This window comes from Komagataeibacter xylinus (assembly GCF_031081985.1).
Taxonomy (GTDB): domain Bacteria; phylum Pseudomonadota; class Alphaproteobacteria; order Acetobacterales; family Acetobacteraceae; genus Komagataeibacter; species Komagataeibacter xylinus_E.
On record NZ_JARWSK010000002.1, the window covers coordinates 1 to 55218 of the forward strand.

The window sequence follows — 55218 nt, forward strand, 5'->3', positions numbered from 1 at the left end:
AAACACTCAACGCATATTCCTAAAAAGATACGCCAAGCTACCTAGACCAGTCTCACCCAGTCCAGACCGCCAATCATTACCCCCTAAAGAGCAACAATCGCGCCGCCAGCATATCCCTTCCAGATACTCTCTCTATTCTCTTGTCAAAGAACCCTCAACCCATCAGGGCCGAGTAACCTAGCAAATCTACCGGAGAAGCTCAAGAAGTTTCCTCAGCGCCGCCGGTGATTGGGGATATAGGACCCACACCCCCCAGCGTCAATCAGAAAAATGCACCGAAGATGAAAAATATGCTCCGAGGCGCCTTCAAGCCCCCGGAAAACAGCCAGATAATAGAATCACTTACCGGCGGGTTTGCTCACAAGCACGTCAGAATCGACCTTGTCGCCCACCACGATTCCCAGTTTTTCGGTAATGCCGGCCTGCAGTTCCAGCGTTGCGCGCACGGGGCCATGGCTGCTGATGCGGGCCAGGCTAAGCGGCACGGCATTCTCGACAATGGAGGAGATGCGGTTATCCGCCCCGATAAAGACGATATCGAGCGGGGCTTTTGTGTTCTCCATCCACATGTCGCTCTGGCGCGGGTAGGACCATACGAAGATCATCCCCGCATCAGCGGGTACTGACGGGCGGAACATCTCGCCCACCTGCTGCTCGCGCGGGGTCATGGCTTTTTCCACCGTGAACACATGCTTTGCGCCATCGGCCGTGGTGATGGTGAGCGGCACGGTGGGCAGCGGGGCCTGCGCGTGGGTGGGTTCACCCGTTTCCTCCGCCGCCATGGCGGGAACGGACACTGCGGCCATGCATGCGGCCAGGGCCAGCCACCGGCCCGCCTTGAAGGACATCATAAGCAAATACTCTCCTGCACCCTTTGATCTGTCTGTCATGCCAGGAAGGGATTGCCCTTCCGCTCCGCGCCGATTGTCGTTGCGGGACCATGACCGGGCAGGATCGTGACATCATCACCCAATGTAAGCAATTCCCGCCCGATCGCGGCAATCAGCTGGTCGTGGTCGCCATAGGGAAAATCGGTGCGGCCCACACCGCCCTTGAACAGCGTATCGCCAACGAAGGCGAAGCGGGCATCCGGATCGTAAAATACGACATGGCCGGGCGTATGGCCGGGCACATGACGCACTTCAAAGCTGTGACCCAGCGCTTCGAGTGTTTCGCCATGCTTTACAAAACGGTCGGGCTTTACGTTCTCCAGGCCGCTCAGGCCAAACAGGGCGGCCTGCTGCGGGATGGTGTCAAGCAGGGGCGCATCCGCCTGCTCCGGCCCCAGCACCGGCACGGGGGCACCCTGCCGGGCCGAGAGCTCGCGCCGCAGGGCATCGGCCCCGCCCGCGTGGTCGAGATGGCCGTGGGTGAGCCAGATGGCATCCACTGCCAGGGCCTTGTCCGTCAGGGCGGCCATGATGCGCGGCGGGTCCCCGCCCGGATCGACCACGACCGCATGATGCGTCTCGGGGTTCCATAATATGGAGCAGTTCTGCCCGAATGCGGTCACGGGCACGACTTCAAGTGACAGGGGTGCTGGCATGATGGAAAAGCCCTACAAATAAAAAATGCGCCCCACGTTACCGCAGGGCGCATCGTTGCTGAACCACGGCTGCGGCTCAGCGCTCCTTGGCGAGCGGCCAGCCGGTAGCCGGAATATCGAAGTGCGGGGCCAGCATGTTGTCCGGCGTGTTGGTCAGGTCATGCTCGACCACCTTCACCACCAGCGGGCGGGCTTCAACGTCCAGATGTTCGCGGATCTGGTGCATCACCTCGCCAGGCGCCGCAAGGGCGATGCCCGGTGCTTCCTTCGCGCGGACGGCCTTGTTCAGGAATTCGGCAATCACCTTGCCATAGGCACCGTTGCGCGGGGCATCCATGCCCTTGGCGTCGTCGCTCTTGAGGTGGGTGATGGTGGCCAGACCATGTTCGCCATGCTTGAGAATGCGGGCGTGAATGCTATCGGCCACAACATACCAGACCGGATCGACATAGCTCATATAGTACTACTCCATTCATGCATCGGACCACCCTGTGGTGGCCTGCGTGTTGTTACATTACATGGGGTGTCCGGGCATGCATGTCCAGCGGGTGACAGGCGCGCATGCGTGCTGATAAAGTAAACCTGCCATGAAAAAGCTTTCCTCGACGCCCGATCCGCTGGATCTCCTGATCGAATGGGCCAAGGCCGGACTGCCCTGCGCCCTTGCCACCGTCACCTCGACATGGGGCAGTTCCCCCCGGCCTGCGGGCAGCATGATGGCCGTGTGCGAGAATGGCCGCATCGAAGGCTCGGTCAGCGGTGGCTGCGTGGAAGGCGCCGTCATAGAAGAAGCCACCACCGTCATGCACACCGGCAGACCGGTCGCCCTGTCCTATGGCGTATCGAGCGATGATGCCTGGGCGGTGGGGCTGGCCTGTGGCGGGCTGCTTGATGTTTTCGTGGCTGCCGTCAGCACGCCCACCCACCCACAGGGCACGCTGCCGCTGGCCATGCTGGAAGCCGTGGCCGAAAAGCGCCACGCCCGCGTGCCGGTGATCATCGCGACCGAACTTGCCACCGGCGCATGCCGCCTGCTGTATGATGATACCGCGCCTGCTACATCAACGGACCTTGACGCCCGCCTGGCCGCCCGCGCACATGATGTTTTTGAAACCGGGCGCAGCCTGCGGCTGGAAGATGCAGCCGGGCAGGCCACATGGTTCCTGCATCTCGTGCCCATGCCGCCGCGCCTGCTGGTGGTGGGGGCGGTCCATATCGCGCAGGTGCTGGCCCCCATGGCGCAGACCACCGGCTTCTCGGTCACGGTCATTGACCCCCGCACGCAACTGGCCACGCCCGAGCGCTTTCCCGGCATCACGCTGGATACCGACTGGCCGGATGAAGCGCTGGAACGATTGGGCATCGATAACCAGACCGCCATCGTCACCCTGACGCATGACGCCAAGCTCGATGACCCGACGCTGCAATTCGCCCTGGGCAGCGAGGCTTTTTATGTCGGCGCCCTAGGCTCGCGCAAGACGCAGGCTTCGCGCATAGCCCGGCTGCAGGAGGCCGGTTTTGACGCAGGCCAGATCGCGCGCATCCACGGCCCCGTGGGGCTGGCCATTGGCGCGGTCGGGGCAGCGGAAATCGCGCTCTCGATCCTGGCCGAGATCGTGGCCGTGCGGCACAACAAGCCACTGGGGCGGGTATCGGGCTGGGCGTGACAGCCGCACCGGGGCGCATCGCCGCCATCGTGCTGGCCGGCGGCGCCTCGAGCCGCACGGCGCCCGCGCACAAGCTGCTTGCCCCCGATGCCACCGGCCTGCCCATGATCGCCCGCACCCTGCGCGCGGTCACGGCCAGCCGGGCCGCCCCGGTCGTTGTCGTGCTGGGCCACCGGGCCGCCGAGATCCGTCAGGCGGCAAGGCTGGGGCTGCAACCCGGCTGCCTGCCCCATTTCATCATCGCGCCCGACCATGCCCATGGCCTGTCACGCACGCTGGCGGCAGGCATGCGGGCAGTCATGGATGACCCCACCATAACAGGTGCGCTGATCTGCCTGGGTGACATGCCGCTGGTCGGCACGGAACTGCTCGACCGCATGATGGCCACATTCCATGCCCATCCCGGCTGCCCCGGCGTGCTGGCCGTGCATGAGGGCAGGCGCGGCAACCCGGTGCTGTGGAGCCGCAGCCTCTTTGCCGCGCTGATGGCGGGCCATGGCGATAGCGGGGCCCGCCACCTGCTGGCACACCATGCCCCCGCCATGCCTCGCGTGGCGGCCGGCGCGGAAATCACGGCGGATTTTGATACCCCGGCGCGACTGGCGGAATTCAGCCGCCTTTTCCGCGGGGAGTTGACCTCAGCCCGGGCCAGCGCGAAGAGGGAAGGCAGCGCATGTGGCGCATCACATGCCAACCAACCAACCAGGACCCATAACATGAGCAAGATCATTCGCACCGAGCCCAACGCCATCCTGTCCAAGGTGGTGGAGTATCATGGCTTCCTGTTCACGCAGGGATTCGTGGCGCGCGACCTGACCGCCGACATCACGGCCCAGACCAAGGACGTGCTGGCCCAGATTGACGAGGCGCTGGAACTGCATGGCACCGACAACACCCGCCTGCTGCAGGCCCAGATCTGGCTGAAGGACATCAACGACCGTGACGCGCTGAATGCCGTGTGGGGCCCCTGGCTGCCCAAGGGTGGCGCACCGGCCCGCGCCTGCGTCGAGGCCAAGATGGCGCACCCGGACGTACTGGTCGAAATCATGATCATCGCAACCAAATAAGACTTCGGGGCAGCGGGAAGGGCGCTTGTGAAACATGTCACATTTTTGCAACTTTCCCGCTTTCCCAGAATCATTCCACTTCTGTTCTCCTCGCTGAAATCCTTGGGATAAGCGGCGGAAAATCAGGGCATAACTAGTCCAGATAAAGAATATATTCCTATTTTTTTAATTTGAGCACGTTTTTGGAGGAAATATGCAGTGTTGCTCTTCATCCTCCACAGCGCAGGCTTGTCAGACTTGCAATGGGCTTGCTACTCGATGAACGCGATGTGAGCGGATCATTTTGAGAATCACCCGGATGCGGTGGAGAGATTGCGAAAAATGCGGATCAGAAACATGAAGCGTGGCGTCTTGCTTTCCGTCCTTACGGCCACTTTCGGATTCATGTTTTCTGGGCAGGGTCAGGCCCATGCCACCCGGCATGTCAGCCACATACACCCGACCGCTGCGCATACGCATACCACTTCTTCCCACCACACCATGGTGCACCGCACGGCCTATCATGGCACCCATACCCATGAATCCGGGCATGTCATCCAGTGCGTGGCTTTTGCCAAGGCGGCATCCGATGTCGAGATTCGCGGCAACGCGGTAGACTGGTGGTATAACGCCGCAGGCCGTTACGCACGCGGCAGCGCACCGGAGGAGGGCAGCGTGCTCAACTTCCGTGGCACGCGCCGCATGCCGCTTGGCCATGTGGCCGTGGTGCGCCAGGTGGTCAATAACCGCACCATCGTCATTGACCAGTCGCACTGGGGCCAGCGCGGCATCAGCCGCGATGTGCAGGTTATCGATGTTTCCCCCAGCAATGACTGGTCCGCCGTGCGCGTGGCGCTTAACAACCGCAGCGGCGCCTTTGGCAGCATTTATCCCACCTACGGCTTCATCTACGCCCGGCCTGACACGACCTCGAACATGATGCTCAGCACCTACCAGAAGGCCATGCACAACCCTGCCGTCATGGCGCAGGCGCATAGCCCAGCGCACCGCTACGGCACGGAAGTGGCGGAAGCGCCCGAGGGTGTTGCAGGGCGGGCTTCCTCATCCCTCGCCTTTTCGGATGATGCGCCCAACCGTTCGCTGCGCTAATAACAGCACACACGGCAGCAGCCCTGTTGCCGGAAATTTTTGCTGAAGCTTTTTTTGTAAAAAGCAGTGCGTCGGATCACACACGCCATTTCCCCATGACAACCCTATAGGCGGCCTTCAGTCAGGGCGGCCTGCACGGTGATAGGGATGCCCGGCTGAAATGGCGCGGGCACGATAAAGCTGCTCGGCCAGCATGCCGCGCACGAGCATGTGCGGCCACGTCATCTTGCCAAGCGAGAGCGTATGGTCGGCACGCTGCACAACCGGGCCATCAAGCCCTTCCGCCCCGCCAATGACAAAACACAGCGGCCGTGGCGTCTCGATCCACTGTTCCACCGCACGCGAGAAGGTCACGCTGTCATAGGTGCAGCCGCCTTCATCCATGGCCACGACAATGGCGCGATCTGGCAGGGCTGCCAGAATCGCCTGCCCTTCCCTGCGCTTGATCTCGTTGGGCGCACCGCGCCCTTCAGGCAGTTCAACCAGCTTGATGCGGGGTGAAAGCCGGGTGGCATAACGCTCGAACAGGTCGCGCTCCACCCGGTCCTTCATGCGGCCCACGGCAATCAGGTGAAACAAGGCTTACGCCACCGGGCCTGCGGGCGCCTCCGGCGGCACGTCGAGGTCATCGCCCCACATGCGCTCCAGCCCATAAAGCGCGCGGGCCTCGGCCTTGAACAGATGCACCACGATATCGCCCGCATCCAGCAGCACCCAGTCGGAGCCGGTCGTCCCTTCCGTGCGCACGCGCTTGAGCCCGGCCTCGCCCAGCTTGCGCTCGATATGCGCGGCCATGGCAGCGATCTGCCGGTCGGCAAGGCCGGTGGCGATGACCATGCGGTCGGCAAAGGAGGCGCGGCCCGTCAGGTCGATCACCACGATATCCTCAGCCTTGTCATCTTCCAGGCTGCTGGTGATGATCTCCAGAAACTGCTCCACGCGCGGGTCAGGCTCGCGCGCTTCGGCACGGGCAGGGCCTGCCACGGCAGCCTTCTTGCGCGGCGTGCCCGGCACCTGCACGGCACTGCCCAGTGAACCCGTGACGGCACGCGGCGCGACATGGGGGCTGCCGGTACGGCGCTTGGCGCCACTCTCGGCTATAGGCTTTCTGGTTATGGCTGTTACTCCCGTCGGCGGCCATGCGCGGCCTGCGATGCACGTATTTCTGTAGCTGATATAGCGTTCTGCGGCGCGGGAAGAAAGACCCATGCGGGCGGCATGCATGTTGCCAGCGTTCCTGCCCTGCGCGCGGGCAGCCGCCAGCGCGCAAGCCTGCGGGCAATCTGGCCGTGCAATGCGGCAGGATTATAGCCAGGGCGCGGCAATACGGCGAAGGGAACCATTTGCACGATATCGCGCCACCGCCGCCAACGGCCCATCTGCGCCAGCCCATCCGCCCCCATCAGCCAGACAAAACGCACATGCGGGAAGAGCCGCTTCAGCCGCGCCAGCGTATCGACCGTGTAGCGGGTGCCGATGCGGCTTTCGATATCGGTCGCCACCAGCCGCCTGCCCGCAACCCCATCAATGCGCGCCCGCACCCCCGCCAGGCGCTGCGCCAGCGGGGCCATGCCTGCCACCGGCTTGAGCGGATTGCCCGGCGAGACAAGGAACCACACCTGATCCAGCCCCAGTTGCCGCAGCGCCCGGCAGGCAAGCTGCACATGGCCCTCATGCACCGGGTTGAACGAACCACCGAGCAGGCCCACGCGCATGTGCCGCCCATCCCCATGGGTCGGGATTACAGGCGCCATGCCACCGCGCACAGCCTCATCAGGGCCGGACCTGCCCCGTGCCGATCACCTCGTAACGGAAGGTGGTGAGCTGCTCGAGCCCGACCGGCCCGCGGGCATGGAACCGCCCGGTGGCAATGCCGATCTCGGCACCAAAGCCGAACTCGCCGCCATCACAGAACTGGGTGGAGGCATTCCACATCACCACCGCGCTATCCGTGCCGTTGAGGAAGGTGGTGGCCGCCTGGGCATCTTCCGTCACGATGGCTTCGGTATGGGCGCTGCCATAGCGGGCGATATGGGCCAGCGCGTCTTCCACACCATCGACTACGGCAACCGAGAGCACGGCATCGAGCCATTCGGTGGCGAAATCCGCATCGGTGGCGGCGGGCAGGTCGGGGATGATTTCACGTGCGCGCTCATCGGCGCGGAAGGTGCAGCCGCGCGTGGCCAGATCCTCGATCAGGCCGGGCAGGATTTTCGGCGCAATGGCCTGGTCCACCAGCAGCGTCTCGGTCGCCCCACAGATGCCGGGGCGGCGCAGCTTGGCGTTGAGCACGATGCGCCGCGCCATTTCCAGATCAGCCGCCGCATGCACGTAGGTGTGGCAAAGCCCTTCTGCATGGGCCAGCACCGGCACGCGGGCCTCGGCGCACACGCGCTCGACAAGCGACTTGCCGCCACGCGGAATGATGAGGTCGATCAGCCCGGCCGCACCGAGCATGGCGGCCACATGGGCCCGGTCGGCATCAGGCGGGATCTGCACGCATTCAACCGGCAGGCCAGCCGCTGCAAGCCCCGCCTGCATGGCTGCATGGATCACGCGCGCGCTGTTCAGGCTGTCCGACCCGCCGCGCAGGATCACGGCATTGCCGGACTTGATGCAAAGCCCCGCCGCATCCGCGCCCACATTGGGGCGGCTTTCATAAATCATGCCGATCACGCCCACGGGTGTTGCCACCCGGCGGATGCGCAGGCCATTGGGCCGGTCCCATTCCGCCATGACATGACCCACGGGGTCCGGCAAGGCGGCAATCTGTTCAAGCCCCTGCGCCATGGCCTCCACCCGCTCGGGGTTGAGCGTCAGCCGGTCGCGGAAGGAAGCGGCCCCGGCAAAGGCTGCGACATCGCGCGCATTGGCCGCAAGCAGTTCCGGCTGTGCGGCGCGCAGGGCAGCGGCCGCGGCACTGAGGGCCCTGTTGCGGGTTTCGGTCGTGCTGCGGGCCAGCACGCGGGCCGCCGTGCGGGCGGCGAGCGCCATGGTGCGGATCACGCCCGGCTGCGGTGCGTCGGCCCGCGCGGGGGTTGCAACAGCCTGGTCCATGATCCGTAACTCCCTGATCTATTCCTGAACGGGCACCGTGCCCGTATCAGACGTTGAAGCGGAACAGCAGGACATCACCATCCTGCACCACATAGTCCCGCCCTTCGATGCGCAGCTTGCCCGCCTCACGGGCACCCGCCTCGCCATTGCAGGCGATGTAATCATCATATGCAATGGTCTCGCACGCAATGAAGCCCCGCTCGAAATCGTTATGAATGACGGCGGCGGCCTGCGGGGCCTTCGTGCCTTCGGTAATGGTCCAGGCGCGTGTCTCCTTGGGGCCTACGGTAAAGTAGGTGCTCAGGCCCAGCAGGCGGTAGCCCGCGGCAATCACGCGGTCGAGGCCGCTATCCTTCAGGCCAAGACCTTCGAGGAACTCGACCCGGTCTTCCGCACCCAACTGGCTCACCTCGGCCTCGATCGCAGCCGAGACGACAACCATCGCCGCCCCCTCTTCTTCCGCCCGCTTGCGCACGCGCTCGGAAAATTCATTGCCGGTGGCCGCCGAGGCTTCATCCACGTTGCATACATACAGCACGGGCTTGGAGGTCATGAGCTGCAGGCGGCGCACGGCCTCCTCCTGCCCTGCCGGAATGGCCTTGCGCGCGGGCAGCCCCTCGCGCAGGGCAGCAATCAGCGGCTCCATCAGCTCAACCTGGGCTGCTGCCTCGCGGTCATTGCCGCGCGCCTTCTTCTGCAGCGCCACGATCCGCTTCTCCAGCGATTCGAGGTCGGCCAGCATCAGTTCGGTCTCGATGATCTCGGCATCGCGGATGGGGTCCACGCCGCCTTCCACATGGGTGATGTCGTCATCCTCAAAGCAGCGCAGCACGTGGATGATGGCATCCACCTCGCGGATATTGGCCAGGAACTGGTTGCCCAGCCCCTCCCCGCGCGAGGCGCCGCGCACGAGGCCCGCGATATCGACGAATTCAAGGCTGGTGGGCAGGATCTTCTGGGATTTGCCAATCCGCGCCAGTTCCGCCAGCCGCGCATCCGGCACGGCCACGCGCCCGACATTGGGTTCGATGGTGCAGAACGGATAGTTCGCGGCCTGCGCCGACGCGGTCTCGGTCAGGGCGTTGAACAGGGTCGATTTGCCCACGTTGGGCAGGCCCACGATGCCACAGTTAAAGCCCATACGCCCTTACTCCCCGGCCTGCGCGGCCATTCTTGTCATGAACAGTTCCGGCCTGCCATCCGCCAGCAGCGTGGCTTCATCAGCCAGCGTATCAAGCATCGGGTCCAGCCACTCGCGGTCCGTGCGGGAAAAATCGCCCAGCACATGGCCCGTCACACGCTCGCGGCTGCCGGGATGCCCGATGCCAAGCCGCACGCGCCAGTATTCTTTCGTGCCCAGCATGCGGTCCATCGACCGCAGGCCGTTATGCCCCGCCGCCCCGCCGCCACGCTTGACGCGGATGCGGCCCGGCTCGAGGTCAAGTTCGTCATGGAAGGCCGTAATGGCCTCGGGCGGCAGCTTGTAGAAGGCTGCCGCCTGCTGAACGCTCTCGCCAGAGAGGTTCATGTAGGTCATGGGCTTGAGCAGCAGCACCTTGTGCCGCCCTACCATGCCTTCGGCAATCTCGCCACGGAAGCGCTTGCGCCACGGGCCGAACCCGTGGCGCTGCGCAATCCGGTCCACCGCCATAAAGCCGACATTGTGACGATTCCGGCTCATCCCCGTCTCGGGATTACCAAGACCGGTCCAGAGCAGCATCGTTCAGTCTCCTGTCAGGGTTCGTGGCGGTGGGTAAGCAATCAGCCCTCGGCTGCGGCTTCGGCGCCTTCGGCGGCCTCAGGCTCTTCATCAACACTCGGCGGCGCCACGTTGGCGATGACGAAGTTGTTGTCATGCAGCACGGGGGTCACTTTTTCGGTGCCCTTGAGGTCTTCCCAGCGCACGTTGTCGTGGAAGTCGAGCTTGGACAGGTCGGCGGTGAAGAATTCCGGAATATCAGCCGGATCAACCACGACATCGACCGTGTGGCGGACGATGTTCATCACGCCACCGCGCTTGACACCCGGGGAAACCTCTTCACCCGTGAAGCGGATTTCCACTTCCACGTGCACCTTGTGGCCAGCGGCGAGGCGCTGATAATCCACATGGATCGGGGCATCGGTTACGGGGTGCAGCTGGATCTCGCGCAGCAGGGCGTGCACGGACGCGCCACCTTCAACGGAGATATCATAGATGCGCGAACGCCAGCCGGCCTTGTGCAGCTCACGGTTCACGATGCGGGGGTCGAGCGCGATCAGGGTGGGTTCCTGGCCGCCGCCATAGATCACGCCGGGCACGTGGCCGGCACGCCTCGTTGCACGCGCTGCCCCCTTACCAGCCTTCGCGCGCGAAGAGACTTCGATTTTGGTGAATTTGGTCACTTGTCTGCTCCTGAAACACAAGCGCGCGGGCCTCCAGGGGTGCCAGCGCGTGCGCGGCGTTTAACGGAAAACCGCGCCTTATGCAATCACCAAGCCCGGACAGGCCCGGTTTTTCAGGAAAGCGCGGTGAGACTCCACACTGCCGCCGCCCCCGGCTCGGCCCACATGGGGGTGGCGTTGGGCAGGCGCACATTGGGCTTGAGGTGCATGGCCGCGCGCAGGGCGCGGAACATCGCGCCATGGCACACGATCAGCGGCACGCCATCAAGCTCCAGCGCGCGATTGACCGCCGAGACCGCGCGCTCGCGCAGGGCGGCAAAGCTTTCGCCATCAGGGGGGGTGTACTCGCCTGCAATCCAGCTATCGTACCACGAGCCCATCGGCTTGCCTTCTTCCGCGCCGAAGCAGACTTCCTTCAGCCCGTCATCAAGGGCGACCTCAAGGCGGGGGGCGCCGTTGGCGGCAAGCTGGTCGGCCACGATCTCGGCCGTGCGCCGCGCGCGCGAGAGCGGCGAGGCCACAATACGCACGATGGGCGCATGATCACGCCAGTGCCGCGCCAGTAGCAGGCCAGCGGCCTCGGCCTGGGCAATGCCCGTGGCGTTGAGCGGAATATCGGTGCGCCCCTGCGAGCGCCCCTGCGCATTCCAGTCCGTTTCCCCATGGCGCAGGTACCAGTATGGCCGGGTCATCAGATCAGTCATGCGTCGTTCCTTCACTCTGCTACACCCTTGGGGGTAGCGCCGCGCGGGCGGGGCGGTCAATCCCGCGCCCGGCTTCAGGGCGTTCAGTCGAACAGCGAGGAGACGGAGCTTTCATCCGAGATGGCCTGCATGGCGCGTGAAATCAGGGCCGCCGTGCTGATCTGACGGATATTGGCCGCGTCCTTCACAGCCTCGGTGGCCTTGATGCTGTCGGTCAGGGTCAGCATGCCCAGCGGCGACTGGCCCACGCGGCTGACCGCGCTGCCGGTCAGCACGCCGTGGGTCACATAAGCCTCGACCGCTGCCGCACCATGCTTCATCAGCGCTTCGGCCGCATTGCACAGCGAACCGCCGCTATCGACGATATCATCGACAAGGATGCAGTACCGGCCCCGTACGTCGCCAATCACGTTCATCACCTCAGACACGCCCGCGCGTTCGCGGCGTTTGTCGATGATGGCAAGGTCCACGTTCAGCCGCTGCGCAAGCTGGCGGGCGCGCACCACGCCACCTACATCAGGCGAGACGATCATGAGGTTGTGCGGGCCACCGGGAATGTCCATCGGCGGCGCGTCATAGGGCAGCGGCGGCTCGCCCTCGAGCTTCATGCGGCCGCGGATGTCGCGCGTGAACAAGGGGGCGGCGTAGAGGTTATCGACGGGGATGTCGAAGAAGCCCTGGATCTGCATGGCGTGCAGGTCCATGGTCAGCACGCGGTTGGCCCCGGCCTCGACCAGGATATTGGCCACGAGCTTGGCGCTGATGGGCGTGCGCGGGCCGGATTTGCGGTCCTGGCGGGCATAGCCGAAATACGGCATGACCGCCGTGATGCGCCGTGCCGAGCCCCGGCGCAGGGCATCGAGCATGATCAGCAGTTCCATGAGGTTGTCATTGGTGGGCGAACAGGTGCTCTGAATGACGAACACATCCTCGCCACGCACGTTCTCATGAATCTCGACAAAAATTTCCATGTCGGCAAAACGCCGCACGGTCGCGTTGCAGAGCGGTAGCCCCAGCTCCGCCGCGACTTTCTCGGCAAGAGGCAGGTTGCTGTTACAGGCGACAATTTTCATCGTGTGACGCTCCCGGGCGGCGGTAGAGGCGCTGGAGGGCGGTTTTTCCGCCCCCGTCGTGTATGTGCGGCGTTCTATCAACCGGCACATGGCCTGTCACCTGCCTAAGGGTCTGCAAACCTGCACGTCTGCCCCCCGTTGCCGATCCGTCACACCCTTTGGCCTGCCCGATGGGAAGGCGGGTCTGGATGCAGCTTTTTTATAACTGCCGCGCAAGAATGCCGCCTTTTTTGAAAAAAGGCGGCGCCCAAAAACTTTTATTCTTTTTTATCAATGTTTTGTTTGTAAGAATTCATTCAAATTCAGGGCTGCGCAGGCGCTGCGGGAGACGGGCTGGCCGCCGGGGCTGGAGCCGGTGCACTTCCCGGCGCGGGCAGGGTCCCATCGGCGGCAAGTGGTGCATTTTCGCGACCGGAATAGCGGGTGATGATCTGCCGCACGGCCCCTGCCGCCTCATCAGCGGCGGCCACGGCCACATCGCCCCAGCGGGAATCCAGAGAATGGGCGGCGATGTCATGAATCTGGGTGGCGGCACCGGCTTCGGTGCCCTGCGCGTCGAGCACTTTCCATGTCAGCACAATATGCTGCTGGGGCGTGGTGGAGGTGGTGGTCACCGCATCATTGAGCACCACGGTGCAGCGCACGGTGTAATCCGCGCCCGTGGCCGCATGCCGCAGGTCTTCATGCGCATCGGGGAAGGCAGCGGTAAAGGCACGGGCCAGCGCGTGGTCGCCATCGCCCGGCGCGCCCTGCACGCCCGCAAAATAGACATGGGCGGGGCGATTCTTGAGGCTGTTGGGATCTTTTTGCATCTGGGCGGCCTGGATGCCGGTCAGCAGTTCGGCAACTCCCGGCGCCACTTCCTGCGCCGAACGGGTCTCGGCCTGCCCGTCCGCCGCCTGCCACTGCGCCGCAGGCACCGCGGCACCGCTCATATGCCCGCGTTCCTCGCCCTTGGGGGTCATGACGGCATAGGTGGGAATGACCGTGTCACCCTGCGCCGTGGTGGTCATTTTCAGCCACCAGTCACCCGGCTTGGCGGGCTGGCCCAAAGCGGGCACCGACTGCGCGAGCATGGCCTCGACCATGGCATGCTGCCAGGCCTGCGCGCCCGCCTCATCCGTGCCCGATGCGGTGGAAACCGGCACGGCCAGCCGCGCGGTGGGGGGCTGCGCGCCGGAGCCATCATGGCGGAAGGGGTGCGGTACATCCACGCAGCCACCCAGCAGGGAAAGCCCCACAAGGGCCGCGAGCGCGCCCGACCGGCGGGCAGAAACGTCTGACATCATGGCCCCCCTTATACCGCCCGGCAGGCGATAACGGAAATCTGGTGCCCGATCGGCCCGCCACCTGCCAGCGTGCGGCGGCGATGGCTGAAGAACCGTGCTTCATCACGCAGGGTATCGAGGCCGAGCGCCATGGCGGCCCCCACCCCGCATTGCCCAAGGCGCATGACGCAGTAGCCCGGCAGGTCGAACATGAAATGCCCCGCCCGCGCCGCCGGGCTGAAAAACGCGGCCCCCGCCGCATCACGCGCCAGCACGTCGGCCCGCATGTCCGGCCCGACTTCGTAGCTTGCAGGCGCGATACAGGGACCGACGACAGCAGTGATTTCACCTGCCGCGCAGCCCAGCACACCCATGGCCGCCACCGTGGCCTCGATAATGCCGCCACACGCGCCCCGCCAGCCCGCATGGGCCGCGCCCACCACCGTACCCTGCGCGTTGCTGAACAGAATCGGCGCGCAATCCGCCGTAATCACGCCCAGCGCCAGCCCCGGCGTGGCCGTGACCAGCGCATCGCCCTCCGGCCCGGCCCCTGCGGGCCACGGGGATGTTGCCGTGAGCACCCGGTCGCCATGCACCTGGGTCAGGCCCAGCAGGCAGTCGGGTGCGACACCGACAGACTGCGCCACGCGGCGGCGGTTCTCGCGCAAGGCACGCGGGTCATCACCCGAGCGGGTCGAGCAGTTGAGCGCGGCATATGGCCCGGTGGATACGCCGCCAAGGCGGGTGAAGAATCCATGCCGCACGCCTGCAAGGGCGGGGGCCCGCACCACCTGCGCATCCGTGATCGCGCTATCTGTCATCCGTGTTTTCCCCTCATCCCGTAACAGGAAAATTCTAAAAGTTTTTGGGTGCCACCTTATTTTTTAAAAGCTTCACCAAAAACTTCTTTATGTCGCACGCAACTGCGCAAAACCCGGCAACTGGCCCGCAACACCCACCGACAGCCCCAGCACGCGAAACAGCCGCCCCATCTGCTCAGGGGCTGCCAGCCGCCTTGCTGCCGCCCTTATATCGTCCGCCTGATTGGGCGCAGCACGCGCAAGCTGCTCGGCCCGCGCGCCCAGCCCGAGGGCTGCAAGAAAATCGCCTTGCTTCACGCTGCCCCATACATCAACAGTGGCTGCCGCCTGCGCCATGCTGGCAAAATCGACATGGGCGGTCAGGTCGGCCGTGCCGGGGTCACAAAGCGGGTCAACGGGTCGGCCCGCCCGCAGCGCCTGCAGGCTATCGCCCCATGCGGGCGCATCATAACCGTAATCAATCAGCAACGCCGCCCCGCGCCCGTGTTGCAGGCGGGCGGCAAGGGCGTGGACAAAATCCAGCGCGGGCTGGCAGGTTTCCAGCACGCTGCCATCAGGCACGGGCCGCGCCAGAGCCGGGTGGGTGGGCGGCAAAACAGCCGCCTGCTCCACAAAGCGCCCCGCCTGCACAAAGCGCTCCGCCCAGCCCTGACCATGGCGGACAAACTGACGGATGGGCAGCGCATCGACAAACTCGTTGGCCAGCAGGACCAGAGGCGCTTGGGGCAGGCTGGACAGACCATCATGCCAGTTGACCGGGTTGGGCGTCGCTGCCTGCAAGGCCGCCTTCTGGCAGGCGCGCAGCCGGGGCGAGGTCTCGATCAGGTGCACCTGTGCGGCTGCGTGGCAGGCGGGGGCCACGTGGCGCAGTAGACGCAGGGCGTCGGCCATGAGCGTACCCCGCCCCGGCCCCGCCTCGGCCAGCACGAAGGGGGCCGGGCGACCAAGCTGGCCCCACACCACGGCCACCCACGCGCCCAGCAATTCACCAAACATCTGCGAGATTTCGGGCGATGTAATGAAATCGGCAAACGGGTCGCGCCCTGCATAATAGGCCGCGTTGGCCCGCGCCATGAAGTGGTCCAGCCTTTCGGGCTGGCTGGTCATCCCTCCGCCCCGGCAGTCTCTTCCGCCGGTTCCGCCATCACCACGGTGCGGGCGGGGCGCATATACGCATTGAGCATCAGCCCCAGCCCGCCAATGGCCATGGGCACGCACAGCACCTGCCCCATGGTCACGCCAAAGGGCAGGAAGCCGATGAACGCATCGGGCTCGCGGAAGCATTCGCACACCGTGCGCGCCACTGCGTAGCCAAACAGGAACAGCCCGGCAATGAAGCCGGGATGCTGGCGCACCTTCAGGCTGCGCGAGACGCACCACAGCAGGGTGAACAGCAAGAGCCCCTCGGCAAAGGCTTCGTAAAGCTCGGATGGATGGCGCGGCTCCGGCCCGGCATCGGGGAAGATCATGGCCCAGGGCAGCGAGGGGGAAGCGGGCCTGCCCCACAGTTCGCCATTGATGAAGTTGGCGATGCGCCCCAGCCCCAGCCCGATGGGCACCACCGTGGTGATCCGGTCGGAAAAGGCAAGGAAGCTCAGGCCGTTGAGCCGCGTGAACACGATCAGCGCAATGATCACGCCCGCAGCACCGCCATGAAACGACATGCCCCCATGCCACACCTGCAATATGGCCAGCGGATGCGTGAGGTAATAGCCGGGCTGGTAGAACAGGATATAGCCAAGCCGCCCACCCAGCACCACACCCAGCGTGGCCCATGTCAGGAAGTCATCGACCTGCAGCGCCGTGGCTGCCCGGGGTGCGAGTGCCGCAAGGCGGCGGGCAATGCGCCACCCCGCCACCAGCGCCACGATATAGGCCATGGCATACCAGCGTATGGCGAACGGCCCGAAATGGACCATTACCGGATCAAACTGCGGAAAGACCAGAACAGGCAGCATGGGCCGACTTTCAGTAATCAGGGAAGAAGCAGGGGCAGCACCCGATGCCTAGAGATAGGGATCGGGGGTGGCAAGATAGTCATGCACGTAACGCCGCACGCCATCCTCCAGCGTGGTGAAGGGATGGCTGTAGCCCGCCGCCCGCAGCCTGCGCATGTCGGCACACGTAAAGGACTGGTACTGCCCGCGCAGGGATTGCGGCATGTCGATGAACTCGATTTTGGGCGCAACCCCCGCCGCATCGCACACCGCATGCGCAAGGTCAGAATAGGTGCGCGCAATGCCGGTGCCGCAGTTGAACAGCCCGCTCACATTCGTATGGTCGAGCAGCCACAGCATGACATTGACCACATCCCCCACCCAGATGAAGTCACGCGCCTGCGCGCCATCGGCCAGGCCCGGCACGTCGGAGCGGAACAGCGTGAGCGGCCCGCCTGCCCGCGCCTCGTCATACTTGACCTTCACCACCGAGATCATGCGCCCCTTGTGGTACTCGTTGGGGCCATAGACATTGAAGAATTTCAGCCCCGCCCATGACAGGCCCGACAGTTCGCCCCGCGCCAGCCGGCGCTGCAAGATCTGGTCAAACGCCTGCTTGGACCACCCATACAGGTTGAGCGGGCTGAGCCGGTCCAGCCCCGCCGGGTCATCACTGAACTGCTCGACCTTGTCCGCCGCGCCATAGGTCGCGGCGGATGACGCATAGATAAAGCGCACGCCCTCATGCGCGCACCACTGCGCCAGCCGGCATGACAGATCGACATTGGTGCACCACACAAGGTCGCCATCGGTTGCCGTCGTCTCGCTGATCGCGCCGAGATGCACAACCGCCGAGATATCGGGCCGGGTGGCCAGCCATGCATCGAGCGCCTCCGGTGCCACGACCTGCACGGGGGCATGGTGGCGCAGGTTGCGCCATTTGCCAGCACTGCCCAGCCAGTCCACCACTACCGTATCGACCCCGCGCGCGTGCAGGGCCTGCTGCATGCACGAGCCGATAAAGCCCGCGCCCCCGGTAATCACGATCACTGCTCCGCACCCCGCTCCTGCCTGCACATTGATGGCCGCACCCGCAGGCCGCCACAATCGTGCGGATAGCCCTGAGGCGGCAATGTGTCTATAGTAGCGCCTTTCCCCTTCGCGCGGCAGCCGGGTCACGGTGGCGGCGCGGAACGTCATGGAGTATCCACTATGTCCGACAGGCCCCGCATTTTTGATGACATTGCCGGTGTGGCCGGCGGCGCGTTCTCCGCTCTTGCTGGCGTGCGCGAGGAAATCGGCGCCATGGTCCGTGCCCGCGTGGATGAAACACTCGGTAGCCTGAACCTCGTGCGACGCGATGAATTTGAAGTGGTGCGCGAGGTCGCAACCCGCGCGCGCCTCGCGCAGGGCGAGATGGAAAACCGCATCGCACGCCTTGAAGAGCGCGTATCCGACCTTGAAGCCAGCCTGACCGCCCCCGCCCCCCATCACGGCGGCTGAACGAGGCTTGCAGCCAGTGCCTGCGCGCCATAGTGTAACAGGACGGTCCGCGCCCTGATTCCCCGCAACAGGACACGGACCAGCTTGCAGAGACACGGAATCCGGCGTCATGGCCGGATCTCCTCCACGACGGCTTCGGGGAGTGCCACATGCCTGCTCTGACTCAGATCACGACCTCTCGTAATACAAACCCGCTCGACCAGATGGAACAGATCGTGGGCGGGTACGACTGGAATTTCGAGCGCCGCAGCGATTCGGAAATGGCAGCCGAGGCACCGGGCAAATGGTGCGATTACGGCCTGTTCTTCTGCTGGTCGGAAGAGGTGAACGCCATGCACTTCACCTGCACGTTCGACCTCAAGGTGCCGCCCGAGCAGCGCCGCAACCTGTTTGAACTCGTGGCGCTGGCCAATGAGCGGCTGTGGATCGGCCATTTCGGCATGGATCTTGACCACGGCACGCCCGTGTTCCGCCATGCGGTGCTGCTGCGCGGCTCGCGCGGGGCCTCGATGGAAAGCCTTGAGGACATGATCGACATCGCGCTGACAGAATGCGAGCGGTTCTATCCCGCCTTCCAGTTCGTGCTGTGGGGCGGCAAGAAACCGGCCGAAGCCCTTGAGGCCGCCATGCTCGACTGTGCGGGGATGGCGTAATGGGCGAACTCCTTCCGCCCCTGCTCCTCATTGGCTGCGGCAAGATGGGGGGGGCCATGCTCGATGGCTGGCTGAAGGAGGGGCTCGCCCCTTCCTTCATCGTCGATCGCCATCGCGACTCGGTGCCACCGCCGCATCAGCTCGTGCGCAGCCTTGATGCGGTGCCTGCGAGCTTCCGCCCCGGCATGATCGTGCTGGCCACCAAGCCCCAGAAGGTGGACGCGGTGCTGCCCGCCCTCGCCCCTTTTGCCGCCCACGCCCCCGTGCTGTCCGTGCTCGCGGGCCGCACGGTGGAAAGCCTGAGCACGGCACTGGACGCCTGCCTGCCTGCGGGCAGCGACGCGCCTGCCGTAATCCGCGCCATGCCCAACACGCCCAGCGCCATCGGGCAGGGCATGACGGTGTGTTACGCCCCGCCACCCGCCACATCAGCCGATCGCAGGCTGTGCGCACGCCTGTTAAGTGCCGTGGGTGAAGTGGCGTGGATCGACCATGAAGACCAGATGGACATGGTCACCGCCATTTCAGGCAGCGGGCCTGCCTATGTGTTCCTGCTTGCCGAACTGCTCGAGCAGGTGGGCATCGACCACGGCCTGCCCGCCCCCCTTGCCCGCCAGATCGCGCGCCAGACGGTGGCAGGCTCCGGCGCGCTCATGCAGGCCAGCGGGCTTGATGCCGCCACCCTGCGCCAGAACGTGACCAGCCCCGGCGGCACGACACAGCAGGCCCTTGCGGTGCTGATGGCGCCCGATGCCTGGCCCGCCACGCTCGATAAAGCCCTTGCCGCCGCTGCCCGGCGTGCGCGCGAACTGTCAGGCCCTCAGCCCGTTTCATGATATAGCGGCAGCGTGCCGCCCCATTTCAATCCCCAACCCGGAAGATCAGACCCTCCATGGATAACGACCTGTTTGACGCCACCCTTCTCCGCTCCGCGCTGGAGCGTGCCGGTTCGCACGGATGGCGGCGCACCACGGTCGTTGATGCCGCGCGTGATGCCGGGCTGAGCCTCGAGACCGCGCGCAAGCGTTTTGCGTGCAAGACCAAGCTGCTGTTCACGCTCGGGCGCTTGGCTGATGAATCCGCGCTGGTGGAAGACGAGACGGAAGGCAGCGTGCGCGACAGGCTGTTCGACATGCTCATGCGCAGGCTTGATGTGTTCCAGCAATACCGCGAGGGCGTGCGCAGCGTGCTGCGCGCCCTGCCCACCGACCCCGTTCTGGCCGTGCTGCTTGGCGGGGCGACGCTGGAGAGCATGAAGTGGATCGCCACCGCGGCAGGGGTGGACACCACTGGCCTGGCCGGTGCGCTGCGCCTGCAGGCGCTGGTGGGCGCATGGACCCTGACCCTGCGCACATGGGACCGTGATGACAGCCCCGACATGGGCCTGACCATGGCGGCACTGGAGGAGGCGCTCAAACGCGCGGGCCGCTTCGTCTCCTTCGGGCCTGAGGCCGCCGAACCCACGGCACCCGCAGGCCACGGCCATGACACCGACCCGCTGGTGGACCTGCCGCTTGAGCCTTCAGCCTGACGTTTCACGACGCTGTCAAAACGGAATAAAAGTTTTTGGGTGCCGCCTTTTTTTCAAAAAAGGCGGTAATCTTTTGAAGCTTTTTGAAAAAAGCTTCACCAAAAACTTCTTTCTGATGGCCCTGATGTTCTGGGGGCAGACTTTTCAAACCGCGGCTGAGATATTAGAACAGCATCACGCCACGCGAATCGTGTAGCGTATGGCCTGTTGGGGCGTAGCCAAGTGGTAAGGCAGCGGATTTTGATTCCGCCATGCGGAGGTTCGAACCCTCCCGCCCCAGCCAGTTTCCTTTCCTGCAAAAACGGCATGTGACAATCCGGCCTGCACAAGTGCCGGAACCGGCGTCATGCGCCAATCTCAAGAATGCAGGTTTTGGGGTGCCGCCTTTTTTCCCAAAAGGCGGCGGTGTTCAACCTGCCACCTGCAACGCCACAGGAGGCCAGAAGGCACCGGCAATCTCGTTCTGGATCAGCCGCAATTCGCGCTGGATCCAGTCCATGTATTCATGCAGGCCGCGCAGGATGATGTCCTCCACCGTCTGTTCGGCCAGTGTCACGCGCAGTTCCTCCACCCGCTCCAGAATCGGCCCGCAATGGCGCAGCCGGTATTCTCCCGCCAGTGAACCAAGCACGCTGTAAACACAGCGCAGGCTGGTGGAGAGCGAACGGGGGAACCCGTCATTCTTGAGCAGGAAGCCCACGATATTGGCAGGCGTCATGCCCTCGGGCAGCACGCGGCGAAAGGCGTGATAGGCCGCTGCCGAGCGCAGCACGGATGTCCACTGGCTCAGGTCGATGTCCGACCCCACCCCTTCCCCACTGGGCAGCAGGGTGTGGTACTTGATGTCGATCAGCCGCGTGATCTGGTCTGCGCGCTCAAGGTTCTTGCCCAGCAGGTAGAACAGCCAGGCCTGATCGCGGTACAGCGTGCCCTCGGTTATGCCAAAATGGGTCTGGCATTCCTGCTTGAGCCGCGTGCACAGCGTGGACAGATAGCCTGCCCCCACATCATCCGGCCCGAGATCCATGGCCCAGCGGGTAAAGACATTGAGGTGCATCCACATCTCGGTCGAGATCAGCGGGCGCAGCACGCGGGCGTTCTCGCGCACGCACCGCGCCATGGACACGATCGAATCCGGGTTGTCGGGGTCAATGATATAGAATTCGACCACGCTGCGCTCGGTCGCCACCTTGTGGCGCAGGAAGAACGTATCTTCATCGGCATTGATGCGGATGACGCTGTCCCACCCCGCATCCATGTTGCTGGCATGCACCGACGTGCCCGTGACCTCGATCAGCCGGGCCATGTTCTCGATGCGCTCCATGTAGCGTGCCAGCCACATCGTGCTTTCCGCGTAGCGCGAGAGCAGGTTGCGCAGGCCCGGCAGCACCGGGGTGGGAAAAACCGAAACCTGTGTCATGACGCCAGCACCCATGTATCCTTGGCCCCGCCACCCTGCGAGGAATTGACCACGAGCGACCCCTTGCGCAGCGCCACCCGCGACAGGCCGCCGGGCAGTACCCATGTATCGCGCCCCGTCACGGCGAAGGGCCGCAGGTCCACATGCCGCGCCTCGACCCCTGCGGGGCACAGCGTGGGCGAGACCGACAGGCTGATGACGGGCTGGCTGATGTAATTGGCCGGGTCCGCGCGCAGCCTGCCGCGAAAATCCTCCAGTTCGGCCTGGGTTGCGTGCGGGCCGATCAGCAGGCCGTAGCCGCCGGATTCGCCCACCGGCTTGACCACAAGGTGCTCAAGGTTGGCCAGCGTGTAGGCCAGCCCCTCGGGCTCGGCGCAGATATGCGTCTCCACATTGGTCAGGATCGGCTCTTCATCAAGGTAGTAGCGGATGATGCGCGGCATGTAGGCATAGACCGCCTTGTCATCGGCCACCCCGGTGCCGATGGCATTGGCCAGCGTGACATTGCCACGCCGGTAGGCATCGACCAGCCCCGGCACGCCAAGCAGGCTGTCGGGGTTGAACACCTGCGGGTCCAGAAAGTCGTCATTGAGCCTGCGGTAGATGGAATGCACCGGCTGCAGCCCGGCCACGGTGCACATGTAAACGCGGCCATCCTCCACGACCAGGTCGCGCCCTTCCACCAGTGGTATGCCCATCTCGCGTGCAAGGAACACATGCTCGAAATAGGCGGCGTTGTAGATGCCCGGCGAGAGCAGGACCACCTGCGGGTCATCCACGCCGGCAGGCGCCACCTCGGCCAGTGCGCGGTGCAGGCGGGGGCCGTATTCATCGACCGGGCGCAGGTCCAGCCCCGAGGCGAGGTCGGGCATGAGGCGCAGCATCATCTGCCGGTCCTCGAGCACATAGGACACGCCTGAGGGCGTGCGCGCGTTGTCCTCGAGCACCAGAAAGCGGCCATCGCGGTCGCGCACGAGGTCGGTGCCATTGATGTGCACGTACACCCCGCCGGGCACGTCGATCCCCACCATGGCCTGGCAGTAATTGGCGTTGCCCAGCACCAGTGACGCGGGGATGACGCCATCACGCAATATGCGCCGCTCGTGATAGATGTCGTGCAGAAACAGGTTGATGGCCCTGACGCGCTGCTGCACGCCACGCTCGACATGATCCCATTCTGGCGCTGTCAAGACGCGGGGAATGACATCGAACGGCAGCACGCGGTCGATCGCCTCGCGATCGGAATAGACGGTAAACGTGATGCCGAGGCGGTAGAACTGGGCCTCGACGGCTGCGGCACGCCGGCGCAGTTCGGCAAGGTCAAAGCGGGCCAGCCGGTCACGCACCTGTTGCAGCCCGGCGGGCGGGATGTCCTTGCGATTGAGCAGTTCACAGAAAAAATCCGGGACATCATACGTCGCGAACAGCCCGGCGGCCTGTGCCGCCATCTTCATGTCACTCATGCCCTGCCTCCGCTTGCGGGGAGGAGGATCAGGCGTGAAGGAATCATGTCCACCCACCTGCTGTTTCATTTCGATCCATTACTAGCGGAGCAAGAAAATCGTCTCTTGCCAAGAACGAATCTGCAATCCCTTCCCTTTCCGGTCAAAATGCCGAAAAAATACGATATTGCTGCCACCGCCAATCCTGATACCGTGGGGGCGGCATACCCATTATGTCCAAACCACCATCGCCGGGATCACGATGGCAGGCGGAACAGTTTACCGAGGCTCAGGATTACATGAACGCGCGTGCCATGCTGGTCCACCACACACGCTACCGCTACGACCGGCCTGTTCACCTCGGCCCGCAGACCATCCGCCTGCACCCCCTGCCCGGCTGCGCCACCATGCTCGCGCACGAACTCAGCATCAGCCCCGCGCCCAGCACGCAGGCATGGTGCCATGACCCGTTTGGCAACCGCGTTGCCCGCGTCACGTTTGAGGGGCGTGTCACGCATTTCGATATTACCGCAACCCTCACCACCGACCAGACGCCCATCATTCCCCGCCCCCTTGCCGTGGCACCTGCCGCGCGGATCTGGACGGCGCAGAGCGTGGATGACGGCCCGTCGCTTGTCACCTACCGGCACCCCGCCGCTACCGATGCCCCGACCACACCCACGCCGCACCTCGATGCGCTGGTGGCAAAATGGCGCGCGCGCCTGCCCTGCCCCACGGCCGACCTGCTCATGGACCTGACGCGCGCCATCGCGGCCGACATCACCTACCGCATCCGCCCCGAAGCGGGCGTGTGGTCGCCCGAGGAGACCCTGAGCCAGGGTGCGGGGTCATGCCGTGACACCGCGTGGCTGCTCATTGCCGTCCTGCGCCGCCTGGGCTTTGCCGCGCGTTTCGTGTCGGGCTACCTGTTCCAGCCCGAGCGCTGCGCGCCCGAACAACTGGGCTGCGAACTCCATGCCTGGGCGCAGGTGCATGTGCCCGGCACCGGATGGGTCGGGCTGGATACGACATCGGGCCTGCGGGCGGCACAGGGGCATGTGGCGCTGGCCGCGGCCCCCCGCCCGCAGCAGGCCGCCCCGGTGAGCGGGCTGCTTGACCAGTGTACGGCCACCTTCGAAGCGACGATGCACACCACCGTGCAGCCCCCGCATGCCGCATGCGGGCCATTGCGGTCGAGCCTGTCTTCATGAAGCTGTTTTTCTGCCAGTCGTGCCAGCAGATCCTGTTTTTCGAGAATACGGCCTGCGAACGGTGTGGCCACACGCTGGGCTACCTGCCCGAGCAGACCGAACTCAGCGCGCTCGATGCCCTGGGCGGCGATTTGTGGAAGCCGCTTGCCGCCCCCGATCAGGCACGCGCGCTATGCGCCAACAACGCCCATAGCGCGTGCAACTGGCTGGCGCAGCCGGGGCAGGCCTACTGCATTGCGTGCAGCTTCAACCGCACCATTCCCAACCTGTCGGTGCCCGGCAATATCGAGCGGTGGCAGAAGCTTGAAGTGGCCAAGCACCGGCTGTTCTACACCCTGCTGCGCCTTGGCCTGCCACTGCGCAACCGCAGGCAGGACCCCGAGGGCGGGCTGGCCTTCGACTTTCTGGACAGCCTGCCCGATGGCACGCCCGCCATGACCGGGCACATGAATGGCATCATCACCATTGCCATCCATGAGGCCAATGACGCCCAGCGCGAACGCCTGCGGCTGGAAATGGGGGAATATTACCGCACCCTGCTCGGCCATTTCCGCCACGAGATCGGCCATTATTACTGGAACGTGCTCATCCGCGACGCAGGCCCCGCACGCCAGGCCGCCTGCCGCGCGGTGTTTGGCGATGACCGGCGCGACTATGGCGCAAGCCTTGAAGCCTATTACGCCGCTCCCCCCACCACCGCATGGCAGGGGCGGTATGTCAGCCAGTATGCCACCTCCCACCCGTGGGAGGACTTTGCCGAGACATGGGCGCACTATCTGCACATCATCTCGACACTCGAGACCGCCTGGGCGTATGGCATGTCGCTTGATGCGCGGGGCGCGCAGGCGCCACCGCTGCGCGCCAGCGTCACGCGCGACCCCTATACCGAGATGACCTTCGACGAGATTACGCAGGGCTGGCTGCCGCTGACCTATGCCGTCAACAGCCTCAACCGCTCCATGGGGCTACCCGATTTCTACCCCTTCGTGCTCACGCCCGACATCCTGCGCAAACTTGCCTTCATCCACGCGCTTATCCGCGAGAGCCGCGTGGGGTAGTCAGCCAACTTCTGTCATTCCCCTTCCGCATCACCCAGCGCGATGACCTGCGCACCGGCATGCATGTCACGGCAGCAGGCCCGCAGGGTCGAGATGAAATTGGACAGCAGCGGCACATGCTGGCCCGCGCGCATGGCAATGGCCAGTTCCGCCCGTGGCGCCTTGGCGCCAAGCGAATGATAGGTCACGCCGCCGGAATGGATCTGGCGCAGCGAGCGTGGCACGACCGAAACCCCCAGCCCCGCCGCAACCAGCGGCACGGTCGAGGCGATCTGGGGGGCCTGCTGGCCCATGCGCGGTGTAAAGCCCGCATTGTGGCAGGCGGACAGGATGGCATCATGAAACCCCGGCCCCAGCTCACGCGGGAAGATGATGAAGGGTTCATCGGCCAGCATCTCGAGTTCCAGATGCGGGTGGACGGCCAGGGGGTGCCCCTTGGGCAGGGCCACGACCGTTTCCTCCTCCAGCAGCGGCGAGACCAGCAGCCCCGCCCCATCGGGCACTGGCGGGCGCACCACGGCAATGTCGATCGCGCGGTCATGCAGCGCCTTGCGCAGGGCGGGGGTGTTGCTTTCCTCAAGGTAGATGGTCACATCGGGCCACATTTCACGGAAGCGGCGCACGGTCAGCGGAATCATGGGCAGCAGCGAGACCGCACCCGCCAGCCCCACGCGGATATGCCCTTTCTCGCCACGCGCCAGCCCCGTGGCGGTGGCGATGAACTGCTGCTGCATGCCCAACAGCGCGCGGGCCTGGTCAAGGAGCACAAGGCCGATATCGGTCAGCTTGACGCCACGCGTCAGGCGCTGGAACAGCAGCACGCCGAGTTCATTTTCAAGCTGCTTGATCTGCTGGCTCAGAGGTGGCTGCTCCATGCCTATCTGCTCTGCAGCACGCGTGAAGCTTCCGTTCTCGGCAACCGCCACGAAATATCGTAAATGCCTTAAATCCATGTTCCATATAAATTATATATGGGAATCTTCTTCAATATATATTTGACGAAATAACATGCCATGCGCCACGTTTCGCCCCAACCGTGCTGAGGATGAGTATCCCCTGATGAAAATTGGCCTGTTCATTCCGTGTTATATCGACGCATTCTATCCCGATGCCGGGATTGCCACGCTGGAGCTGCTGGAAAAACTGGGGCAGGATGTCGAATATCCGCTGGACCAGACCTGCTGTGGCCAGCCCATGGGCAACTCGGGCTGCAACTCGGATGCCGCGGCGGCGGAAGCCCTGTTCGTGCGCAACTTCGCCAAATACGACAAGATCGTCATGCCGTCAGGTAGTTGCACGCACCATGTGCGTGACAATTTCGATGCGATTCCCCAGACGGATGAAGTCCGCCACGTACGCGAAAACACCTATGAACTGGTGGAATTCCTGCACGATATCCTGAAGGTCGATGCCTTCCCCTGGGCCGAGTTCAACCACACCGTTGGCCTGCACAACAGTTGCGGTACCCTGCGCGCGCTGCGCACGGCAAGCATGTCGGAACTGGGCGAAAAACCCTTCTCCAAGCCGATGGACCTGCTGAGCAAGGTCAAGGGCATCCGCTTCGCCACCCCCAAGCGGCCTGATGAATGCTGCGGATTTGGCGGCACCTTCTCGGTTACGGAAGAGGCCGTATCCGCCAAGATGGGCGTGGACAAGGTGCGCGACCACCATCAGGCAGGTGCTGAATACATCGTCTCGGCTGATTCATCGTGCATCATGCACCAGCAGGGCTGCGCCGAGCGCGCGGGCGTGCCGATCCGCTTCATTCACATTGCGCAGATCCTCAACGGAGCATCCCAATGAGCGACAAGCCCGTCAATCACGCCAGGGCGGCGGAGCACTTCATCGAGGATACGCCCCACCTGCAGTTCCATGATGAACGCCTGTGGGACATGCGCCAGAAGCGTGATGCCCAGATGCACATCCTGCCCGAGTGGCAGGAACTGCGCGAGGAGGCCTCGCGCATCAAGGAACACACCCTCTCGCGCCTGCCCGAATACCTCGAGCAGTTCGAGACCAATGCCAGGAAGAACGGCATTCACGTGCACTGGGCGCGCGACGGGGCGGAGCATAACCGCATCGTGGGCGAGATCCTGAAAGCCCATAACGCGCGCAACCTGATCAAGAGCAAGTCCATGGTCACCGAAGAGTGTGACATGCGGCCCTATCTTGCCAAACAGGGCGTGACCGTAACCGAGACCGACCTTGGCGAGCGCATCCAGCAGCTTGATGACCAGTTGCCCAGCCACATCGTGGTGCCAGCGGTGCACAAGCTGACCGCGGACGTGGCCAAGATCTTCGCCAAGGACTACCACACCGACCCCAACATCCGTGATCCGCACCTGCTGGCCGAGGCCCAGCGCCAGGCCGCCCGCCCCGTTATCCTGCATGCCGATGCAGGCATGACCGGCGGCAACTTCGTGGTGGCGGAAACCGGCACGTTTGTCGTGTGCACCAACGAAGGCAATGCCGACCTGAGTGCGACGGTGCCCAACCTGCACATCGCCACCATCGGCATCGAGCGCCTCGTGCCGCGCATGGCGGATATGGGCGTGTTCATCCGCCTGCTCTCGCGCAGCGCGCTCGGCTCGCCCATTACGCAGTACACCACCCATTTCCGTGGCCCGCAGAAGGGTGGCGAGATGCATGTGGTGCTCGTTGACAACGGGCGCTCCGCCCGCCTGGGCATGGAAGATTTCTGGACCTCGCTCAAATGCATCCGCTGCGGCGCATGCATGAACACCTGCCCGGTCTATCGCCGCTCGGGCGGGCTGTCCTATGGGGCGGTGTATTCCGGCCCGATCGGCGCGATCATCGACCCGACCTTCAACGAGCGCAAATACAGCACCCTGCCCTATGCCTCCACGCTGAACGGCAGTTGCACCAATGTCTGCCCGGTCAAGATCAACATCCACGAGCAGCTTTACAAATGGCGCCGCGTGCTGGTGCAGCACCACGAGATGCCGTTCGTCAAGCGCGAGATCATGCACATGGCGGGCAAGCTGATGGGTCAGCCCAGGATGTACCGCGCCGCCATCAAGGCCACCGAGGTCTCGCTCAGCACCATGCCGCGCTTCGTGCTCTATAACTGGCTCAACCCGTGGGGCAAGCACCGCGAAAACCCGCATCCGGTCAAGCAGACCTTCAATGACTGGTATCGCAAGAACCGCAAGACCGCAGCCACGCCCGCCGCCGCACCGGAGACCAAGAAATGAGCACCGCACGCGACGAAATCCTGCAGGCCCTGCGGGCCAACCGCCCCACGCCGGAAAACCATCCGCTGCCGCCGGTTGCCACCCTTGGCGACCTTGATGCCAGCCGCGAGCGCTTCATCACCAGCCTCAGGATCCTGGGCGGCGACGTGCTGGAGCCGGTGGAAGGTGAAACGCTGGATCAGGCCATTCTGCGCCGCCACCCCGATGCCAAGGTGATCTGCTCAAACGTGCCCGAAGCCAAGGGCACGCTGCCAGTCGAGAAGGTAAAGACCCCGCAGGATGCCGCCGCCATCGACGTTACCGTGGTGCGCGCGCCTTTCGGCATTGCGGAGATGGGCTCGATCTTCCTCAGTGAAGCGCAACTGCCCATCAACTCGTTTGCCCATCTCGGCCAGCATATCGTGGTGCTGCTGGCAGCCGATCAACTGACCGCCAACATGCACACCGCCTATCAGGAGCGGCCCGAGTTCAAGACCGCCAATTACGGCGTGCTGATGAGCGGCCCCTCCGCCACGGCGGATATTCAGGGCGTGCTGATCCGTGGCGCGCAGGGCGTGCGTTCGCTCTCGGTCTGGTTTACCTGAACGCTTCAACGGCTCCTTCCTTATGGGAAGGGGCCGGATATCAAAAGGTCAGACAGCCTTTTTCAGGTTCGGGCTGGCCTTGAAGCGCACGGTCTTGCCTGCCTTGACCTTGACCGGCTCGCCCGTGCGCGGGTTGAGCGCCTTGCGGGCCTTGGTCTTCTTGACCGTGAACGTGCCAAAAGACGGCAGGGTGAAGCCACCCTCGCGCTTCAGTTCCTTGACAATGGCCGCAATCAGGTCAGATGCGGCCTGATTGGCCGCGACGCCAGTGCAATCAATCGAATCCTGAATGACGGCTGCAATGAAGGCCTTACTCATCGGAACTGCCTACTCCTTCCGGGCTGGAAATGAATTTCGTAAATATCCTGTACCCGCCTTGAAAACAGGCCAGTTGCCCCACCGGGCCGGACGGTCGCGGCTTGTAACCTGATGACTGAGGTTAGACCAGCAATTTTTTGTTATCACATGAAAATTATCGCTGATATGCGCAGCAATAACCGGCTGAATTCATAAATTTGCCGTGCTGGACACCGATATCTTCCACCCTGAACACTTCATATCGATAAAGCATCATTGGGAATTGATTCGACTTCAACTCATTGATAGAAAACGATTAAATTATAGAAAAATTTTCTTTTTTTGAAAAAAATCACGCTATGTGAAGCTTTTGTGAAAAAACTTCACCAAAAACTCTTTTAATTTGCACATTCGCGCATTGGCATGTGGTTCTGGCCACCTTTATGGCCCATGCACGCTGGGTGAGGGGCGATTCCGCCCCCCGGTGTCAGCTTTTGAAATTCTGCGCCTTGAGGTCGGTCACGCCCACGAAGGTGATCTGGGTGTGGTCATCGAGGCTTACGGTTGTATTGCCGCCGCTGACGGTGGCCTGGTCAAGCATGGACTGGATGGAAGCCGGAGTCGCATCATAGCCGGACAGGAGAATGGCGTTACCGGCCGACTTGCCAAAATCCTGGATGATGTCGGTGCCGCCATCCTTGCCCTTGATGAACGCGAATTCGGTCGCGCCACTCCCGCCCACAAGCGTGTCGTTGCCACTGCCAGCCACAAGCGTATCGTTGCCGCTGCCTGCCACGGCATAGACCGCGCCGGCGGTCCCGCCATCGAGCGTTTCATTGCCGCTACCGGCATAATACGTGGTCGTGCCGCTGGTGGCAGCGGTCAGGTCCACCCCGGCCGCGCCGAAAATGGTGGCATTGCTGCCCGTTATGGTATCGGCCACGGGCGAAGCCGTGCTCGCGCTGATGAAGGTCAGCGCAGCCGACCCGCTGGTATTGATCGTGCTGTCATCCAGACCACTCACCACCAGCGCGGTGCCAGCATTGATGGTGTCATACGCGCCGCCAGTGATGGTGACGGTCGTGTTGCCTGATCCGCTGTTGAAGAAACCATCCATACTCGCGGTATTGATCGTATCGTACGCGGCATCCTGCACCACGACGCCATTGTACAGATCAAGCGTGCTGTCATCGCCACTGAACTGCGTGGCGGTACTGGTCACTGCGCCGGGGGCAGTCCAGTCGCCGGTTACGGTGGGGGTGCCATCATAGGCAAGGATGGTGTCCGTGCCGCCCATGGTGTGGATGACATCCTGCCCTGTTCCACTGAGGAAGAACGTATCACCCGCAGCAGCATAATAATCTACATTGCCTGAAGCCGCAGCGTAAACCACCGTGCCTTCGTCGCCATCCATCACATTGGTTGCGCCAGAGCCGCCCTCGATGTTGATCTCCTGGTCGAGGGTGCTGCCCGTCGTGCTGCCAATTTCCACCGTGCCGGCGGTGGCATCATAGGTGCCGGCCCCGGCCAGCGTCTCGATACTGCCGCCCGAATCCTGCTTGAGCGCACCGTCAATGGCCACCACGCCCACAGCCTGGGCAGCCAGCACCGCCCCCCAGGCGGGATTGCTGCTGTCTCCTTCCAGCGAGTTGATTTCCGATTGGGGGATCCCTTCTTCAAGGGCATTGTAGGCATTGAGGGCGTTCTGCGCCGCATCCTGCTGCAGGCCCTGCATCAGCGCAGTCGTGTCCTGGTTAAGCCCAAGCGTGAGCCCGGTGGCACCGGCTACGGTCACGTATCCCATTCATTGCGTTCCTTGTCTCACGGCGGCAGGAACCGGCCTTGCCGCAGATGATCCGCTGCCCCGCCGCCCGGTCGGAGCGGAGAAAGCATTCTTTCAGGACCGTATCTGTCAGGAATGGGTTAAGAAATTCGGAATCAAGATTGATCTGGATCAATCCTGTGGCACGCGCCGCTCCAGTTCTTCCAGCCACAGGCGGGCATTGCCATCCGATGGCGCGCGCCAGTCACCGCGCGGCGACAACGCGCCACCGGCCACCACCTTCGGCCCGTTGGGCATGGCCGAGCGCTTGAACTGGCTGAAACCAAAGAAACGGTTGAGGAACACACCCAGCCAGTGGCGTATTTCCACCAATGTGTAAGCCCGCCTGTCATGCGCCGGAAAGCCGGGGGGCCAGTCCCCGCTCGTGGCATCGCCCCAGGCATGCAGCGCCATGAACGCGATTTTTGAAGGACGGAACCCATAGCGCAGCACATGGAACAGCGTGAAGTCCTGCAGCTCGTAAGGCCCGATCAGCGATTCCGTGCTCTGCACCGCCTGCGTTGCGGTGGCGGGCACCAGTTCGGGCGAGATCTCGGTGCACAGGATGGCCTCGAGCACCGTGCAGGTGCGCGCCTGCTCGCGCCCGCTGGCCATGACCCAACGGATCAGGTGCTGGATCAGGGTCTTGGGCAGACCTGCATTGACGTTGTAATGCGCCATCTGGTCGCCCACGCCATAGGTGCACCACCCCAGCGCGAGTTCCGACAGGTCGCCGGTGCCAATCACGATCCCGCCTGACTGGTTGGCCAGCCGGAACAGGAAGTCGGTCCGCAGGCCCGCCTGCACGTTCTCGAATGTCACGTCATACACTGGCTCGCCCGCGGCAAAGGGGTGGCCCATCTGCTCGAGCATGAGGCGGGCTGCGGGGCGGATGTCGATCTCGCGCGCCTGCACGCCAAGGGCGGCCATGAGTTCATGCGCGTTGTCGCGCGTGGCGCCCGTAGTGCCGAAACCGGGCATGGTGTAGCCCAGCACCGCCTGCCGCCCCAGCCCGCATTCCTCCGCGGCACGGGCGGCGACGAGCAGCGCATGGGTGGAATCCAGCCCGCCCGAGACGCCAATGACCAGCGTTTTGGCGCGTGAGGCGAGCAGGCGGCGCTTGAGGGCGGTGACCTGAATGGTGAACGCCTCGTAGCAGTCCTGATCGAGCAGGGCCGGGTCACTGGGCACGAAGGGAAAGCGCGCAATGTCGCGCCGCAGCCCCAGGTCGGTTGCGGGCGGGGTGATGGACAGGTCGATATGCCGCCACACGCCTGCCGTGGTCTGGGCGCGGTTATCGGCAAAGGTGCCCATGCGCAGGCGTTCCTGGCGCAGCAGGTCAAGGTCCACATCGGCCATGAGCGTGACCTGACCCGAGGGGAAACGTGCGCTTTGCGCCAGTGTCACGCCATTTTCAAAAATCGAGGTCTGGCCGTCCCATGCCACGTCGGTGGTGGATTCGCCTTCGCCCGCCGCGGCATAGACATAGGCGCACAGGCAGCGCGCCGAATGCGACTGGCACAGCAGCGTGCGCGTGCGCGCCTTGCCCACCGTGATGTTGCTGGCTGAAAGATTGGCAATGACCGTGGCTCCGGCCAGGGCGGCATCAACACCTGGCGGGTGCGGCACCCACATGTCCTCGCAGATCTCGGCGGCCACGACCAGCCCCTGCACCGCAGGCGCGTGGAACAGAAGGTCGGTGCCAAACGGCACGGCCTCGCCGCCAAGGGTGACCGTGCCACCGCGCAGGCCCACGCCGGGCGTGAACTGACGCGCTTCGTAAAACTCGCGGTAATTGGGCAGGTAGGATTTGGGCACCACGCCCACCACGCGCCCGTCATGCAGGGCGATGGCGCAGTTATGCAGCGCATCGCCCACGGCCAATGGCGCACCGACAAGCACCAGCGGCAGCAGGCCCGCCGTCTGCCCGGCCAGCCAGCCAATCGCCTCGCGCACGCCATCAAGCAGCACATCCTGCTGGCGCAGGTCATCAATGGCATAGCCCGACAGCCCGAGTTCGGGGAAGACGGCCAGCACGGAGCCCGCCTCGTGGCAGGCGCGGATGGCGTGGTGCGTGCGGCGCGCGTTTTCCATCGGGTCGGCCAGCGCCACGGGCAGCGTGCAGGCTGCGAGCCGGGCAAAGCCATGGTTGTACAGGCTGTAAAAACCTGCCGTATCCGTGCCGTCTTTCATGGGCTGCCTCCCGCCTGATCTGCGCGAAACCCCGCTCGGATCGCGACCGCGCCGGGCCAAAATAACGTATTGCGATGAACCCGTCGCCCTCTGGCGCATTGTTAAGGGGCGGATGTCATGCCCGCGTCTGTCACAACATCGATCGGAAGGAACCGGATCATGGACCTGTTACGCTGGACCATCACATTCCTTGTTCTCGCCCTGATCGCCGCGGTTTTTGGCTTCGGCGGCATTTCGGACACGTTTGCCTATTTCGGCAAGGTGCTGTTCTTCATTTTCATCGTGCTGTTCATCCTTGGATTGTTTTTCGGCCGCGGCCGCGGAACTTCGCCCTGATCCGTAACCCCCGGCGCACGACAGGGATCAGCGCCAGCGCGTAGATCCCGCCCATCGCCGCCATGGAAAGCGGCACGCCGGGCACAAGATAGGTTGCCGCATCGCACGGTTTGGCCGGGCGGCGCGGCATGGAGGCCAGACGCTGCGCGAAACTGCCGCCATGAAACGTGGGCGCGCGGCATTCGGGCAGCGGACTGGGCCACCAGCCCTGCTCCACCCCTACATGCACGCCGCCAAGGAAAGCCGCTACAAGCAGCACCGGCATGCACAGCCACAGCGCGCCACGCGCTGCATCACGTGGCAGCACCAGCCCCAGCAGCCCCAGCCCCGCCAGCACCCGATAGGGCCAGCGCTCCCACAGGCACAGCCCACAGGGCACATGGCCCAGCGTGTATTCACTCCACCAGGCCACCGCAAGCGCGGCGCACCCGGCCATTACCATCAATAAAGCGGTTGAACGCATGGGCGGCTATGACCGCCCCGCCATGGGTGCCGCGTCAAGCGCCTGCAGGAAATCAGCCGCCCAGCTTATGGCCGTGGTGCTGCTCACTTCCTGCTCCAGCGCCTGCCAACGCGTGCGCCGCTCCGCCAGCCCCATGGTCAGGGCGGCGTGCAGGGCATCGGCAATCTCGTCGGGATCATAGGGGTTGACCAGAATGCCCTCATCCATTTCCGGCGCGGCACCGGCAAAATGCGACAGGATCAGCACACCCGGATTGGCCGGGTCCTGGGCGGCCACGTATTCCTTGGCCACGAGGTTCATGCCATCGCGCAGCGGCGTGATCAGGGCGGCTTCGGCCCGGCGGTAGAACCCGGCCAGCACCTCACGCGCCAGCGGGCGGGTAATGTAGCGGATGGGCGTCCAGTCAAATTCGGAATAGGCCCCGTTGATCCGCCCGGTCAGTTCATCAAGCTGGCGGCGCAACTGTCGGTATTCCTCAACGCTGCCACGCGAGATGGGGGCCACCTGCAGGAACGTGACCTTGCCACGATGCTCGGGGTAGCGCGCCAGCAGCGCCTCATAGCCACGAAACCGCTCGGGCAGGCCCTTGGAATAATCCAGCCGGTCCACGCCCAGCACCAGCTTGGCGCCACGCAGGCTGCCTTCCAGCCGTTCGACCTCCGGGCCTTCCATGCTCTTTTCAGCCTGCGCGCGGAACTCGTCGGGGTCGATGCCGATGGGAAAAGCCTGCCCGCGCGCCGCAAGCCCGTTGGCCTGCAGGGAATGGTTGAGGTTCTCCGCATCCTCGGGCGTCTGCACACCAATGAGGTCGTAGCTCTGCATGTCTTCAAGCAGCAGGTCCGCGCCGGGCAGCGAGCGCACGAGGCTCCATGGCGGGAAAGGAATGTGCAGGAAGAAGCCGATGCGGCACTTCACCCCGAGGTCACGCAACGCCTGCCCGAGCGGGAACAGGTGGTAGTCATGCACCCAGATCGTGTCATCAGGCCGGAGCAGGGGCAGCAGCGTGCGGGCGAACATGGCGTTGACCGCGAGGTATGTCTTCCAGTCCGTGCGGGAATAGTTCATCAGCCCGACGCGGTAGTGGAACAGCGGCCACAGGATGCCATTGGAGAAATTCTGGTAGAACCCCTCATATTGCAGCGGGGTCAGGTCAATGGTGGCGTAGGTGACGTTATCGACCCTGTCGAGCCGGGGCACCGGGTCGCCGCCATGCAGGTGCACCTGCTTGCCCGACCAGCCGAACCAGAGTGATTCCCCCTCGCGCAGGGCATCTTTCAGCCCTACCGCCAGCCCACCGGCCGGCTGGCTGCGCTCACGCGGTGAAGGTACGCGGTTGGATACAATTATCAGCCGCCCCATGCGCCATCGCCCCCCTGCGCCAACTGGGCCAGCCATGCACGGAAGGCCGCCGGATCAGGGAAATCATTGGGAATGCGGAAACCCACGCCACCAAGGCTGACCGCTGCGCGCATGCCATCTTCATCAGTCACGTCATCGCCCACGAAAATGGGCAGCCGGCCTGCAAACGGCGCGCTTTTCATCACCGCCTCGACCGCATGGCCCTTGTCGATGCCAGCGGGGCGGATTTCCCAAGCCATCTTGGCGGCCTGCACATGAAACGCGCCGTGGGTGGCCTCCACCCATTCATCCGCAATCCGGCCCAGAGCCGGGCCTGCATCGGACGCGCCACGGTAATGCAGCACCAGCCCCGCCTTCTTGTGTTCGATCCGCACGCCGGGGTGAGCTTTGGCAAGCCTTTCCGCCTCTTCCATCCATGCTTTCGGCACGGGCGGCAGCGCCGCGCGCTCGATGGGCTGGCCCGGCGCATGACGGATGGCGATGCCATGCTCGCCTGCCACGGCATAAGGCACATCAGGCAGGAAATGGTCGATCTGCTCGATGGGACGGCCCGAAATGACCGCGAGCGCATTGCCACATTTGTCACGCAGGCGGCGCAGGGTGTCGCGCAGGCCCGGCGCCACCACCACGGATTCGGGCGTGGGCGCGATATCCACCAGCGTGCCGTCAAAATCCAGAAGGAAGGCTGCCCGCGCGGGAGGCGGCAGCCGATCGAGCGAAGGGAGGGAGGGTGTCTTGCTCATGGTGGGTCTAGCCTCTGGCAAAGCGGGACAATACGCAAGCCCACAAGCGTGCTGTCAGGGCTGCAGCATTTATACGACACAAATTAAATAATTTTCTAATGCAACATCAGGGGGGCTGCCCCTTCATCAGCAGGTTCGGGCGGCATGGCGGGCATCGGTGGTGAAACCGGTTGCGGCGCGGCCTGGGGCGCGATGGGCGTGGCATTCCCCCCACCCGCTTCAGGCGATGCGGGCTGGCCATCTGGCGTGGTCATGGCGGGCGCGGCCTCCGTAGGGGCGGCGACAGCGGCGAGTGGCGGCGGCATGGGTGCCACATTATCACCTGCGCAACCCACGAGCTGCACATCATAAAGCGGATTCTGGAACACGCCGGTCGCGGGCTCGGCTACCGCCATCCAGCCCTGAAAGGCGGCCATGCCCTCATGCGCGTCATGCACGTCCAGCCAGGCAGTGCTATCGGCCGGCAGGGTGGCGGGGCGCTGCAGGCATGACGTGGCGCGCAAGGTCAGGCTTTTATAGGGCATGTCCTGGCCTACGGGCACGTTGAGCAGTTCGGTATGGGCATCAAGCTTGTCGAGCACGCGCACCACCGCCACCGTGCGCCCCTGCCACGTATCGGGCGGGTAAATGGCGGGACGCGCCAGCCATTCGGTGGCATGGGCAAGGCCGGGCAGGAAGCCAAGCAGCAGGGCGGGCAGAAAGCGGATCAGGCGCCTCATGCGTGGGGGCTCCGCAGGGTGTTGACCACGTCGATCAGGATCTGGCGCATGGCCGCCTCATCCACGCCCATCAGCACGGCATCCTCGAACGCATCCTGCAGGACCGTCTGCACTTCCTCATGGTTCTCGCGCAGCACCAGCAATTTGTCGCGGCATGAAACCGGCGTGCCATCGCGTTGCGGCCACATGGCGGGCTGGGCGTTTTCGCTGCTCATGGCGCGTCTCCGCCCGGCGCGGGGGGTGTGGCCTGGCCTGCCTTGTCCTGCCGGGCCTTGGTCAGGGTATCGGTGACCGAGAAGATGAATTTGCTGAGCAGTTGCTCGAGGCTGATCGCGCCCTGGGTCTCGCCAATCGTGCCGCCGGGGGCGAGCATCCTGTCATCGCCACCGGGCGAGAGGGCTATGTATTTGCCGCCAAGCAGGCTGTCGCTTGTAATGATGGCCGCCGTATCATCAGGCAGCTTGATGTCGGGCCGCACGGTAAAGGTGACCTGCGCGCCATACGTCCGGGGGTTGACGCGCTCATCGACCACCTGCCCCACCGTAATGCCCGCAAGCCTGACATCCGAGCCGATGGACAGGCCATCAATATGGGTGAACGCGGCATTGAGCCTGTAGCCGGTTTCATGCGGGCGGCCCTTGTCGAGCACGGCATAGGCCAGCAGCCCCGCAAGCACGGCAAGCACGGCAAAACCGGCAAGAAGTTCCGCTGGCTGACGGCCCGCGCGCCCTGAAACAGCAGCAACCATGGTGGCAAAGCTTCCCCAATATCCAATGGCGCGCACCCTAGCAGGTTACGCCACGGGTTTCATCCCTCGGGGTACCATGCCTCATAATCACTGGTGGTTGAAGCCCGCTGGCCGCCCCGGCAGTCGCTGCCCGGCGGATGATAGGCATTGGCCGTGCCGGTCTGGTTGGGCTGCCAAGGCTGCTGCCACGGCTGGCGCGCGCTTTCGGGCAGGGGGGCTGCCTCCATGTGATGCAGCCAGCCCCACCATTCGGGCGGCACGGCGGATGCGTCCTCGCCCTTATGGTAGATGACCCAGCGCTCGTGGCGCTTTTCCCCGCCGCCGGTGCGGTTGGGGGTGCGGGCCTCATAATAACAGCGGCCATCGGCATCCTTGCCGACCAGCCGCCCCCTGAAGCGGGTATAGATGCGGGTGCCTAGATTTGCCATGCCGCAAGCCTAATCCGGCGGCGGCGGCGCGGTCCACGCGCATATGCGTGCGCGACCGTCACATCTGCGGGATCAGAAGACCCCCGCCTCACGGCGCGGTGATGGGGGTGGATGCGCCCTGTGCACAGTTATCCCCCATATCCACTGTATTCAGGGCCATGTATAGTTGCGACTCCGCCGCAAACGGGTTCCGCCAGCGTGCTGCCGCCCGGTAAACATAAAGCATGACAGCACGAAGCCACTGGAACGGCGTGCGTATGCGTACCGTTGAAGCCGCAGCGGACCCAGACGACGCGCCGCGTTCCGTAACCCTGCCCGCCGACTGGGATGACACGGCAGCCGAGGCCGTGGCCCGGCTGGCCCCCGGTCATGGCCCCGCCAACCTGCCCGAACTCGCGGCGCGATGGATTGATGACCTGTGCGCGGGCGAGGTGTCCGGCCCGGTCATTGGCCCGGTCGCGCGCGCGCTGTCGTGCCTGCTGCTCATGCGCCAGGCCGCACCGAGCGAAAGCCTGTGGCATGGCCACCATGACCGCAGGCCCGCCTTCGTGATCAACCTCGCCGCCTTTGTCGAGGCCGATAACAGCTTCATGGCGCGCGATTTCGTGGCGGCCCTGCGCCTGCTCGCCCGCGTGCTGCGCACCCTTGCGCACCAGAAGCTGCACATGCGCAATGGCGAACTGCCCCTGCCCGAGCCTGAAGGCGGCGCGGTGGCCCACCTGCGCGCCGTGGCCCTGTCCACCGCCAGCGAGCCCCATGAACGCCCCACGGTTGCGGGTGCGCTGCTGCTGACCAACCTCGATGCCTGCCTGGCCGGGCTGGGGCTTGATTACGACAGCGAGGCCGGGCGCGACGCGGCATGCAGCATCGTGGCCCTTGCCACCCTCGTGGCCCATGCGGGCGAAGGGGCCGATGCCATGCCCCTGCCCCCCGTGCGCAGCATCCTGCCCGGCGTGAGCCAGATCGCGCGCAGCGTGTGGCAGGAAGCGGCGGTCGAGACCGACCAGCCCGCAGCCCGTGTCGAGACCGGCTTTTCCACCCCCGGCCCCATTGATGCGCTGCTTGGCGTGGAAGCCTGCGGGCTGGCCCCCGTCTTTTCCCCGCTGCGGCCTGACGGGCGGCTGGCCATGAGCACGCTGGCCCGCCTGTCCAGCCGGGGCCTGACGCTGGAGGCCGCCTTCGCCGCCACCCTTGCGGGCGAGAGCGTGCTGCCTCTGCCTGCCGCCGCCTCGCATCAGGCCATGCATCGCGCGCTCAGCGGGTTTGTGGACCGCGTGCCCGCCCGCCCCGATGCCACGCGTGACACGCTGGCCACCCGCGCGGGGCTGGAGCGCGGCGTGCGCCGCCACCTGCCCGCCCGCCATGGCGGCTTTACGCAAAAGACCCGCATCGGCGGCCACCGCCTGTTCCTGCGCACGGGGGAATATGCCGATGGCTCGCTTGGTGAAATCAGCCTGACGCCCACGCGCGAAAGCCCGATGGTGCGCGGCCTGATGGACACGCTGGGCCAGGCGGTGAGCATCGGCCTGCAATACGGCGCGCCGCTGGAAAGCTATGTGGAAGCCTTTGCCTATACCCAGTTCGGCCCCGCTGGCACGGTGGAGGGCGACCCGGTTGCATCCTACGCCACATCCATGCTCGACTATGCTTTCCGCGCCCTGTCTGATGCCTATCTGGGCCGCAGGCTACCCGATGCCCCGCATGAGGAGACGCTGGCCGAAAGCCCCGCCCCCATGCTGCCGCTCGACCTGCCCGGCTCCGGCAATGACGATGGCGATGACACGCCCCCCCGGCGGCGCGGGCTGCGGCTGGTCGGATAACCCGGCCCCACGCCCCGCCACCTGAATGTAAGGATTGTTGCCCATGCCCGATACAACACCCGAACAGCGCCTCAAGCAGCTTGGCATCGTGCTGCCCACGCCCGCCGCCCCCGTGGCCAATTACGTGGGCACGGTCATCAGCGGGTCATCGCTGGTGGTGTCAGGCCAGTTGCCGCTGGTTGATGGCAAGCTGCTGACCACCGGCAAGCTCGGCGGCACCGTGGCGGTGGAACTGGCGGTGGAAGCCGCGCGCTACAGCATGATCAACGTGATTGCGCAGGTTAAGGCCGCTGTGGGCGATCTTTCACGCGTGAAGCGCGTGGTGCGGCTGGGCGGGTTCATTGCCTGCACGCCCGACTTCACGCAGCATGCCGCCGTCATGAACGGGGCCTCCGACCTGGCGGTGGCCGTGTTTGGCGATGCGGGCCGCCATGCGCGCTCGACCGTGGGCGTGCCCTCGCTGCCGCTCGACTCCGCTGTCGAGGTCGAGGGCCTGTTCGAAATCGGGTGATGTAACCACCACGCACAAGCAACAGGGAGCCAGTCATGACCGCACCGCCCCGCACGGCCCGCACCACGGCGCAGGCATCATGACCGGCACCACCATGACCCTGCACCGCCGGATTGCCGAGATCCCGGCGGCGCAGTGGGATGGCTGCGCGGGCGATGAAAACCCGTTTGTCAGCCACGCCTTCCTCTCGGCGCTGGAAGACAGCGGCTCCACCGGCCCGCAGACCGGCTGGATGCCCCAGCACCTTGCCCTGCGCGACGGCGAAGGCCGCCTGCTGGCAGTCGCCCCGCTTTACGCCAAGGGCCATTCCTTTGGCGAATACGTGTTCGACCACGCCTGGGCGCGTGCCTTCGAGCAGGCGGGCGGGCAGTACTACCCCAAACTGCAGGTCGCCGTGCCGTTCTCACCCGTGCCGGGCCCGCGCCTGCTCGTTCACCCCACCGCGCCCGATGCCGACAGCCTGCGCCTGCTGGCAGGCCGCGCACTGCGGCAGGCCTGTGGCGAGATGGGGCTTTCCTCCGTGCATGTCACCTTCTGCACGCGGCATGAATATGACCTGCTGGGTGAAAGCGGCTGGCTGCAGCGCCTTGGCGTGCAGTACCACTGGGATAATCAGGACTACACCAGCTTTGACGATTTTCTGGGCATGCTCGCCTCACGCAAGCGCAAGGCCATCAGGCGCGAGCGGCGCGATGCCAATGCCTGCGGACTGACATTCCACACCTATCGCGGCACGGAAATTACCGAGGCGCTGTGGCAGGATTTTTATCACTTCTACCTCTCCACCGTGGACCGCAAATGGGGCAGCGCCTATCTGCAGCCCGCCTTCTTCCCGCTGCTATCCGAACGGCTGGGCGACAGGGTGGTGCTGATGATTGCAAGGCAGGACGGCGTGCCGGTGGCCGGTGCGCTCAACCTGATGGGCCGCGATACGCTGTACGGCCGCAACTGGGGGCGGCACGAGGGGGAATGGCCGTTCCTGCATTTCGAGCTGTGCTATTACCGCGCCATCGACTTCGCCATCGCCCACGGGCTGAAACGGGTGGAGGCGGGCGCCCAGGGCGAGCACAAGCTGCAACGTGGCTACCGCCCCTGCCTGACCCATTCCGCCCACTGGATCAGCCACCCCGGCCTGCGCGAGGCCGTGGGCGAATTCCTGCAACACGAACGCGCGGCCATACGGGCCGAACTGCCCGCCCTTGAGGCCATGACGCCCTACCGCGCAGAAGAATAAATCTGGAATTCATTCAAAAATTTTTGGTGAAGCTTTTTTCAAAAAGCTTCAGGGAACGCCGCCTTTAAAGAAAGGCAGCACCCGAAAACTTCTGTTTTCCTGCAACGAAACAGTGTGATGATGCAGGTCATGCCGCAGGGGCCACAGCCATGCTAGCCTGCGCATCATGGCACCGGCGGCCAGCAGGCCGCGCCTGTACAGCCAAAGGAGCGCCACCATGTACGCAATGCGACTGCTCGCCCCCCACACCCCCCTGCAATGGACCGAACTACCCGACCCACAGCCTGGCCCCGGACAGATCCGCGTGACCGTAGGCGCGTGTGGCGTATGCCGCACCGACCTGCACGTGGTCGATGCCGACCTGCCCTTCCCCGGCCATGCGCTCACGCCGGGCCACGAGATCGTGGGCCGGATCGACGCCATCGGCCCGAATGTGGAGGGGCTGCACATGGGCCAGCGCGTGGGCATTCCGTGGCTCGGCCATACCTGCGGGTGCTGCCACTACTGCCAGACCGACCACGAGAACCTGTGCGACCACCCGCTTTTTACCGGCTACACGCGTGATGGCGGCTACGCCACCAAGGCGGTGGCGGATGCACATTTCACCTTCCCCCTGCCTGATGGCGATGATGACGTGGCCGTGGCCCCGCTGCTCTGCGCGGGGCTGATCGGCTGGCGCTCGCTGGTCATGGCAGGCGAGGAGGCGCGCAGCATCGGGCTGTATGGCTTTGGGGCGGCAGCCCATATCATTGCGCAGGTGGCGGTGTGGCAGGGACGCAAGGTCTATGCCTTCACCCGCCCTGGTGACACAAAGACGCAGGAATTCGCCCGCTCGCTGGGCTGCGTGTGGGCTGGCGGCTCGGATGAAGCCCCGCCCGAACAGCTTGACGCCACCATCATCTTCGCCCCCGTGGGCGCACTCGTGCCCGCCGCACTCAAGGCCGTGCACAAGGCCGGGCGCGTGGTGTGCGCGGGCATTCACATGAGCGAGATCCCGGCCTTTTCCTATGACCTGCTGTGGGAGGAGCGCCAGATCATGTCAGTCGCCAACCTGACACGTCAGGACGGGATCGACTTCCTTGAACGCGTGCCGCACGTGGGCATCCGCACCACCACCACGCCGTATGCGCTCAAGGATGCCAACAAGGCGCTTGATGACCTGCGCCACGGCCGCTTTGAAGGGGCTGCCGTGCTGGTACCCTGAAAAAACCTGAAAAGTTTCTGGTGAAGCTTTTTTCAAAAAGCTTCAGGAGAACGTTGCTTTATGCACAAAGGCGGCATCCAGAAACTTTTTCCCTCCCCCTGCCCCGCACGGGGGGCTGGGCGCGCGCAAAAATGCCCCGGCCATTATTAATTCTGGCTTTTGGGGCAATCATTCTTTATGCACCGGCCTTCTCCCCTGACGCATGAACACGGCCGGCGGCCAGTTTCCTTCCTGCGTCGCCCATGTTCTTCATGTTTTTGTCCGGATTGCCCGATACATGCCGTTTCCCGAAACCCACCCCGCCCTGCAACGCGCGCTGGACGAGCGTGGGTACGATAACCCGACTCCCGTCCAGAAAGCGGTCCTGGATGTCGCAGCCGAGGGGCGTGACCTCCTCGTCTCCGCCCAGACCGGCTCGGGCAAGACCGTTGCCTTTGGCATCGCCATGGCCGACACCCTGCTTGGTGGCGCCGAACGCTTCGGCCCCGCAGGGCCGCCGCTGGCCGTCATCATCGCGCCCACCCGCGAACTGGCCATGCAGGTCACGCGTGAACTGACCTGGCTGTATGCCCCCGCTGGCGGGCGCATCGTGTCGTGCATTGGCGGCATGGATGCCCGCCGCGAGGCGCGCGCGCTCCAGATGGGCGCGCATATCGTGGTCGGCACGCCGGGGCGGCTGTGCGACCACCAGTCCCGTGGCCGTCTGGACATGTCGGACCTGCGCGTGGTCGTGCTTGATGAAGCCGACGAGATGCTTGACCTCGGCTTCCGCGATGAACTCGAGCAGCTGCTCGACGCCATGCCCAAGACCCGCCGCACACTGCTGTTCTCGGCCACCATCGCCAAGGAAATCGCATCGCTTGCGCGCCGTTACCAGAACGACGCCGTGCGCATCGACACCCTTTCGGGCGCCAAGCAGCATGCCGATATCGAATACCGCGCCATCGTGGCCGACGCCCGCGAGCTAATCCCCGCCGTCGTCAACGTGCTGCGCTATACCGACAGCCAGACCACCATGGTGTTCTGCGCCACCCGCGAGATGGTGCGCCACATGCAGGCGGCCCTGGTCGAGCGTGGCTTCTCCTCGGTCGCCCTTTCGGGTGAGCTGGGGCAGAACGAGCGCACGCGCGCCATCGACAGCCTGCGCAAGGGCCAGGCCAATGTGTGCGTGGCGACCGACGTGGCGGCCCGTGGCATCGACATCCCGGCCCTGGCGCTGGTGGTGCATGCCACCCTGCCGACCGACCCCGCCACCCTGCTGCACCGCTCGGGCCGCACGGGCCGCGCGGGCCGCAAGGGCGTGTGCGTGCTGATGGTGCCCATGTCGCAGCGCCGCCGCGCCGAGCGCCTGATGCAGGGTGCCAAGATCACGGCCACATGGTCCGGCGTGCCGACGGCCGCCGAGATCCGCGCCAATGACGCCAAGCGCCTGCTGGCCGACCCCGTGCTGAACCAGGACGTGGCGGAAGCCGATGCCGAACTGGTGGGCCAGCTTGTGGAAGGCCGCACCAGCGAGCAGCTTGCCGCAGCCCTGCTGCAGATGTACCGCGCCCGCCTGCCCGCGCCGGAGAACGTGCGCCACATCACGCCCGATGCCCCGCGCCCCGTGCGTGAGCGCCCCGAGCGCGATGGCCCACGCCCCCCGCGCGAGAGCTATGGCAGCGGCGAGCCGGGCGCCTGGTTTGCCATGAATGTGGGGCGGCAGGAAAAGGCCGACCCGAAATGGCTGATCCCGCTGATCTGCCGCCTTGGTGGCGTGCGCAAGGCGGATATCGGCGCCATCCGCATCAACGACAGCCAGACGCTGTTCGAGATCACGCCGGAATCGACCGAGAAGTTCCGCTCGTGCATCGCCGCGATCGAGAATGACGAAGTGCAGATCTCGCCCGCCGCAGCCCCTGCCGGTGGCGCAGGCCCGCGCCGCAGCGGGCCGCCGCGTGGTGGCCGTCCCTTCGCCCGCAAGCCCGGTGGTGGCGGTGGCCGCCCCGGTGGCGGGTTTGGCGGGGGGCCGCGTGGGGCTGCTTCATCGCGCAAGCGCCCGCCGCGTTCGTAAGCGCTAGGCACCTTTCTTCCGTTAACCTTCATGCCCGGCATTGTCCGGGCATGTTGCGTTTCAGGGCCGTGAAACAGGATCATCTTTCATGCGGCCCTTCCTGTTCCGCCTTTGTCCGTTGCCGGGGCCATGCGCTTTCAGCCCCATGCCGCGTATGCAGCTTTTCAAAAAAACAGTCTGTTCGGAAAAAAAGTCGCAAAAATCAGAGCCGTTGCGACAATGCTTGTGCCGGAAAGGTACAAAAAATGCCGCCTTTTTTGAAAAAAGGCGGCACCCAAAAACTTTTATTGTTTTTTATCAATGATCTGTTTTCAAAAAGTTTTTTGAAAACAGATCGCAAACAATTCTTTACTGGCTGTTCTGGCTATTGCCACCAAACAGGCCGCTCACGTCGGAACCGGTCTGGCTTTTCAGGTTATCCCAGCGCTGGCGTTCCGCGCTGCCTGCATCACGCAGCTTGTCGAGGCGATTTTTGGGCGCGTTGCGAATCGCATCCAGCCGGTCCCGGCCGTTCTGGATCTTCTGGTCCACGCGGCCGCGGTCATCGGCCAGCTTCTGCTTTTCATTATCCCACCGGCCCACGGTGTCCTGGCGCAGCGCATCCTTGCGGTCCTGATAGCCCTGCTCCACGTTCTGCTGCCTGTCCTTCCACGCCTGCTCGCGATCCTGCAGGCGGGTGTTGGCGCAGTCACCGGCCTGCGCCACGCGGCCAAGCACATCCCATTTGGAGGTGGTCTGGCTACTATCACAATCAGCGGCCCGCGCCGTGATGGAAACACCCGTGCCTGCCGCGACAACTGCCAGAACAAGCATATATTCACGAAACTTCATTAACGGAGCCTTGTACAAAATGATTTTGACCTGAAACTTTACAGAAACATATGTCAGATTCCGGTCAGAAACATGACAATGCACTGTCATCATTCCTGAATATAGTAATCAGGCGCCAAAAGCGTAGCGCATGCAGCACATGCCACCTGCCATGCAAACGCAGGTGAACCCGCTCCCCATGGTGGACAGTCCGCGATAATGGCACTATGTGAGGCATAAATACATATTATCCATTCCGAATTATAACCCCGAACCCGGTTGCCTTCCGCCACTTTCGTTGCGGTCATGCTGCCGCCTGCCAGCAATGGTCACTGCCGCGATGTGGAATGAACCATACCTTGAAACCTGCTGCCGCTCGGCCCTGCACCGGCTGAAGCTGAGTGGTGAAAACGGACGCCCGACCGGCCTGCGCGATGACCCCTGCCTGCGCAGGCTCACCGGCATGGGCCTGGCCGAGATGCATGGCGAGACCCGCTTCACCATTACCGGGCAGGGGCAGGCCCGCCACCGGACCGAAATACTGAAACTGGCCCCATGATCACCCATGCCGACATCTGGCGCGCAATCGACCGCCTGGCCGCCGAGCGCGGACTGACCCCTTCAGGCCTGGCACGGGCGGCAGGGCTGGACAGCACCACCTTCAACCCTTCCAAACGGATCACCCCATCGGGCCGCCCGCGCTGGCCGGGCACCGAAAGCCTTGCGCGCACGCTCAGCGCCACCGGCATATCCTTCGAGGGGTTCAGCCGCCTGCTCGCGGGCCATGACGACCCCGAGGCGGATGGCAAGGTGCATCATTCCCACCTCAGGATCGCCCCGTTCTCGCAACTGGCGCACCCCGAGCTGTTCGACGAGACCGGGCTGCCCGAGGGCGAGCGGTGGGAAAAATGGGATTATCACGGCATGGCGGACCATCATTCCTATGCCGTGCATGTGGATTGCGATTCAATGGAGCCGATTTTCCGCAAGAATGGCACGCTGATCATCTCGCCCACGGCGGCCATACGCGTGGGCGACCGGGTGCTGCTCCATACTGCGCAGGGCATGGCGTGCTGTGGGCATGTGGTCGAGCGCTGGCATGACGCGCCCATAACCGCCCCGCTGCATGAGCTTGTGCGCATCCGTGGCCTTGGCGCCATTGACGGCCAGGAAATCATTCTCGATGGCACCACGCGCATCCATCGCATCACGATGGCGTGCATGTAGGCAGCCGCGCAGTCCCGCCCCGATATTTTCCTGCCCGGCATGACAGGTAGCGGCTGACTTTCATGCAAATTTACACTATGTCTCGCCCATGACCGACACGCCCCTCTCCCTGATCCGCAATTTCTCGATCATCGCGCATATCGACCATGGCAAATCGACCCTGGCCGACCGCCTGATCCAGGCCTGCGGCGCGCTGACCCAGCGGGAAATGACCAACCAGGTTCTGGACAACATGGATCTGGAACGTGAACGCGGCATCACCATCAAGGCGCAGACCGTCCGCCTGACCTACCCGGCGGAAGATGGCAAGACCTACGTGCTCAACCTCATGGACACGCCGGGCCATGTCGACTTCGCCTACGAGGTCAGCCGCTCGCTTGCTGCATGCGAGGGCTCGCTGCTTGTTGTCGATGCCTCGCAGGGGGTGGAGGCGCAGACGCTGGCCAATGTGTATCAGGCCATCGATGCCAACCACGAGATCGTGCCGGTGCTCAACAAGGTTGACCTGCCCGCCGCCGACTGCCCGCGCGTCAAGGAACAGATCGAGGAAGTGGTGGGCATCGACGCCGAGGACGCCGTCGAGGTCTCGGCCAAGACCGGGCTGAACATCGAGGCCGTGCTTGAAGCCCTCGTCAAGCGCCTGCCGCCGCCCACGGGTGATGCCGAAGCCCCGCTCAAGGCATTGCTGGTTGATAGCTGGTACGACCCGTATCTGGGCGTGATCACGCTGGTGCGCGTGAAGGAAGGGCGGCTCAAGCGCGGCATGCGCATCCGCATGATGTCATCTGGCGTGGTGCATCTTGTGGATCAGGTGGGCGTGTTCGCGCCGCGCATGACTAACGTGGCCGAGCTTGGCCCGGGCGAGATCGGCTACATCAACGCCGCCATCAAGACCGTGGCCGACACCAATGTGGGCGACACCATTACCGATGACCGCCGCCCCGCCGAGACCCCGCTTGCAGGCTTCAAGCCTTCCATCCCGGTGGTGTGGTGCGGCATGTACCCCATCGTGGCCGATGATTTTGAAAAGCTGCGCGACAGCCTTGCCAAGCTGCGGCTCAATGATGCCTCCTTCCACTACGAGGCCGAGACATCCGCCGCCCTTGGCTTCGGCTTCCGCTGCGGATTCCTTGGGCTGCTGCACCTCGAGATCATCCAGGAGCGGCTGAGCCGCGAATTCGACCTAGACCTGATCGCGACCGCGCCTTCAGTGGTCTACAAGATGCAGCTGACCAATGGCGAGACGGCGGAACTGCACAACCCCGCCGACATGCCCGACCTGTCGCTGATCGAGAAGATCGAGGAACCGTGGATCAAGGCCACTATCATGGTGCCCGATGAATATCTGGGGGCCGTGCTGACCCTGTGCAGCGAACGGCGCGGCGTGCAGGAAGACCTGACCTATGTGGGCAACCGCGCCATGGCGGTCTACCGCCTGCCGCTCAACGAGGTGGTGTTCGATTTCTATGACCGGCTGAAATCCGTCACCCGTGGCTATGCCAGCTTTGACTACCAGATGGACGGCTACGAGGAGAGCGACCTCGTGCGCATCTCCATCCTCGTCAACCAGGAGCCGGTGGATGCGCTGTCCTTCATCGCCCACCGCTCGGCTGCCGAGACGCGCGGGCGCTCCATCTGTGCCAAGCTCAAGGAACTGATCCCGCGCCAACTGTTCAAGATTGCGGTGCAGGCCGCCATTGGCAGTCGCATCATCGCGCGCGAGACCATTGGCGCCATGTCGAAGGACGTGACCGCCAAGTGCTATGGCGGCGACATCTCGCGCAAGCGCAAGCTGCTGGAAAAGCAGAAGGAAGGCAAGAAGCGCATGCGGCAGTTCGGCAAGGTCGAAATCCCGCAGAGCGCCTTCCTCGCAGCACTCAAGATGGACCAGTAACCCCTGCCCCGACCGCCTGCCGCGCCGAATTGCGGCGGGCGGTCAGGGCATGCCGTTTTTCGCTTGCGCGGACGGAATTTGGTGATATGTTCCGCACCCATCGGATACCGCCACCCCACGGGCGTGGCGAGACTTCGATACGGCTGGAGAGATGGCCGAGCGGCTTAAGGCGCACGCTTGGAAAGCGTGTGTACGTTAATAGCGTACCGTGGGTTCGAATCCCACTCTCTCCGCCATATCCTTATGAAATCAGGTCGTCAGATACCTCCGGCGTTACAGTCGCGCAGGGTATCGAGCGGCGTGTACAAACCTCTTCCGTCAGCCCCATGCCACCCGGGCGGAGGCAGGGCTTTCGGTGCCCAAAGCGGGCAGAACCGACCGCAATGCCGTGATGACTCAACGCCCTTGGTGGAGCATAAGAAAACTATGCGGCCTGATGAAGAGCAGTTCAAAATAGCATGATGTGACAATGCGCACAGGGATTTTGCAGTAACGGGGCATTACCAGCCACCGAATAGTGCAAATACGTGCAATCAATATGCATCAATGCGCTGATGATATGCCAATATCATCAAAAAATGACATTCTCCTGTTTATATTTTTCTTTTCCTTTTCATGACCGGAACAGCGCTTTTCAGGCGCGCATGCATTGGCGTTGCGTCCATCGGCACGGCCATAACGTAACAAAGAGTGACCGCTACTTATCGACGGATTATTTTATTCCAGATAGCATGGTCCCTGTCCGTCACGGGAATGACATGATTCCGTCATGGCATGACAAAACAGCTTGCGGAATATCCGGTCTGGCGCGTATCAGGCGCGACAACAGGCATTGCGCTCAGGGAAGTACGAAGATCATTGGAAAAGAGTGCGTTAAACGAAAAACCTGGTGCAGGTGAAGGCCGGGTTGCCGTTGTCACGGGGGCGACGGGCGGTATCGGGCAGGCTCTTGTCCGTCGCATGCGCGCGAGGGGTTACACCATCATCATCCTGTCGCGCCAGGCGCGGGCCGCAAGCCCCGGCATCAACACCGTCATGTGTGACCTGACCGATAGCGGGAGCATAACGCAGGCCGCAGCCGACATTGCCGCCCATACGCCTAAAGTGGATGTGCTGGTGCACTGCGCGGGCATCATTACGCCGCAGGCCGTGGGTGAACTCGACAGCGCCACCATTGCCAGCCAGATTGCCGTTGACCTGACCGCGCCGATCGAACTGACCAATGCCCTGCTGCCCATCATGCGCCGCGGCGGGCATATTGTTTTCGTCAATTCCATGGCCGCGGCTTTTCCGCTTGCGGGCAGCAGTGTCTATACGGCCGCCAAATTCGGCCTGCGCGGGTTCGCGCGCGCGCTCGAGCAGGAACTGCGGCCCCGGCGCATACAGGTTTCCTCGATCTATCCCGCCAGTGTCAACACCCCCATGCTCAGCCAGGAAATGGCGGCAGGCGGGTCGATCTACAACTTCATCGACCCCCCGCAGGAACCCGATGTCACCGCAGGGCGCATCCTTGAATGCTGCGAGCGTGGCAGCCGCGAGGTCTTCAGTTCCGTGTTCGACAAGCTGTTCACCCATGCCTGCCTCACCTCCATGCGGCTGCTCAACCTGAGCCTGCCCATCATGAAGCTGCTCGGGCGCAGGGGCTACCGCCGCTACCAGCGCGGCCTCACCCCCCGCCCCTGATCCCAGCAGGGCCGAATTCAGGCCTTTTGCAGCAGTTCGCGCGCCAGTTCGTTATGCCTGCGGGCCAGACGTGCGGGGTCGTGCTCGGTAAACTCCCCATCACGGATCAGCACGCGCCCGTTGACAATGGTGCAGGCCGCGCGGCGCGGCGTGCAGAACACAAGGGCCGCCACCGGGTCGGCCTGAGCACCTGCATGGTCGATGCCACGCAGGTCAAACGCCACGATATCCGCCGCCATGCCCGGCGCGAGATGGCCAATATCGTCACGCCCCAGCACGGCTGCGCCACCGCGCGTGGCCAGTTCCAGCACTTCACGCGCCTGCATCATGGGCTGGCCGTCGGGCGTATCAAGCAGGCGGCCAAGCAGCATGGCCTGCCGTGCCTCGCCCAGCATGTGGCTGCCATCATTCGAAGCCGATCCATCCACGCCCAGCCCCACCCGCATGCCCGCCGCCACCATGCGCCGCACGGGCGCGATGCCCGAGCCAAGGCGCATGTTGGAGCACGGGCAATGCGCCATGCCGGTATGGGTGGCGCCAAAGCGGTGAATGCCCGCCTCATCAAGCCGCACGCAGTGGGCATGCCACACATCGGGGCCGATCCAGCCGGTATCCTCGGCATATTCGGCAGGCGTCATGTTGAATTTTTCGCGGCTGTAGGCGATGTCGCTGGCATTTTCGGCCAGATGGGTGTGCAGCATGGTGCCGGTGGCCCGCGCCAGGGCGGCGGCATTGCGCATGAGGTCACGGCTCACTGAAAAGGGCGAGCAGGGTGCGACCGCAATGCGCTGCATGGCCAGTGATTCGGGGTCATGATAGGCCGCGATCACGCGCGCGGTGTCGGCCAGGATCGCGTCTTCATCCTCCACCACGCTGTCAGGCGGCAGGCCGCCCTTGCTTTCGCCCACGCTCATGGCGCCCCGGGCGGCATGAAAGCGCATGCCCATCTGCCGTGCCGCCTCGATCTCGTCATCGAGCCGCGCGCCATTGGGGAACAGGTACAGGTGATCGCTGCTTGTGGTGCAGCCTGACCACAGCAGTTCGGTCATGGCCGTGCAGGCGGAAACGCGGATCATCTCGGGCGTCAGCCCCGCCCAGATGGGGTAGAGCGCCTGCAGCCATCCGAACAGCGAGGCATCCTGCGCTGCGGGAATGACGCGGGTCAGCGTCTGGTACATGTGGTGGTGGGTGTTGACCATGCCGGGCATGACCACGTGGCCGGTCATGTCCATCACCTCATCGGCGGCAGGCAGCGGGTCGGCGGGCGTGCCAATGCTGGCCACCTGCCGGTCACGCACCAGCACCCACCCGCCTTCAATCTCGCGCCGTGCGGCATCCATCGTAACGAGACGCAATGCATTCCTGAGCAAAAGGGTACGAGCCATGGGCCATCACCATACAAAACGGGAAAACGCATGCTTATGCCGCATTTTGCACGTCCTGCCCATGGAACCGCGCGCACGGGTATGGTTTCTAGAATTCTCTAGCCGGCTTGCCCCAACCCTGAAGGAGTTCCCCACATGGCAGCATCCGCCGATACCCTGCATGTCGATCCGCTCGTATGGGGTCATGGCCCGAAAGTGTTCGAGACGTTTTTGGAGCCGACCTGCCCGTTTTCCGTCCGGGCCTTCACCAAGCTGCCTGAACTGCTCGAGGCCGCGGGGCCGGAGCGCATCACCATCAAGATCCGCCTCCAGTCGCAGCCGTGGCACATGTTCTCGGGCGTGATCGTGCGCTGCATCCTTGCCGCAGCCACCCTGCCCGACGGGCGGGAGGCCGCCCGTGCCGTCATGTCTGCCGTGGGCGCGCACCGTGAGGAATTCGAGTTTACCGACCATTGCGCCGGGCCGAACATGGATGCGACCCCCAACGACATCATCCGCCGGATTGAAAGTTATAGCGGGCTGAAACTCGCGGCGGCCTTTGCCGTGCCCGCCTTACAGAAGGCCATCAAGTGGCAGTGCAGATATTCCCGCCAGAACGGCATTCACGTCTCGCCCACTTTCATGGTCGATGGCCTGATCGACCCTGCCATCAGCAGCGGCGATACGGTGGGGGAATGGATGGCGCGTATTTTTGCCTGACCGGCCGGAACGCTGCCTTTATTTTAAAAGGCAGCGTCTTTTCGAAGCTTTTTTGAAAAAAGCTTCACCAAACACTTTTTATGACTTTTATGAAAATGGTGCCGGGTGAGGGATTTGAACCCCCGGCCTTCGGTTTACAAAACCGCTGCACTACCACTGTGCTAACCCGGCATTATAGCACTACTGCCATGCTGTTTCCCCTTTTTGCCGAAATGTCCCGCACGGTCAAGCAGGGATTCGCGGGGCTGGCAACGACACGAAAAGCCCGCACAGGAAACAGTATGCAAACAGAAAAAAGTTTTTGGTGAAGCTTTTTTCAAAAAGCTTCAAAGAACGCCGCCTTTTTGAAAAAAGGGGGCACCCAAAAACTTTTATCATTTATTATCAATTCATTAATTGCAAATAACCCTTTAATGCGCCGCCATCTTCTTAGCCCAGGCCGCCTGGATACGCGCGCGTTCGACCGCACTCAGCCCGCCGCTGCCAACCGACGGGGCCGCCGCCCGCGCATGACGCCCGTGGCGCACCGGGCGCGAGGCATGCGGCGCGATGCCCGCGGCCGGGTTCTCGTTCACATCCTGTATGGCGCTGGCGCAGGATGAGTTCTTACCCACGCCACCTTCAATGGTGGGCAGCAGCCCGATGGGCGAGAACACGAAACCCGTCAGCACCGAGGCCACGGCACGGCCGATAATCTCGGCGCCGGGGCGGATATGGGGGCTTTTGAGCGGCCCGGTGATGTAGAGCGGGCCGGGAAAGGACGCGATGGCGAAATGCCGCGAGTGCGTGAGCAGCGTATAGTCGATGGTATTGTTGCTGAACTTGATGTCCCCCTTGCCCACCGTGCGGGTATCGCCCGTCTCGAGCAGCATGGTGCGGGTGTGGAAGACACCCTCATTGAGCGGCATATCAGCTATGAGGCATTTGAGGTCGGTGCGCGCGGGCAGGCCAAGGGCGGAGAGCAGCGCCTTGCCGAGTTCCAGTCCCAGCAGGTCGGGCAGGATGGCTGAAATATCGCCGCCTTCATCAAGGGCCATGGTCACGCCGCCATTGCCGCTACCCACGATCTGGGCCAGCGACTGGCCATGGCCATGCACCATGATGTGCCCGCCAATAACGCCCTGCCCGTGCAGGTTGCGGCCCATGGCCTGCATGAGGCGGGCAAGGTCGATCTGCTCCATGTCGATGCGGATGCGCGCATCCACCCCGTTGCCCTGCGGCACGAAGGTGCCGCTACTGGCCAGCCGACCACGACCCACGCCAAAGTTCAGGTGGTGCACATCGATCGTGCCATCACGGATATCGGCCAGCACGTCGATATTGTCGAGCGGGACATGCCGGTTCTCGATATGGTCGCCATGATAGGCGAGATGGACATTGGTGGCCTTGAGCTTGGGCATGTTGATGGGCGTTGTGGGCAACACGGCGCCACTGGCCTCATGCGCCTTCTCTTCTGCCGCCTGCTGCGGGGTCGAGGGATGATCGCCCGGTGTCGCGCCAAAGAAACCGCCCAGATCGGCAAGGTCCACATGGCGCGAGTGCAGGTCGGTATCGACAAAGGTCACGGCCTGGTGCGGGTCCACGCTGAGCGTGCCGCCCAGATCGCTGGAGCCCACCGTGCCTTCGAATTCATGAAAGCGCACCCGGCCATCAACATAATCAAGGCCGCCCGCCACATGGTAGGCGGGGGTTTGCGGAATCACCACGCCGGTCAGCGGGTAAAGCAGCGACATGTCCGGCCCCGCCAGCGTCAGCCGCAGCCGCGCGCCCCTGAACGCAATCGGATCATCAACCGAGCCGACCAGTGTCAGCCGCGTAGGGCCATGGCGCACGTCCACATCCACCGGGTAGGGCTTTGTCCGGTCCGCCAGCGAGACCAGCGCACCACCCGAGAAATGGCCGATAATCGCCTGCCCCGTATAGGTGCCGCGAATGTCGGCCACGATGCGGGGCTGGATGTCGCCCTTGCCGGGCATGGTGTGCACCTGTGCGCGCATGTCGCTGCGCAGGCCCGCATGCACGAGATGGAGCTGGCCATCATTGATGTTGAGTTCACCAATGCGCGGCATGCCGCCCGATGAACTGCCGCCACTGTCAGGAAACTGGTAGTTGGCCCGCCCCCCGCGTTGCTCGTTGAGTTCAACCACCGGCCTGTCGAGCGCTATGACCGGCAGGTCGATCCGGCCGCCCAGCAGATGCCACAGGTTGAGGCCCACCATCAGGTGGTCGGCTGTGGCGAAGGGCGGCAGCTTTTCAAACCCGTCCGGCTCGTCAATGCGCACGTCATCGGCCCTGACGCGGATCACGCGCCCGATATGCACATCCAGGTGGGCTACCGTTACCTTGCGGCCCAGTGCCGCCC

General features: G+C 64.1%; 57 protein-coding genes, 3 tRNA genes and 1 pseudogene (1 of these 61 only partly in view). 27 read left to right on the plus strand and 34 right to left on the minus strand.

Annotated elements, in window-relative coordinates; all coding sequences use genetic code 11:
• Positions 1-338: 338 nt before the first annotated feature.
• The 3 genes from QEG70_RS03730 to QEG70_RS03740 form a co-directional block, all read right to left on the minus strand.
• A complete protein-coding gene (locus QEG70_RS03730; RefSeq protein ID WP_308719455.1) occupies positions 339-851 on the minus strand; it encodes a DUF192 domain-containing protein in 513 nt (170 codons plus the stop codon).
• Positions 852-886: 35 nt separating this feature from the next.
• On the minus strand, positions 887-1546 hold the full coding sequence (locus QEG70_RS03735) for an MBL fold metallo-hydrolase (protein WP_308719456.1): 660 nt from the start codon (positions 1544-1546) through the stop codon (positions 887-889).
• Positions 1547-1622: 76 nt separating this feature from the next.
• Positions 1623-2003 (minus strand): host attachment protein, encoded by a 381-nt coding sequence (locus QEG70_RS03740; protein WP_308719457.1) that lies wholly within the window; start codon positions 2001-2003, stop codon positions 1623-1625.
• A 130-nt stretch (positions 2004-2133) separates the two neighbouring features.
• On the opposite strand from QEG70_RS03740, the gene QEG70_RS03745 reads away from it, so the two are divergent.
• The 4 genes and pseudogenes from QEG70_RS03745 to QEG70_RS03760 all read left to right on the plus strand — a co-directional run bounded on the left by QEG70_RS03745 (position 2134) and on the right by QEG70_RS03760 (position 5369).
• Positions 2134-3213, plus strand: a complete 1080-nt coding sequence (locus QEG70_RS03745; protein ID WP_308719458.1) for an XdhC family protein — start codon at positions 2134-2136, stop codon at positions 3211-3213.
• 29 nt (positions 3214-3242) lie between these two features.
• Positions 3243-3737 (plus strand): annotated as a pseudogene (locus tag QEG70_RS03750) (nucleotidyltransferase family protein); the annotation flags it as partial.
• Positions 3738-3929: 192 nt separating this feature from the next.
• Positions 3930-4280, plus strand: coding sequence for a RidA family protein (locus QEG70_RS03755; RefSeq protein WP_308719848.1), 351 nt, complete (start codon positions 3930-3932; stop codon positions 4278-4280).
• A 321-nt stretch (positions 4281-4601) separates the two neighbouring features.
• The gene (locus QEG70_RS03760) at positions 4602-5369 is read left to right on the plus strand and encodes a CHAP domain-containing protein (RefSeq protein WP_308719459.1); all 768 of its coding nucleotides are present in this window, start codon (positions 4602-4604) and stop codon (positions 5367-5369) included.
• Positions 5370-5486: 117 nt separating this feature from the next.
• On the opposite strand, the gene QEG70_RS03765 is transcribed toward QEG70_RS03760, so the two are convergent.
• The 14 genes from QEG70_RS03765 to rfaD form a co-directional block, all read right to left on the minus strand.
• Positions 5487-5948 (minus strand): 23S rRNA (pseudouridine(1915)-N(3))-methyltransferase RlmH, encoded by a 462-nt coding sequence (locus tag QEG70_RS03765; protein ID WP_308719460.1) that lies wholly within the window; start codon positions 5946-5948, stop codon positions 5487-5489.
• 3 nt (positions 5949-5951) lie between these two features.
• Entirely contained in the window at positions 5952-6401 is a 450-nt protein-coding gene (gene rsfS, locus QEG70_RS03770; RefSeq protein WP_308719849.1) for a ribosome silencing factor, read from the minus strand.
• Positions 6402-6490: 89 nt separating this feature from the next.
• Positions 6491-7123 (minus strand): nicotinate-nucleotide adenylyltransferase, encoded by a 633-nt coding sequence (locus QEG70_RS03775; protein WP_308719461.1) that lies wholly within the window; start codon positions 7121-7123, stop codon positions 6491-6493.
• A gap of 19 nt (positions 7124-7142) precedes the next feature.
• Entirely contained in the window at positions 7143-8426 is a 1284-nt protein-coding gene (locus QEG70_RS03780; RefSeq protein ID WP_308719462.1) for a glutamate-5-semialdehyde dehydrogenase, read from the minus strand.
• Between the two features lie 46 nt (positions 8427-8472).
• A complete protein-coding gene (gene ychF / locus QEG70_RS03785) occupies positions 8473-9567 on the minus strand; it encodes a redox-regulated ATPase YchF (RefSeq protein ID WP_308719463.1) in 1095 nt (364 codons plus the stop codon).
• A 6-nt stretch (positions 9568-9573) separates the two neighbouring features.
• Complete coding sequence (pth, locus tag QEG70_RS03790; protein ID WP_061275493.1) at positions 9574-10146, minus strand: aminoacyl-tRNA hydrolase; 573 nt, start codon at positions 10144-10146, stop codon at positions 9574-9576.
• A gap of 41 nt (positions 10147-10187) precedes the next feature.
• Positions 10188-10808: a 50S ribosomal protein L25/general stress protein Ctc gene (locus QEG70_RS03795; protein ID WP_308719464.1), complete on the minus strand. Its 621-nt coding sequence runs from the start codon at positions 10806-10808 to the stop codon at positions 10188-10190.
• A 113-nt stretch (positions 10809-10921) separates the two neighbouring features.
• A complete protein-coding gene (locus QEG70_RS03800; protein WP_308719465.1) occupies positions 10922-11512 on the minus strand; it encodes a histidine phosphatase family protein in 591 nt (196 codons plus the stop codon).
• Between the two features lie 83 nt (positions 11513-11595).
• Positions 11596-12585, minus strand: a complete 990-nt coding sequence (locus QEG70_RS03805; RefSeq protein WP_159260964.1) for a ribose-phosphate pyrophosphokinase — start codon at positions 12583-12585, stop codon at positions 11596-11598.
• 302 nt (positions 12586-12887) lie between these two features.
• The gene (locus QEG70_RS03810) at positions 12888-13874 is read right to left on the minus strand and encodes a hypothetical protein (RefSeq protein WP_308719466.1); all 987 of its coding nucleotides are present in this window, start codon (positions 13872-13874) and stop codon (positions 12888-12890) included.
• A gap of 8 nt (positions 13875-13882) precedes the next feature.
• Positions 13883-14674, minus strand: coding sequence for a peptidoglycan editing factor PgeF (pgeF, locus tag QEG70_RS03815; protein ID WP_308719467.1), 792 nt, complete (start codon positions 14672-14674; stop codon positions 13883-13885).
• Positions 14675-14761: 87 nt separating this feature from the next.
• Positions 14762-15781: a class I SAM-dependent methyltransferase gene (locus QEG70_RS03820; protein WP_308719468.1), complete on the minus strand. Its 1020-nt coding sequence runs from the start codon at positions 15779-15781 to the stop codon at positions 14762-14764.
• Positions 15778-16632 carry a prolipoprotein diacylglyceryl transferase gene (lgt, locus tag QEG70_RS03825; protein ID WP_308719469.1) on the minus strand — a complete coding sequence of 285 codons (855 nt, stop codon included), beginning with the start codon at positions 16630-16632 and terminating at the stop codon, positions 15778-15780. Before lgt ends, QEG70_RS03820 begins: the two co-directional genes overlap by 4 nt.
• Positions 16633-16680: 48 nt before the next feature.
• Entirely contained in the window at positions 16681-17661 is a 981-nt protein-coding gene (gene rfaD, locus QEG70_RS03830) for an ADP-glyceromanno-heptose 6-epimerase (protein WP_308719850.1), read from the minus strand.
• A gap of 162 nt (positions 17662-17823) precedes the next feature.
• Between rfaD and QEG70_RS03835 the strand changes: the two genes are divergently transcribed.
• The 5 genes from QEG70_RS03835 to QEG70_RS03855 all read left to right on the plus strand — a co-directional run bounded on the left by QEG70_RS03835 (position 17824) and on the right by QEG70_RS03855 (position 20581).
• Positions 17824-18114 carry an accessory factor UbiK family protein gene (locus tag QEG70_RS03835; RefSeq protein ID WP_308719470.1) on the plus strand — a complete coding sequence of 97 codons (291 nt, stop codon included), beginning with the start codon at positions 17824-17826 and terminating at the stop codon, positions 18112-18114.
• A 149-nt stretch (positions 18115-18263) separates the two neighbouring features.
• Positions 18264-18767, plus strand: a complete 504-nt coding sequence (locus QEG70_RS03840) for a type III secretion system chaperone family protein (RefSeq protein WP_061275471.1) — start codon at positions 18264-18266, stop codon at positions 18765-18767.
• Entirely contained in the window at positions 18767-19603 is an 837-nt protein-coding gene (proC, locus tag QEG70_RS03845) for a pyrroline-5-carboxylate reductase (RefSeq protein WP_308719471.1), read from the plus strand. Before QEG70_RS03840 ends, proC begins: the two co-directional genes overlap by 1 nt.
• Positions 19604-19659: 56 nt before the next feature.
• Positions 19660-20298 (plus strand): TetR family transcriptional regulator, encoded by a 639-nt coding sequence (locus QEG70_RS03850; RefSeq protein ID WP_308719472.1) that lies wholly within the window; start codon positions 19660-19662, stop codon positions 20296-20298.
• A 208-nt stretch (positions 20299-20506) separates the two neighbouring features.
• Positions 20507-20581 (plus strand) — tRNA-Gln (locus QEG70_RS03855).
• A gap of 126 nt (positions 20582-20707) precedes the next feature.
• Here QEG70_RS03855 and QEG70_RS03860 read toward each other — a convergent pair.
• Both QEG70_RS03860 and QEG70_RS03865 read right to left on the minus strand, forming a co-directional pair.
• Entirely contained in the window at positions 20708-21733 is a 1026-nt protein-coding gene (locus tag QEG70_RS03860; protein WP_308719473.1) for an alpha-E domain-containing protein, read from the minus strand.
• Positions 21715-23181, minus strand: a complete 1467-nt coding sequence (locus QEG70_RS03865; protein ID WP_308719474.1) for a circularly permuted type 2 ATP-grasp protein — start codon at positions 23179-23181, stop codon at positions 21715-21717. Before QEG70_RS03865 ends, QEG70_RS03860 begins: the two co-directional genes overlap by 19 nt.
• Before the next feature lie 45 nt (positions 23182-23226).
• Between QEG70_RS03865 and QEG70_RS03870 the strand changes: the two genes are divergently transcribed.
• The 3 genes from QEG70_RS03870 to QEG70_RS03880 are packed head-to-tail and all read left to right on the plus strand — an operon-like array spanning position 23227 to position 25429.
• Positions 23227-23463 carry a hypothetical protein gene (locus QEG70_RS03870; protein WP_308719475.1) on the plus strand — a complete coding sequence of 79 codons (237 nt, stop codon included), beginning with the start codon at positions 23227-23229 and terminating at the stop codon, positions 23461-23463.
• Positions 23460-24371 carry a transglutaminase family protein gene (locus QEG70_RS03875; RefSeq protein WP_308719476.1) on the plus strand — a complete coding sequence of 304 codons (912 nt, stop codon included), beginning with the start codon at positions 23460-23462 and terminating at the stop codon, positions 24369-24371. Before QEG70_RS03870 ends, QEG70_RS03875 begins: the two co-directional genes overlap by 4 nt.
• Positions 24368-25429: a zinc-binding metallopeptidase family protein gene (locus QEG70_RS03880; protein ID WP_308719851.1), complete on the plus strand. Its 1062-nt coding sequence runs from the start codon at positions 24368-24370 to the stop codon at positions 25427-25429. Before QEG70_RS03875 ends, QEG70_RS03880 begins: the two co-directional genes overlap by 4 nt.
• A gap of 14 nt (positions 25430-25443) precedes the next feature.
• On the opposite strand, the gene QEG70_RS03885 is transcribed toward QEG70_RS03880, so the two are convergent.
• Entirely contained in the window at positions 25444-26382 is a 939-nt protein-coding gene (locus tag QEG70_RS03885; RefSeq protein WP_308719477.1) for a LysR family transcriptional regulator, read from the minus strand.
• Between the two features lie 106 nt (positions 26383-26488).
• Here QEG70_RS03885 and QEG70_RS03890 point away from each other — a divergent pair, with 106 nt between their 5' ends.
• The 3 genes from QEG70_RS03890 to QEG70_RS03900 are packed head-to-tail and all read left to right on the plus strand — an operon-like array spanning position 26489 to position 29228.
• Positions 26489-27232 carry a (Fe-S)-binding protein gene (locus QEG70_RS03890; protein WP_078527997.1) on the plus strand — a complete coding sequence of 248 codons (744 nt, stop codon included), beginning with the start codon at positions 26489-26491 and terminating at the stop codon, positions 27230-27232.
• Positions 27229-28644 (plus strand): lactate utilization protein B, encoded by a 1416-nt coding sequence (locus tag QEG70_RS03895; protein WP_308719478.1) that lies wholly within the window; start codon positions 27229-27231, stop codon positions 28642-28644. Before QEG70_RS03890 ends, QEG70_RS03895 begins: the two co-directional genes overlap by 4 nt.
• Positions 28641-29228: a LutC/YkgG family protein gene (locus tag QEG70_RS03900; RefSeq protein ID WP_308719479.1), complete on the plus strand. Its 588-nt coding sequence runs from the start codon at positions 28641-28643 to the stop codon at positions 29226-29228. Before QEG70_RS03895 ends, QEG70_RS03900 begins: the two co-directional genes overlap by 4 nt.
• A gap of 48 nt (positions 29229-29276) precedes the next feature.
• On the opposite strand, the gene QEG70_RS03905 is transcribed toward QEG70_RS03900, so the two are convergent.
• From QEG70_RS03905 to QEG70_RS03915, 3 genes are all read right to left on the minus strand, one after another.
• Positions 29277-29546 (minus strand): HU family DNA-binding protein, encoded by a 270-nt coding sequence (locus QEG70_RS03905; RefSeq protein WP_010514654.1) that lies wholly within the window; start codon positions 29544-29546, stop codon positions 29277-29279.
• 466 nt (positions 29547-30012) lie between these two features.
• Positions 30013-31329, minus strand: coding sequence for a hypothetical protein (locus QEG70_RS03910; RefSeq protein WP_308719480.1), 1317 nt, complete (start codon positions 31327-31329; stop codon positions 30013-30015).
• 150 nt (positions 31330-31479) lie between these two features.
• On the minus strand, positions 31480-33540 hold the full coding sequence (locus tag QEG70_RS03915; protein ID WP_308719481.1) for an NAD(+) synthase: 2061 nt from the start codon (positions 33538-33540) through the stop codon (positions 31480-31482).
• Between the two features lie 159 nt (positions 33541-33699).
• Here QEG70_RS03915 and QEG70_RS03920 point away from each other — a divergent pair, with 159 nt between their 5' ends.
• Positions 33700-33876, plus strand: a complete 177-nt coding sequence (locus QEG70_RS03920) for a DUF1328 domain-containing protein (RefSeq protein ID WP_078526178.1) — start codon at positions 33700-33702, stop codon at positions 33874-33876.
• Here QEG70_RS03920 and QEG70_RS03925 read toward each other — a convergent pair.
• The 7 genes from QEG70_RS03925 to QEG70_RS03955 form a co-directional block, all read right to left on the minus strand.
• Positions 33830-34339 carry a disulfide bond formation protein B gene (locus QEG70_RS03925; protein ID WP_308719482.1) on the minus strand — a complete coding sequence of 170 codons (510 nt, stop codon included), beginning with the start codon at positions 34337-34339 and terminating at the stop codon, positions 33830-33832. The two genes, QEG70_RS03920 and QEG70_RS03925, sit on opposite strands and share 47 nt — an antisense overlap.
• Positions 34340-34345: 6 nt before the next feature.
• Positions 34346-35698 carry an alpha,alpha-trehalose-phosphate synthase (UDP-forming) gene (locus QEG70_RS03930; RefSeq protein ID WP_308719852.1) on the minus strand — a complete coding sequence of 451 codons (1353 nt, stop codon included), beginning with the start codon at positions 35696-35698 and terminating at the stop codon, positions 34346-34348.
• On the minus strand, positions 35686-36441 hold the full coding sequence (gene otsB, locus QEG70_RS03935; RefSeq protein WP_308719483.1) for a trehalose-phosphatase: 756 nt from the start codon (positions 36439-36441) through the stop codon (positions 35686-35688). The genes QEG70_RS03930 and otsB overlap by 13 nt, the downstream gene beginning before the upstream one ends.
• Positions 36442-36536: 95 nt before the next feature.
• Complete coding sequence (locus tag QEG70_RS03940) at positions 36537-37160, minus strand: DUF2155 domain-containing protein (protein WP_308719484.1); 624 nt, start codon at positions 37158-37160, stop codon at positions 36537-36539.
• On the minus strand, positions 37157-37375 hold the full coding sequence (locus QEG70_RS03945; protein WP_308719485.1) for a hypothetical protein: 219 nt from the start codon (positions 37373-37375) through the stop codon (positions 37157-37159). The genes QEG70_RS03940 and QEG70_RS03945 overlap by 4 nt, the downstream gene beginning before the upstream one ends.
• Positions 37372-37908, minus strand: a complete 537-nt coding sequence (gene mlaD / locus QEG70_RS03950) for an outer membrane lipid asymmetry maintenance protein MlaD (RefSeq protein ID WP_308719486.1) — start codon at positions 37906-37908, stop codon at positions 37372-37374. Before mlaD ends, QEG70_RS03945 begins: the two co-directional genes overlap by 4 nt.
• 59 nt (positions 37909-37967) lie before the next feature.
• Positions 37968-38336 (minus strand): NADH-ubiquinone oxidoreductase subunit NDUFA12 family protein, encoded by a 369-nt coding sequence (locus tag QEG70_RS03955; protein WP_308719487.1) that lies wholly within the window; start codon positions 38334-38336, stop codon positions 37968-37970.
• Between the two features lie 257 nt (positions 38337-38593).
• Between QEG70_RS03955 and QEG70_RS03960 the strand changes: the two genes are divergently transcribed.
• From QEG70_RS03960 to QEG70_RS03980, 5 genes are all read left to right on the plus strand, one after another.
• Positions 38594-40156 (plus strand): TSCPD domain-containing protein, encoded by a 1563-nt coding sequence (locus tag QEG70_RS03960; RefSeq protein WP_308719488.1) that lies wholly within the window; start codon positions 38594-38596, stop codon positions 40154-40156.
• 43 nt (positions 40157-40199) lie between these two features.
• Complete coding sequence (locus tag QEG70_RS03965; protein ID WP_308719489.1) at positions 40200-40667, plus strand: RidA family protein; 468 nt, start codon at positions 40200-40202, stop codon at positions 40665-40667.
• Positions 40668-40746: 79 nt separating this feature from the next.
• Positions 40747-41901 carry a GNAT family N-acetyltransferase gene (locus QEG70_RS03970; protein WP_308719490.1) on the plus strand — a complete coding sequence of 385 codons (1155 nt, stop codon included), beginning with the start codon at positions 40747-40749 and terminating at the stop codon, positions 41899-41901.
• Positions 41902-42118: 217 nt separating this feature from the next.
• Positions 42119-43105: a zinc-dependent alcohol dehydrogenase family protein gene (locus QEG70_RS03975; protein ID WP_308719491.1), complete on the plus strand. Its 987-nt coding sequence runs from the start codon at positions 42119-42121 to the stop codon at positions 43103-43105.
• A gap of 277 nt (positions 43106-43382) precedes the next feature.
• A complete protein-coding gene (locus QEG70_RS03980; protein WP_159261015.1) occupies positions 43383-45158 on the plus strand; it encodes a DEAD/DEAH box helicase in 1776 nt (591 codons plus the stop codon).
• A 348-nt stretch (positions 45159-45506) separates the two neighbouring features.
• Here QEG70_RS03980 and QEG70_RS03985 read toward each other — a convergent pair whose 3' ends face one another.
• The gene (locus QEG70_RS03985) at positions 45507-45989 is read right to left on the minus strand and encodes a hypothetical protein (RefSeq protein ID WP_308719492.1); all 483 of its coding nucleotides are present in this window, start codon (positions 45987-45989) and stop codon (positions 45507-45509) included.
• 319 nt (positions 45990-46308) lie between these two features.
• On the opposite strand from QEG70_RS03985, the gene QEG70_RS03990 reads away from it, so the two are divergent.
• The 5 genes from QEG70_RS03990 to QEG70_RS04010 all read left to right on the plus strand — a co-directional run bounded on the left by QEG70_RS03990 (position 46309) and on the right by QEG70_RS04010 (position 50772).
• Positions 46309-46527, plus strand: a complete 219-nt coding sequence (locus QEG70_RS03990) for a hypothetical protein (RefSeq protein ID WP_308719493.1) — start codon at positions 46309-46311, stop codon at positions 46525-46527.
• A complete protein-coding gene (locus tag QEG70_RS03995) occupies positions 46524-47195 on the plus strand; it encodes a S24 family peptidase (RefSeq protein WP_308719494.1) in 672 nt (223 codons plus the stop codon). Before QEG70_RS03990 ends, QEG70_RS03995 begins: the two co-directional genes overlap by 4 nt.
• Before the next feature lie 88 nt (positions 47196-47283).
• On the plus strand, positions 47284-49089 hold the full coding sequence (lepA, locus tag QEG70_RS04000; RefSeq protein ID WP_130732420.1) for a translation elongation factor 4: 1806 nt from the start codon (positions 47284-47286) through the stop codon (positions 49087-49089).
• A 145-nt stretch (positions 49090-49234) separates the two neighbouring features.
• Positions 49235-49325 (plus strand) — tRNA-Ser (locus QEG70_RS04005).
• Between the two features lie 538 nt (positions 49326-49863).
• Entirely contained in the window at positions 49864-50772 is a 909-nt protein-coding gene (locus QEG70_RS04010) for an SDR family NAD(P)-dependent oxidoreductase (protein WP_308719495.1), read from the plus strand.
• A 17-nt stretch (positions 50773-50789) separates the two neighbouring features.
• Here the strand turns inward: QEG70_RS04010 and QEG70_RS04015 are convergent, their stop codons facing one another.
• Positions 50790-52157, minus strand: a complete 1368-nt coding sequence (locus tag QEG70_RS04015) for an 8-oxoguanine deaminase (RefSeq protein WP_308719496.1) — start codon at positions 52155-52157, stop codon at positions 50790-50792.
• Between the two features lie 135 nt (positions 52158-52292).
• On the opposite strand from QEG70_RS04015, the gene QEG70_RS04020 reads away from it, so the two are divergent.
• The gene (locus tag QEG70_RS04020) at positions 52293-52856 is read left to right on the plus strand and encodes a DsbA family protein (protein ID WP_308719497.1); all 564 of its coding nucleotides are present in this window, start codon (positions 52293-52295) and stop codon (positions 52854-52856) included.
• A 96-nt stretch (positions 52857-52952) separates the two neighbouring features.
• Here the strand turns inward: QEG70_RS04020 and QEG70_RS04025 are convergent.
• A tRNA-Thr gene (locus tag QEG70_RS04025) sits at positions 52953-53027 on the minus strand.
• A 239-nt stretch (positions 53028-53266) separates the two neighbouring features.
• A protein-coding gene (locus tag QEG70_RS04030) for an AsmA family protein (RefSeq protein WP_308719498.1) crosses the window boundary here: on the minus strand, positions 53267-55218 show its 3' portion. 154 nt of this gene lie beyond the right edge of the window; the window shows 1952 of its 2106 coding nt (coding positions 155-2106); its start codon lies beyond the right edge, outside the window — the gene reads right to left on this strand; the stop codon is at positions 53267-53269.

Excerpts from the sequence above, each read along its gene's own strand:
- QEG70_RS03995 (WP_308719494.1), top strand. The coding sequence starts at position 46,524 with ATGATCACCCATGCCGACATCTGGCGCGCAATCGACCGCCTGGCCGCC.
- QEG70_RS03965 (WP_308719489.1), top strand. The coding sequence starts at position 40,200 with ATGCCCGATACAACACCCGAACAGCGCCTCAAGCAGCTTGGCATCGTG.
- proC (WP_308719471.1), top strand. The coding sequence starts at position 18,767 with ATGGGCGAACTCCTTCCGCCCCTGCTCCTCATTGGCTGCGGCAAGATG.
- QEG70_RS03745 (WP_308719458.1), top strand. The coding sequence starts at position 2,134 with ATGAAAAAGCTTTCCTCGACGCCCGATCCGCTGGATCTCCTGATCGAA.
- QEG70_RS03865 (WP_308719474.1), bottom strand. The coding sequence starts at position 23,181 with ATGAGTGACATGAAGATGGCGGCACAGGCCGCCGGGCTGTTCGCGACG.
- QEG70_RS03875 (WP_308719476.1), top strand. The coding sequence starts at position 23,460 with ATGAACGCGCGTGCCATGCTGGTCCACCACACACGCTACCGCTACGAC.
- QEG70_RS03860 (WP_308719473.1), bottom strand. The coding sequence starts at position 21,733 with ATGGGTGCTGGCGTCATGACACAGGTTTCGGTTTTTCCCACCCCGGTG.
- QEG70_RS03805 (WP_159260964.1), bottom strand. The coding sequence starts at position 12,585 with ATGAAAATTGTCGCCTGTAACAGCAACCTGCCTCTTGCCGAGAAAGTC.
- QEG70_RS03975 (WP_308719491.1), top strand. The coding sequence starts at position 42,119 with ATGTACGCAATGCGACTGCTCGCCCCCCACACCCCCCTGCAATGGACC.
- QEG70_RS03835 (WP_308719470.1), top strand. The coding sequence starts at position 17,824 with ATGTCCGACAGGCCCCGCATTTTTGATGACATTGCCGGTGTGGCCGGC.
- QEG70_RS03985 (WP_308719492.1), bottom strand. The coding sequence starts at position 45,989 with ATGAAGTTTCGTGAATATATGCTTGTTCTGGCAGTTGTCGCGGCAGGC.
- QEG70_RS03945 (WP_308719485.1), bottom strand. The coding sequence starts at position 37,375 with ATGAGCAGCGAAAACGCCCAGCCCGCCATGTGGCCGCAACGCGATGGC.
- QEG70_RS03910 (WP_308719480.1), bottom strand. The coding sequence starts at position 31,329 with ATGGGATACGTGACCGTAGCCGGTGCCACCGGGCTCACGCTTGGGCTT.
- QEG70_RS03890 (WP_078527997.1), top strand. The coding sequence starts at position 26,489 with ATGAAAATTGGCCTGTTCATTCCGTGTTATATCGACGCATTCTATCCC.
- mlaD (WP_308719486.1), bottom strand. The coding sequence starts at position 37,908 with ATGGTTGCTGCTGTTTCAGGGCGCGCGGGCCGTCAGCCAGCGGAACTT.
- QEG70_RS03900 (WP_308719479.1), top strand. The coding sequence starts at position 28,641 with ATGAGCACCGCACGCGACGAAATCCTGCAGGCCCTGCGGGCCAACCGC.
- QEG70_RS03760 (WP_308719459.1), top strand. The coding sequence starts at position 4,602 with ATGCGGATCAGAAACATGAAGCGTGGCGTCTTGCTTTCCGTCCTTACG.
- QEG70_RS03870 (WP_308719475.1), top strand. The coding sequence starts at position 23,227 with ATGTCCACCCACCTGCTGTTTCATTTCGATCCATTACTAGCGGAGCAA.
- lepA (WP_130732420.1), top strand. The coding sequence starts at position 47,284 with ATGACCGACACGCCCCTCTCCCTGATCCGCAATTTCTCGATCATCGCG.
- QEG70_RS03810 (WP_308719466.1), bottom strand. The coding sequence starts at position 13,874 with ATGATGTCAGACGTTTCTGCCCGCCGGTCGGGCGCGCTCGCGGCCCTT.
- QEG70_RS03895 (WP_308719478.1), top strand. The coding sequence starts at position 27,229 with ATGAGCGACAAGCCCGTCAATCACGCCAGGGCGGCGGAGCACTTCATC.
- QEG70_RS03885 (WP_308719477.1), bottom strand. The coding sequence starts at position 26,382 with ATGGATTTAAGGCATTTACGATATTTCGTGGCGGTTGCCGAGAACGGA.
- QEG70_RS03940 (WP_308719484.1), bottom strand. The coding sequence starts at position 37,160 with ATGAGGCGCCTGATCCGCTTTCTGCCCGCCCTGCTGCTTGGCTTCCTG.
- QEG70_RS03850 (WP_308719472.1), top strand. The coding sequence starts at position 19,660 with ATGGATAACGACCTGTTTGACGCCACCCTTCTCCGCTCCGCGCTGGAG.
- QEG70_RS04015 (WP_308719496.1), bottom strand. The coding sequence starts at position 52,157 with ATGGCTCGTACCCTTTTGCTCAGGAATGCATTGCGTCTCGTTACGATG.
- QEG70_RS03780 (WP_308719462.1), bottom strand. The coding sequence starts at position 8,426 with ATGGACCAGGCTGTTGCAACCCCCGCGCGGGCCGACGCACCGCAGCCG.
- ychF (WP_308719463.1), bottom strand. The coding sequence starts at position 9,567 with ATGGGCTTTAACTGTGGCATCGTGGGCCTGCCCAACGTGGGCAAATCG.
- QEG70_RS03840 (WP_061275471.1), top strand. The coding sequence starts at position 18,264 with ATGCCTGCTCTGACTCAGATCACGACCTCTCGTAATACAAACCCGCTC.
- QEG70_RS03740 (WP_308719457.1), bottom strand. The coding sequence starts at position 2,003 with ATGAGCTATGTCGATCCGGTCTGGTATGTTGTGGCCGATAGCATTCAC.
- QEG70_RS03915 (WP_308719481.1), bottom strand. The coding sequence starts at position 33,540 with ATGAAAGACGGCACGGATACGGCAGGTTTTTACAGCCTGTACAACCAT.
- QEG70_RS03730 (WP_308719455.1), bottom strand. The coding sequence starts at position 851 with ATGATGTCCTTCAAGGCGGGCCGGTGGCTGGCCCTGGCCGCATGCATG.
- QEG70_RS03880 (WP_308719851.1), top strand. The coding sequence starts at position 24,368 with ATGAAGCTGTTTTTCTGCCAGTCGTGCCAGCAGATCCTGTTTTTCGAG.
- QEG70_RS03925 (WP_308719482.1), bottom strand. The coding sequence starts at position 34,339 with ATGCGTTCAACCGCTTTATTGATGGTAATGGCCGGGTGCGCCGCGCTT.
- pgeF (WP_308719467.1), bottom strand. The coding sequence starts at position 14,674 with ATGACAGATAGCGCGATCACGGATGCGCAGGTGGTGCGGGCCCCCGCC.
- QEG70_RS03960 (WP_308719488.1), top strand. The coding sequence starts at position 38,594 with ATGCGTACCGTTGAAGCCGCAGCGGACCCAGACGACGCGCCGCGTTCC.
- QEG70_RS03920 (WP_078526178.1), top strand. The coding sequence starts at position 33,700 with ATGGACCTGTTACGCTGGACCATCACATTCCTTGTTCTCGCCCTGATC.
- QEG70_RS03980 (WP_159261015.1), top strand. The coding sequence starts at position 43,383 with ATGCCGTTTCCCGAAACCCACCCCGCCCTGCAACGCGCGCTGGACGAG.
- QEG70_RS03735 (WP_308719456.1), bottom strand. The coding sequence starts at position 1,546 with ATGCCAGCACCCCTGTCACTTGAAGTCGTGCCCGTGACCGCATTCGGG.
- otsB (WP_308719483.1), bottom strand. The coding sequence starts at position 36,441 with ATGAGCAAGACACCCTCCCTCCCTTCGCTCGATCGGCTGCCGCCTCCC.
- lgt (WP_308719469.1), bottom strand. The coding sequence starts at position 16,632 with ATGCTGCCTGTTCTGGTCTTTCCGCAGTTTGATCCGGTAATGGTCCAT.
- QEG70_RS03930 (WP_308719852.1), bottom strand. The coding sequence starts at position 35,698 with ATGGGGCGGCTGATAATTGTATCCAACCGCGTACCTTCACCGCGTGAG.
- QEG70_RS03775 (WP_308719461.1), bottom strand. The coding sequence starts at position 7,123 with ATGGCGCCTGTAATCCCGACCCATGGGGATGGGCGGCACATGCGCGTG.
- QEG70_RS03755 (WP_308719848.1), top strand. The coding sequence starts at position 3,930 with ATGAGCAAGATCATTCGCACCGAGCCCAACGCCATCCTGTCCAAGGTG.
- QEG70_RS03820 (WP_308719468.1), bottom strand. The coding sequence starts at position 15,781 with ATGACCAGCCAGCCCGAAAGGCTGGACCACTTCATGGCGCGGGCCAAC.
- QEG70_RS04010 (WP_308719495.1), top strand. The coding sequence starts at position 49,864 with ATGACAAAACAGCTTGCGGAATATCCGGTCTGGCGCGTATCAGGCGCG.
- QEG70_RS03955 (WP_308719487.1), bottom strand. The coding sequence starts at position 38,336 with ATGGCAAATCTAGGCACCCGCATCTATACCCGCTTCAGGGGGCGGCTG.
- QEG70_RS03970 (WP_308719490.1), top strand. The coding sequence starts at position 40,747 with ATGACCGGCACCACCATGACCCTGCACCGCCGGATTGCCGAGATCCCG.
- QEG70_RS03905 (WP_010514654.1), bottom strand. The coding sequence starts at position 29,546 with ATGAGTAAGGCCTTCATTGCAGCCGTCATTCAGGATTCGATTGATTGC.
- QEG70_RS04020 (WP_308719497.1), top strand. The coding sequence starts at position 52,293 with ATGGCAGCATCCGCCGATACCCTGCATGTCGATCCGCTCGTATGGGGT.
- QEG70_RS03800 (WP_308719465.1), bottom strand. The coding sequence starts at position 11,512 with ATGACTGATCTGATGACCCGGCCATACTGGTACCTGCGCCATGGGGAA.
- QEG70_RS03990 (WP_308719493.1), top strand. The coding sequence starts at position 46,309 with ATGTGGAATGAACCATACCTTGAAACCTGCTGCCGCTCGGCCCTGCAC.
- pth (WP_061275493.1), bottom strand. The coding sequence starts at position 10,146 with ATGCTGCTCTGGACCGGTCTTGGTAATCCCGAGACGGGGATGAGCCGG.